The 57,671-nt window shown below is 44.2% G+C and carries 51 protein-coding genes (2 of these 51 cut by a window edge); 21 read left to right on the forward strand and 30 right to left on the reverse strand.

Features of this window, described 5'->3' with window-relative positions; translation table 11 throughout:
• Positions 1-2,506, reverse strand: the 5' portion of a protein-coding gene (locus EGI32_RS07300) for a PKD domain-containing protein (protein WP_255154726.1). Its footprint begins 1,064 nt before the window's first position; 2,506 of the gene's 3,570 nt are visible here — the first part of the coding sequence; its start codon is at positions 2,504-2,506; its stop codon lies off the left edge, out of view.
• 282 nt (positions 2,507-2,788) lie between these two features.
• On the opposite strand from EGI32_RS07300, the gene EGI32_RS07305 reads away from it, so the two are divergent.
• The 4 genes from EGI32_RS07305 to EGI32_RS07320 all read left to right on the forward strand — a co-directional run bounded on the left by EGI32_RS07305 (position 2,789) and on the right by EGI32_RS07320 (position 9,995).
• Positions 2,789-6,166, forward strand: a complete 3,378-nt coding sequence (locus EGI32_RS07305) for a YCF48-related protein (RefSeq protein ID WP_255154727.1) — start codon at positions 2,789-2,791, stop codon at positions 6,164-6,166.
• A 19-nt stretch (positions 6,167-6,185) separates the two neighbouring features.
• Positions 6,186-7,094, forward strand: coding sequence for a PorP/SprF family type IX secretion system membrane protein (locus EGI32_RS07310; protein ID WP_255154728.1), 909 nt, complete (start codon positions 6,186-6,188; stop codon positions 7,092-7,094).
• A 310-nt stretch (positions 7,095-7,404) separates the two neighbouring features.
• The gene (locus tag EGI32_RS07315) at positions 7,405-9,372 is read left to right on the forward strand and encodes an ATP-binding protein (protein ID WP_255154729.1); all 1,968 of its coding nucleotides are present in this window, start codon (positions 7,405-7,407) and stop codon (positions 9,370-9,372) included.
• Complete coding sequence (locus tag EGI32_RS07320; protein WP_255154730.1) at positions 9,369-9,995, forward strand: response regulator transcription factor; 627 nt, start codon at positions 9,369-9,371, stop codon at positions 9,993-9,995. Before EGI32_RS07315 ends, EGI32_RS07320 begins: the two co-directional genes overlap by 4 nt.
• A 90-nt stretch (positions 9,996-10,085) precedes the next feature.
• Here EGI32_RS07320 and EGI32_RS07325 read toward each other — a convergent pair whose 3' ends face one another.
• From EGI32_RS07325 to EGI32_RS07335, 3 genes are all read right to left on the reverse strand, one after another.
• The gene (locus EGI32_RS07325; RefSeq protein WP_255154731.1) at positions 10,086-10,544 is read right to left on the reverse strand and encodes a hypothetical protein; all 459 of its coding nucleotides are present in this window, start codon (positions 10,542-10,544) and stop codon (positions 10,086-10,088) included.
• Positions 10,545-10,681: 137 nt separating this feature from the next.
• The gene (locus EGI32_RS07330; protein WP_255154732.1) at positions 10,682-11,938 is read right to left on the reverse strand and encodes a metallophosphoesterase; all 1,257 of its coding nucleotides are present in this window, start codon (positions 11,936-11,938) and stop codon (positions 10,682-10,684) included.
• Positions 11,939-12,146: 208 nt separating this feature from the next.
• On the reverse strand, positions 12,147-12,647 hold the full coding sequence (locus tag EGI32_RS07335) for an NADPH-dependent FMN reductase (RefSeq protein WP_255154733.1): 501 nt from the start codon (positions 12,645-12,647) through the stop codon (positions 12,147-12,149).
• A 269-nt stretch (positions 12,648-12,916) separates the two neighbouring features.
• Here EGI32_RS07335 and EGI32_RS07340 point away from each other — a divergent pair, with 269 nt between their 5' ends.
• The 7 genes from EGI32_RS07340 to EGI32_RS07370 all read left to right on the forward strand — a co-directional run bounded on the left by EGI32_RS07340 (position 12,917) and on the right by EGI32_RS07370 (position 20,889).
• Positions 12,917-13,717 (forward strand): ParA family protein, encoded by an 801-nt coding sequence (locus EGI32_RS07340; protein ID WP_255154734.1) that lies wholly within the window; start codon positions 12,917-12,919, stop codon positions 13,715-13,717.
• A 155-nt stretch (positions 13,718-13,872) separates the two neighbouring features.
• Positions 13,873-14,787, forward strand: coding sequence for a ParB/RepB/Spo0J family partition protein (locus EGI32_RS07345; RefSeq protein WP_255154735.1), 915 nt, complete (start codon positions 13,873-13,875; stop codon positions 14,785-14,787).
• Positions 14,787-15,422 carry a DUF5683 domain-containing protein gene (locus EGI32_RS07350; protein WP_255154736.1) on the forward strand — a complete coding sequence of 212 codons (636 nt, stop codon included), beginning with the start codon at positions 14,787-14,789 and terminating at the stop codon, positions 15,420-15,422. The genes EGI32_RS07345 and EGI32_RS07350 overlap by 1 nt, the downstream gene beginning before the upstream one ends.
• A gap of 194 nt (positions 15,423-15,616) precedes the next feature.
• Positions 15,617-16,336 carry a 4-hydroxy-tetrahydrodipicolinate reductase gene (gene dapB, locus EGI32_RS07355; RefSeq protein ID WP_255154737.1) on the forward strand — a complete coding sequence of 240 codons (720 nt, stop codon included), beginning with the start codon at positions 15,617-15,619 and terminating at the stop codon, positions 16,334-16,336.
• A gap of 1 nt (position 16,337) precedes the next feature.
• A complete protein-coding gene (locus tag EGI32_RS07360) occupies positions 16,338-18,254 on the forward strand; it encodes a tetratricopeptide repeat protein (protein ID WP_255154738.1) in 1,917 nt (638 codons plus the stop codon).
• A gap of 40 nt (positions 18,255-18,294) precedes the next feature.
• Positions 18,295-20,100, forward strand: a complete 1,806-nt coding sequence (locus EGI32_RS07365; RefSeq protein ID WP_255154739.1) for a sensor histidine kinase — start codon at positions 18,295-18,297, stop codon at positions 20,098-20,100.
• A 141-nt stretch (positions 20,101-20,241) separates the two neighbouring features.
• Positions 20,242-20,889 (forward strand): response regulator transcription factor, encoded by a 648-nt coding sequence (locus tag EGI32_RS07370; RefSeq protein WP_255154740.1) that lies wholly within the window; start codon positions 20,242-20,244, stop codon positions 20,887-20,889.
• Between the two features lie 6 nt (positions 20,890-20,895).
• Here the strand turns inward: EGI32_RS07370 and EGI32_RS07375 are convergent, their stop codons facing one another.
• The 3 genes from EGI32_RS07375 to EGI32_RS07385 form a co-directional block, all read right to left on the reverse strand.
• Positions 20,896-21,402 carry a hypothetical protein gene (locus EGI32_RS07375; RefSeq protein ID WP_255154741.1) on the reverse strand — a complete coding sequence of 169 codons (507 nt, stop codon included), beginning with the start codon at positions 21,400-21,402 and terminating at the stop codon, positions 20,896-20,898.
• A gap of 124 nt (positions 21,403-21,526) precedes the next feature.
• The gene (locus EGI32_RS07380) at positions 21,527-22,039 is read right to left on the reverse strand and encodes an outer membrane beta-barrel protein (protein WP_255154742.1); all 513 of its coding nucleotides are present in this window, start codon (positions 22,037-22,039) and stop codon (positions 21,527-21,529) included.
• Positions 22,040-22,158: 119 nt separating this feature from the next.
• A complete protein-coding gene (locus EGI32_RS07385; protein ID WP_255154743.1) occupies positions 22,159-23,103 on the reverse strand; it encodes an NAD-dependent epimerase/dehydratase family protein in 945 nt (314 codons plus the stop codon).
• A gap of 392 nt (positions 23,104-23,495) precedes the next feature.
• On the opposite strand from EGI32_RS07385, the gene EGI32_RS07390 reads away from it, so the two are divergent.
• From EGI32_RS07390 to EGI32_RS07400, 3 genes are all read left to right on the forward strand, one after another.
• Positions 23,496-25,715, forward strand: coding sequence for a CocE/NonD family hydrolase (locus EGI32_RS07390; protein WP_255154744.1), 2,220 nt, complete (start codon positions 23,496-23,498; stop codon positions 25,713-25,715).
• 130 nt (positions 25,716-25,845) lie between these two features.
• Entirely contained in the window at positions 25,846-26,667 is an 822-nt protein-coding gene (kdsA, locus tag EGI32_RS07395; protein ID WP_255154745.1) for a 3-deoxy-8-phosphooctulonate synthase, read from the forward strand.
• A 231-nt stretch (positions 26,668-26,898) separates the two neighbouring features.
• Complete coding sequence (locus tag EGI32_RS07400) at positions 26,899-27,480, forward strand: nitroreductase (protein WP_255154746.1); 582 nt, start codon at positions 26,899-26,901, stop codon at positions 27,478-27,480.
• Between the two features lie 311 nt (positions 27,481-27,791).
• Here the strand turns inward: EGI32_RS07400 and EGI32_RS07405 are convergent, their stop codons facing one another.
• Positions 27,792-28,013 (reverse strand): PspC family transcriptional regulator, encoded by a 222-nt coding sequence (locus EGI32_RS07405; protein ID WP_255154747.1) that lies wholly within the window; start codon positions 28,011-28,013, stop codon positions 27,792-27,794.
• Between the two features lie 367 nt (positions 28,014-28,380).
• Between EGI32_RS07405 and EGI32_RS07410 the strand changes: the two genes are divergently transcribed.
• Positions 28,381-30,654, forward strand: a complete 2,274-nt coding sequence (locus EGI32_RS07410; RefSeq protein WP_255154748.1) for an aconitate hydratase — start codon at positions 28,381-28,383, stop codon at positions 30,652-30,654.
• A gap of 405 nt (positions 30,655-31,059) precedes the next feature.
• On the opposite strand, the gene EGI32_RS07415 is transcribed toward EGI32_RS07410, so the two are convergent.
• From EGI32_RS07415 to EGI32_RS07430, 4 genes are all read right to left on the reverse strand, one after another.
• Positions 31,060-31,320 carry a Txe/YoeB family addiction module toxin gene (locus EGI32_RS07415; RefSeq protein ID WP_255154749.1) on the reverse strand — a complete coding sequence of 87 codons (261 nt, stop codon included), beginning with the start codon at positions 31,318-31,320 and terminating at the stop codon, positions 31,060-31,062.
• Positions 31,320-31,574 carry a type II toxin-antitoxin system Phd/YefM family antitoxin gene (locus EGI32_RS07420; RefSeq protein WP_255154750.1) on the reverse strand — a complete coding sequence of 85 codons (255 nt, stop codon included), beginning with the start codon at positions 31,572-31,574 and terminating at the stop codon, positions 31,320-31,322. The genes EGI32_RS07415 and EGI32_RS07420 overlap by 1 nt, the downstream gene beginning before the upstream one ends.
• A gap of 105 nt (positions 31,575-31,679) precedes the next feature.
• Entirely contained in the window at positions 31,680-32,372 is a 693-nt protein-coding gene (locus tag EGI32_RS07425) for a zinc-dependent peptidase (protein WP_255154751.1), read from the reverse strand.
• Positions 32,373-32,602: 230 nt separating this feature from the next.
• Entirely contained in the window at positions 32,603-32,992 is a 390-nt protein-coding gene (locus tag EGI32_RS07430) for an SET domain-containing protein-lysine N-methyltransferase (RefSeq protein ID WP_255154752.1), read from the reverse strand.
• A gap of 67 nt (positions 32,993-33,059) precedes the next feature.
• On the opposite strand from EGI32_RS07430, the gene mgtE reads away from it, so the two are divergent.
• The gene (mgtE, locus tag EGI32_RS07435; protein WP_255154753.1) at positions 33,060-34,451 is read left to right on the forward strand and encodes a magnesium transporter; all 1,392 of its coding nucleotides are present in this window, start codon (positions 33,060-33,062) and stop codon (positions 34,449-34,451) included.
• A 106-nt stretch (positions 34,452-34,557) separates the two neighbouring features.
• On the opposite strand, the gene EGI32_RS07440 is transcribed toward mgtE, so the two are convergent.
• A complete protein-coding gene (locus tag EGI32_RS07440; RefSeq protein ID WP_255154754.1) occupies positions 34,558-35,094 on the reverse strand; it encodes a histidine phosphatase family protein in 537 nt (178 codons plus the stop codon).
• 138 nt (positions 35,095-35,232) lie between these two features.
• On the opposite strand from EGI32_RS07440, the gene glmS reads away from it, so the two are divergent.
• From glmS to EGI32_RS07455, 3 genes are all read left to right on the forward strand, one after another.
• Entirely contained in the window at positions 35,233-37,071 is a 1,839-nt protein-coding gene (glmS, locus tag EGI32_RS07445) for a glutamine--fructose-6-phosphate transaminase (isomerizing) (protein WP_255154755.1), read from the forward strand.
• A gap of 149 nt (positions 37,072-37,220) precedes the next feature.
• Positions 37,221-39,338: a DUF4954 family protein gene (locus EGI32_RS07450; RefSeq protein ID WP_255154756.1), complete on the forward strand. Its 2,118-nt coding sequence runs from the start codon at positions 37,221-37,223 to the stop codon at positions 39,336-39,338.
• A 2-nt stretch (positions 39,339-39,340) separates the two neighbouring features.
• Positions 39,341-39,604: a hypothetical protein gene (locus EGI32_RS07455; RefSeq protein ID WP_255154757.1), complete on the forward strand. Its 264-nt coding sequence runs from the start codon at positions 39,341-39,343 to the stop codon at positions 39,602-39,604.
• Between the two features lie 67 nt (positions 39,605-39,671).
• Here EGI32_RS07455 and EGI32_RS07460 read toward each other — a convergent pair whose 3' ends face one another.
• The 17 genes from EGI32_RS07460 to tgt form a co-directional block, all read right to left on the reverse strand.
• On the reverse strand, positions 39,672-42,794 hold the full coding sequence (locus EGI32_RS07460) for an efflux RND transporter permease subunit (protein WP_255154758.1): 3,123 nt from the start codon (positions 42,792-42,794) through the stop codon (positions 39,672-39,674).
• 67 nt (positions 42,795-42,861) lie between these two features.
• Positions 42,862-43,953: an efflux RND transporter periplasmic adaptor subunit gene (locus EGI32_RS07465; RefSeq protein WP_255154759.1), complete on the reverse strand. Its 1,092-nt coding sequence runs from the start codon at positions 43,951-43,953 to the stop codon at positions 42,862-42,864.
• An 11-nt stretch (positions 43,954-43,964) separates the two neighbouring features.
• The gene (locus EGI32_RS07470; protein WP_255154760.1) at positions 43,965-45,242 is read right to left on the reverse strand and encodes a TolC family protein; all 1,278 of its coding nucleotides are present in this window, start codon (positions 45,240-45,242) and stop codon (positions 43,965-43,967) included.
• Between the two features lie 124 nt (positions 45,243-45,366).
• Positions 45,367-45,735, reverse strand: a complete 369-nt coding sequence (locus tag EGI32_RS07475; protein WP_255154761.1) for a hypothetical protein — start codon at positions 45,733-45,735, stop codon at positions 45,367-45,369.
• Positions 45,736-45,815: 80 nt separating this feature from the next.
• On the reverse strand, positions 45,816-46,235 hold the full coding sequence (locus EGI32_RS07480) for a type II 3-dehydroquinate dehydratase (RefSeq protein ID WP_255154762.1): 420 nt from the start codon (positions 46,233-46,235) through the stop codon (positions 45,816-45,818).
• A 163-nt stretch (positions 46,236-46,398) separates the two neighbouring features.
• Entirely contained in the window at positions 46,399-47,484 is a 1,086-nt protein-coding gene (carA, locus tag EGI32_RS07485) for a glutamine-hydrolyzing carbamoyl-phosphate synthase small subunit (protein ID WP_255154763.1), read from the reverse strand.
• A 166-nt stretch (positions 47,485-47,650) separates the two neighbouring features.
• The gene (gene rplQ, locus EGI32_RS07490) at positions 47,651-48,187 is read right to left on the reverse strand and encodes a 50S ribosomal protein L17 (protein WP_255154764.1); all 537 of its coding nucleotides are present in this window, start codon (positions 48,185-48,187) and stop codon (positions 47,651-47,653) included.
• Between the two features lie 108 nt (positions 48,188-48,295).
• The gene (locus EGI32_RS07495; protein ID WP_255154765.1) at positions 48,296-49,294 is read right to left on the reverse strand and encodes a DNA-directed RNA polymerase subunit alpha; all 999 of its coding nucleotides are present in this window, start codon (positions 49,292-49,294) and stop codon (positions 48,296-48,298) included.
• Positions 49,295-49,405: 111 nt separating this feature from the next.
• Positions 49,406-50,011 carry a 30S ribosomal protein S4 gene (gene rpsD / locus EGI32_RS07500; RefSeq protein WP_255154766.1) on the reverse strand — a complete coding sequence of 202 codons (606 nt, stop codon included), beginning with the start codon at positions 50,009-50,011 and terminating at the stop codon, positions 49,406-49,408.
• 155 nt (positions 50,012-50,166) lie between these two features.
• On the reverse strand, positions 50,167-50,577 hold the full coding sequence (rpsK, locus tag EGI32_RS07505; RefSeq protein ID WP_255154767.1) for a 30S ribosomal protein S11: 411 nt from the start codon (positions 50,575-50,577) through the stop codon (positions 50,167-50,169).
• A 196-nt stretch (positions 50,578-50,773) separates the two neighbouring features.
• Positions 50,774-51,154: a 30S ribosomal protein S13 gene (gene rpsM, locus EGI32_RS07510; protein ID WP_255154768.1), complete on the reverse strand. Its 381-nt coding sequence runs from the start codon at positions 51,152-51,154 to the stop codon at positions 50,774-50,776.
• 92 nt (positions 51,155-51,246) lie between these two features.
• Positions 51,247-51,363, reverse strand: a complete 117-nt coding sequence (ykgO, locus tag EGI32_RS07515; RefSeq protein ID WP_255154769.1) for a type B 50S ribosomal protein L36 — start codon at positions 51,361-51,363, stop codon at positions 51,247-51,249.
• A 68-nt stretch (positions 51,364-51,431) separates the two neighbouring features.
• Positions 51,432-51,650 (reverse strand): translation initiation factor IF-1, encoded by a 219-nt coding sequence (gene infA / locus EGI32_RS07520; protein ID WP_255154770.1) that lies wholly within the window; start codon positions 51,648-51,650, stop codon positions 51,432-51,434.
• A gap of 260 nt (positions 51,651-51,910) precedes the next feature.
• Entirely contained in the window at positions 51,911-52,432 is a 522-nt protein-coding gene (locus tag EGI32_RS07525) for a DUF6705 family protein (protein ID WP_255154771.1), read from the reverse strand.
• Between the two features lie 14 nt (positions 52,433-52,446).
• Positions 52,447-54,096, reverse strand: coding sequence for a hypothetical protein (locus EGI32_RS07530; RefSeq protein ID WP_255154772.1), 1,650 nt, complete (start codon positions 54,094-54,096; stop codon positions 52,447-52,449).
• Positions 54,097-54,151: 55 nt separating this feature from the next.
• Positions 54,152-54,862, reverse strand: coding sequence for an OmpA family protein (locus tag EGI32_RS07535; protein ID WP_255154773.1), 711 nt, complete (start codon positions 54,860-54,862; stop codon positions 54,152-54,154).
• 127 nt (positions 54,863-54,989) lie between these two features.
• Positions 54,990-56,129 (reverse strand): tRNA guanosine(34) transglycosylase Tgt, encoded by a 1,140-nt coding sequence (tgt, locus tag EGI32_RS07540; RefSeq protein WP_255154774.1) that lies wholly within the window; start codon positions 56,127-56,129, stop codon positions 54,990-54,992.
• Positions 56,130-56,323: 194 nt separating this feature from the next.
• Between tgt and EGI32_RS07545 the strand changes: the two genes are divergently transcribed.
• The gene (locus EGI32_RS07545; RefSeq protein WP_255154775.1) at positions 56,324-57,460 is read left to right on the forward strand and encodes a glycosyltransferase; all 1,137 of its coding nucleotides are present in this window, start codon (positions 56,324-56,326) and stop codon (positions 57,458-57,460) included.
• Between the two features lie 153 nt (positions 57,461-57,613).
• Positions 57,614-57,671, forward strand: the 5' portion of a protein-coding gene (rsmG, locus tag EGI32_RS07550; protein ID WP_255154776.1) for a 16S rRNA (guanine(527)-N(7))-methyltransferase RsmG. Its footprint extends 578 nt past the window's final position; the window shows 58 of its 636 coding nt (coding positions 1-58); it begins with the start codon at positions 57,614-57,616; the stop codon falls past the right edge of the window.

A 57,671-nucleotide genomic window follows, 5' to 3' on the forward strand; every position in this document is an offset into this window, starting at 1 on the left:
TGCTACCCGTCACCACCAGTGAAACAGTAAAATTGCCCGCGCTGGTGTAGGGATGATTGAAAGGAATGTGGTTAACATTATTTGCTGTATTCCCATCGCCAAAGTTCCATTGCCATGTGATAAGACTTTGCCCTACATAGGAACTATCGCTGAAGCGCACTGATTCGCTGATACAAATATCTTTATCAAAACCAAATTTGGCCACTGGCTTCGGAAGTATGCTGAACGTGCGTTTGAGCGTATCACTTTTGCAGCCTTTGTCGGAAGTTACTACCAGGTATACCGTATAACTTCCGGCGGTAATGTATTGATGCGTAAACGTGGCCCCGCTGCTTCGTGTTTCAGATTGGCCATCGCCAAAGTTCCATTGCCAGCTCACGATACTTCCGTTAACCACCGAAGAAGTATCGGTAAACTCTACATTGCTGCCGGCACATAACGTAGCCCCATAGCCGAACTTTGCTACAGGGCTTTCCAGTATGTTCACCACTTTGGTCGTATCCCCGGTACAGCCGTTGTCCGCAAATATCCTGTACCGTACATCCTGAGGGCCGGCTATGTTGAATTTTTTTACAGTGTTCACCGTACCGGCGCTGGTATTATCTTCAAATGTCCAAAGGTACTGAGTGATATTGAATCCCGCCGATGTGGGGATACCGCTGAAGCGAAGCGAATCATTCAGGCAATTTTGTGCGGACACGCTGAAATCGGCGGATGGACCGGGCTTGACCACTACAGTAATACCCGAAGTTTCTGTGTGACCGCAATTATCTATATCCGGCGATTGATAAGTGACCGGGATTGTATAAGTCCCCGGTGTGGTAAACGTAAAATCCTGTTGAAGTGTATAGGTGTAATATTTTCTTCCGTTTATGGTTTCATTACCTAAGGGAACAGGGTTGTTTATGACCGAATCAACATTTGGGTTCAATCCGCCGCCAGCCTCGCTCAGTTTCCAATGTATGCTGGTTAAGAGGTAGGCTGTTTTGATGAATAATCTGGATTGCGTCTTCGGGCAGGTGAATGTATCGATGTTGCCGGATGTGTTAAAAGTATTTTTGATGCTTCCGTATGAATTCAGGTTATTGATAAAGCAGCCAACATTGTACCCGTAGCTTTCATAGTTACCGATGCCGTATACAGTAGCTGTGAATGCTTCATCGCAGGTGATCCTGTGTTGTGCGGCAGCGCCAATAAAACGCACCAATGCTACGGAATAAGCCGGATAATTGGGATGCGGGATGATCTGTGCTGCCGGTACCACATTTCCATCCACCCGGAGAGAAGCTGTTGCTGCCGTGGGCAGGTGAATATTAGCGTACACGTAGTCGATAGATGACTTGCGGCTGGTATAAAACAGCACCGACTTCTGCCCCTGCTCTATCGGGCTCAGGTAAAACATTTCGGGGTCGCCATAAGATGGCGGCGAAGGGGTGGTGGTTGGAAAATTCCAGCACTGGTTTTTATTAGGAGTGTATTGAGAAACAATAACCGGTTTATCCGATTCGATAAAATCCCCGCCGGTAGAATCCATGTATTCGTAAAAGAAATTTTTGATCAGGCCCGTCATCACTACACCGTTCTTTTTTACTACAGCCGTCGGATCGGCCACACAAATCCGGTAATAATTGCGGTTTGTTTCCCTGATATCGGTATTCGTATTATTGGCCGTATGATACGTCAGATAACGTGTGCCCCAGGCCTGTGCAGGAAAAACCTGCTGGTGCACAAATTCTCCCCCATCGCCCCGGCAAAGGCGGATACCGCCAGATCCGGAAAAAACGCCTACGGGGTGACACTTGCCATCGGCCCCGGCTATTGATAGTATCTTGCTTCCCGTCATATCCTTGCTGGCTTTTGCGGGATCGCCATTAAAGATCGCTTTGCCAAATACATGATAAGATTCCCCTTTGTTGAGGTTGACAGTGTACGTCTGCCCCGGCAACCAGCCATTCTTTGTGGTATCCGATGGAGTGATCTCCAGCCTGGTGTTGTCTTCGGTAGCCACGGCATAGAACCAGGAGTACCAATCGTTCGGGCTGCTCTGCGAGGTAGTCTGATAATAGTTGATGGAATAATAGGTGTACCCGTATGTTTCAACAGGCATCAGCATCGTTGCGCCAGACACCATGGTAGAATACACGTGTGCGTATACGGCCACGGGCACATTGCTTACAATGTGGATACCACGGTTGTTCAGCCCGTCTGTAAGCGTCCTTGCATCATCGGGCCCCGATTTAGGAATGAGGATGCTGGCATTTACCGTATTAGCCGGAATGATCAGCGTTTGGGTGTAACCGGTATTCGTGATGGATACCGTAACGGTAGCAGCCTGCTCAGTGCTGATATAAAGGGCGAGTTCCTGGAAGTTGACCGGCGTTTCATTGAAAAAGCTGTAATCATAGCCGTAAGCCAGCCAGAACTCCTTTCCCCTGTTGGATTTATCCTGGGCGCTCAACACTATCGTAACGTGCAACAGGATCAATGTAAACAACAGTCTAAGCATGGTATTCGATCTGTATTAGAAAAAGTTGGAACTGTACAAATTAACCACTTAAATATCACCTTCAACCCAATACCAGTATGATTTTTAGCCGAAAGCACAAAATTGAGTAGTAACACCTATTTATCAAATGGAGTAGTTATGCTCATAAATAAAATATGTTTAAAATATACTTTTATGGCCTTTAATAAAAAGTACGTTTCCCGCTTAAAATCCTTTTTTAATATTCCGGTTCTGCAACGTCTATTTTAACCAAACAATTAAAACAAAATGAGAAGAAACTTCATGAGAAAAAATTTTACACTTTACCTGGTGGTGATTTTTGCGCTGCTGGCCGGTGCGGCTCATGCCCAGGTGGTTGGACAAGGATCTTACAATACCGTTAATTGGAAATTCAGCAATCCCAGGCAATTCGGGTTTACCGTACTCGATGTTGATTTCCTGGATAACAACAATGTGATTGCTGTTGGAAGCGATGGAGGCATAGCAAAAAGCACTGATGGAGGCGCCAACTGGACCTACGGGCCGTTCACCTTTGTAAACGCAGCGGGACTTCGCACCAAATCAAGCCTTAGCGATATCCACTATGTATCGTCCAGCGTGGCGTACGTAGTAGGTTCTGCCGGTTGTATGGCCAAGACCAACGATGGCGGAACTACCTGGAATTTCATCCAGACACCTCTTTTCGGCAACGCCAGGAACATCAACACCTGCTGGTTCATCAATGAGAACAAAGGATACATTGCCGGGCAATTCAACACGCTCGATTCTATCCCCAAATTATATTTCACCATTAACGGAGGTGCTACCTGGGATTCATTGAATGCGCCCATCGGCGGCAAAACCGTTGTTGGTTATATCAACAATCCGAACCTGCCTCCACTGGCATGGAACATCGACGCCAAAGGAAAGGAAATTCATCGCATACAGTTTGCCGACGATAACACGGGTTATATCACCGGCGGAGGCTCCAGCCTTTTCCCAAGATTCCCCTCAGCAGTTGCCGCTACCTGTTTACCAACAGGAACGACTACCAGTACAGGCTCCAACAATGCTTCCCTTGTCTGGAAATTTAAGAACGGCACACTCACTGATTATTCTTTAAGCAAAGAACGGCTGGGTTACACCGGTATCAATACCAATACCATTACCTGTACCACTACTTTCGGGAGCATTACGCCGCAAAGCCAGCTGTTCAGGGCGCTGAGCATCATCAACGATTCTACGATCGTATTGATGTCTTTCAACAACAACATCGTGGTAAAAGTAAAAACGGGGGTAAACGACAGCACACTCAATGTAAATCTTCCGGGCGTATATGAGAAAGGAAAATACGAACTGCTCAATTTCCCTTTCCCGCCAACGGCAGGCCCCAATGCAGGCCCGTCTATTCCTAACCCGCAGGTATTGCTTGCCAGCAATCCATACACGATCAAAAAAGCAGCAAACGGAAAACTATATGCCCCGGCTAACTTTGGTAACCTATGGACGTCCGTAGATACCGGCCGCAACTGGATACAGGAAAAAAGCCTTCCGCAAGGCAAGAACTTCAGCGACAATGCCACCTGGGCAATGGACATATCACCTTCCGGTAAATTCCTCACCATGGGTGCAAATGGCGTAGTAGCCGATTCCACCGCCGGAGGCGTATTCCAAAGCACGTATCGTTCCATACCGCTCACCGCTTCCCATTCCGATGCGGAGTTTCCCGATTGCAACAATGGTATCCTCGCGGGTGGCTCAAACATTAGCGTAACCGAAGATGGCGGCAATACATGGCTCGACAAGAGCAGGCCCGATTTTGCCGCATCCTTCTACAGCATCGGCGGGTTAGCCTACCCTACACTTACCAAATCCTATTTCGCGGTAAGCAACGGCGTGGTATATGTTTCCACCGATAAAGGAACAACACTCGATCCGGCTTATTCCAACTTCAACTTCCAGATGCTGGATGTAGCAGCCATTGGCAACGATACGGTATGGGCCGTAGGATACAGCCAGTTCAGCGTTCCGTCCGCATCAAGAACATCCAGTGTTTTCAGGTCCATTGACGGAGGCGCCACCTGGACCGCGATAGGCGGTTTCCCTATGGGAACAACTGCCCCCAACTTATCAAAAATATCTTTTGCCAGCAGGAACGTAGGTTACCTGGCAGGATCAAGGAACTCCATTTATAAGACAACAGATGGCGGTACCACATGGACCAGCATCAATCCCTTCCCGGCTTTAAATGAAGGCCCGACCGGCTTTCCAAATGCTTTCATTTCTTATACCGAAATAAAGGCATTGGATGAAAACACCGTTTTCGCTATCGGCAACATGTTCACCAGCACCGGTATCAAACGGGTGTACAAATCCACCAATGGCGGTACTACCTGGACAGATATCACGGGCAACATCCCTGCATTATTCCCGGTGGGCAACCTGATCGGGCTCTGCATGTCGGACGCCAACAATGGTTATGTAACCGCCGGAAGCTCATTGTTTAAAACCACTGATGGCGGTACTACCTGGACAATGGATATAGCGCCCATCAACAGCCTGTTTGAAACCATGGCATTCTCTCCACGCACTGTTCCGGCAGGTATTCCTTTCGAAAACAGGAAGCTGATCGTAAGCGGTTTTTCTGCCCCGGTAGCCAACGGCGCTATCATGGAATATGGCAACCCGGCAAACATTGCCGTAAATACTACCGAAGTAATTACCAATACCAACTGCGCTACCGCCAATGCGGGAAGCATCGTGATCAATGCTACCGGTGGCTTGCCTCCCTATTCTTACAGCATCAATGGAGGCGCATTCCAGCCTTCCGGCAGCTTTACAGGATTGACACAGGGCAACTATACGATCACTGTTAAAGACGCTTTCTGCGGCCTGCTGACTAAAACTGTAGCGATCGGTTTTACCGACAACCTTACTGTAGCGGTATCTCCATCGGATACTACCGTTTGCTCCGGCGCTCCGGTGCAGCTCACGGCTACCAGCCTGGCCGGCGCTACGTATGCCTGGTCGCCTGCTGCGGGCTTATCATCGGCCAGCATCAGCAACCCGGTTGCTACTGCCGGGAACAGCAATACCGTTTACACCGTTACTGCTACTTTGGGCGCTTGCGTAAAAACGGCTACCAGCTCGTTTACCATTAAAGCCAGCCCTGTCATCAGCGCGGGTGCTGACAAAACGATCGTTCAGGGGGATGCTGTATTACTGGAGGGAACTGTGTTCAACGGCGCAGGCTCTATTGCCTGGACACCGGCGGCAACACTCAGCAATGCCAATACCCTGGCGCCATTGGCCAAGCCAACTACCACCACGGTGTATACATTAACCGTAAAAGACAACAACAGCTGTACTTCTACCGATGATGCTACGGTAACCGTATTGCCTTATTGCATCAAAATAAACAATGCGTTTACACCTAATGGCGATGGCATCAACGAAAGATGGATCGTTACCAACGGCAGCGCCTGTACCACACAGATCGGCGCAAAAGTATATAACCGGTATGGCAGCCTCGTGTACAGCAATGATAATTACAGCAATGACTGGGATGGAACCTACAAAGGAAAACCTGTTCCGGATGCCACTTATTATTATGTACTTACGTACAGGCTGATCAATAATAAAACAGTGACATTGAAAGGTGACGTAACTATCTTAAGGTAAAATTTAAACTACAACAATCATGAAAAAATATATCCTGTTGGTATTTATCTTAAGCACAGCTTATATTACCAACGCACAGCAATTGCAAAACTCTTCCTTTTATGATATGCAGGGGATAATTAACAATCCGTCCATGGCGGGTGTATTTCAAAAGCCTGAAGTAAAAGGCACAGCGGGCGCTACCTATCGCAGCCAATGGAGCGGTATCAGTGGAAGCCCCGAAACGATTACCGTATTCGGTTCGTTTGCGCTTCCGAAACAAAAGATCGGCATTGGCGGTTATGTTTATAACGATAAGACAGGGCCTACCAGCAGGACCGGTATCCAGCTGGCGCTGGCAAAACATATCCTCATGAACAACGGTGCAAATTTTTCGCTGGGTATTGAAACCAAATTGCAACAGTATTCCATCAACAAGTCGAAGCTGTCCGAATCCCTGGCTTCAGATCCTGTACTGGGTGCAAGCGACAACCGGATGAAATTTGATGCAGGTTTCGGCATATCATATACCACCGAAAAATTTCAGCTGGGTGCTTCGGTTACTCAACTGGTGCAGTCAAAACTTGATTTTTACAGCGGTAATTTACAGCGGAGCGAAGTGGCCCGGTTGTACCGCCACTATTATGCACACGGCTCTTACAACTGGGACGTGGATGGCGCGACCACCATCACACCAAACTTCCTCGTAACATACTTACCAAATGCCCCTACCGAATTCCAGGGTGGTGTAAGGGTGGAACACAACCAGGCATTTTTCTGGGGCCTTGCTTTAAGGGCAAGGCAAAGCTGGATGCTTACCGCAGGGTTGCATATCCACAAAAAACTCACCATAGGTTATACCTATGATGTTTACAAGACGCCTATCAGCCTGTTTGATAATGGTTCCAATGCACATGAAGTTTTACTGAAATATAACTTTCTGAAATAAGTCTTTTTTCAATTTTGGTTTAGCCGCAGTTGTTGAGAAACACTGCGGCTTTTTTTATTGTACCGGAAGGTGGCGGAGACCTGATAGGTAGCGAAGGAATGGATCAAGGCCCCAACCCGCATGATTGAACCGTATCCGGTATCCGGCACCCATCCCACCACATTTCTCCACGATTTTGTACATTTACCTGCCGGTCAGCCAAAAACTACATCGTAAAAACTAAATGCTCCTGGAGAAATCGATCATATCCCCTTTTGCTTTTTGCAAAAAAGCTACCTTCTTACAGCGGGCTTTATTGATACTTATTTTGTTGTTTATCAAAATTTTACCCGGCTATGGCCAGGCCGAAAAGGAAAGCGGGATGGACACTTCCAGCATTCTCAGGCTGATAGAAAAAGCTATGGGGCTTACGGATAAATCCCCCGACCAGGCGCTCCAATACCTCGATGAAGCGCTGAAGAAAAGTGCGAAAACCGGTTTTGATAAAGGTGTTGCATTGGCTTCCATCAAAATGGGAAAATGGTATTTCGGAAGTAACAATGATAAGTCGATACAACTGGCCAGAATCGCACTCGACAAATTTGAAAAAAATACCTGGGGCACGGTGGAACATAAAGCCGAAGCCCATTTGCTGCTGGCGGAATCGTATGATGAAAAGGGCCAGACAGATTCTTCTGCCTATTTTTATTACCTGCTGGGTTCAGAAATGGAAGCCGGCAATATCAACGATCCGGAATTTGCGGTAGCGGTATTTACCAAGCTGACCATTTTTTGGGTAAACCTGGATTATGGTTCTGTTTCCAATAAAGAATACTTAAAAACCATACGGCGCTTTGTAGAAAAGGCGAATGCCGCCGCAAAAAAAATAACAGACCAGGAAGATGGCAGATCGAGCGTTTATTTTATACAAGGTGCCTATTACCATGGTATCCGGCAATTTGACAGCGCCCGTTATTTTTATAAAAGATACATTGATGAACGGGAACGCCTTAAAAAACTGGGCGTTCAGCGAAAGATCTCAACGCTCTTCAATATAGCGGATACTTACCTTCAGCAGGATGAGCCGGATGAAGCGATGAAATATATTTCGGAAATAAAAGAGATCGGCAAAGACCCGGCAAAAACCAAGTACCTCGCTTTTTACATCACTTTCATCGATTTCCTTACTGCCAAAGCCTTGTACCAGCAAAAACAATATGCAGCGGCAATCGCGTTGTTGAGCAGGACACATGAAGAATTAAAAAAAACCGGCAGCCATTTCCGGAACGAGATCGTGGAATCCTATAAGATATCTGCAGATTCTTACGAAGCCATGGGCAATTATAAAAAAGCATTGGAACAAAAAAACATCTACCTGGAACTTTACGATAGCCTGAGCAAAAAAGACAAGATAGATATGATCAGCAGGCTGGAAGTCAGGTATGGCATAGCCGAAAAAGACAAAGAGCTGGCATTGCAAAAACTTACGCTCACAGAAGTAAATAACAGTAACCGCAACAAGAACTTTCTCCTGGCCGGCATTTCCTTATTTGCATTTTTAATAGTGGTCATCTTTGCCTTGTGGCGCAACCGGAACGTAAGTACACAAAAGCTGCAATTGCAAAAGATCGACAACCTTCAGCAAAAGATAAAGATCGAAAGGCTGAATGCCAGTATTGCCGGGGAGCAAAAAGAACGTACGCGTATGGCCCGGGAACTGCACGATGGGATCGGCGGGCTGATATCGGCTGCAAAAATGAATTTCGAACTGGCCAGGAAAAAAATCCCGCAGGAAAGCGCCGGCGATTTTACCGATGGGTTGAAATTACTGGAAGAAGCCGGTATCGAATTGCGGCAGGCAGCTCACAACCTGATACCTGAAACCCTTTTACAGGAAGGACTTTCGGCCGCCGTAGCCGCTTATTGCGAAAGGCTGAGCAGCAAAGGGACCACTACCATCAGCTTCCAGTCTTTTGGGGAACAGCAGCACATCGGCCCATCGTACGACCTTACCATCTACAGGATCATACAGGAGCTGGTACATAATATCATAAAACATGCCCGGGCAAAAACCGCGATGGTGCAACTGAATTTTCACCCGGATAATTCTTTGAGCATTACGGTAGAAGACGACGGCATCGGCATGAAACAGGATGGTGACCATGCGGATGGTATGGGATTAAAAAACATTCACAACCGCGTAAAAGAACTCAACGGCTCCCTTGAAATAAAAAGCGAAACAGGAAAAGGGACCGGGTTTTATTTGGAATTTCAACCGGAAAATTTTGAAACCGCATGATTAACGTTATGATCACCGATGACCAATCCATCATCATAAATGGATTGCAGAAAATACTGGCCGAAAGCCCGGAAATAAATATCACCGGTACGTTTTCCAACGGAGAAGAATTGCTCGAAGGCTTACGGCTGCTCAGGCCCGACGTATTACTGCTGGATATACAAATGCCCGGTAAAACAGGAATAGAACTGGCCGGCATCATTCATAAAAAATACCCGGATGTAAAGATCATCGCACTGACCAACATCGATATTTCTGTCCAGATAAAAAAAATGCTGCAGCAGGGAAGCAAGGGCTACCTGCTTAAAGATGCCCATCCTGAAGTGATCATACAGGCAATAAAAGCGGTGCATGAAGGGGAACAATTCCTGCAGAAAGAAATACAGGACAAGTTGCTGAAAAGCCTTACCGACCAATCGCCGGCCACCGCTATTACCCGCAGGGAAAAAGAAATACTACAGTTGATAGTGGCGGAGTTCACCAACAAAGAAATTGCAGACAAGCTATTTTTAAGCCTCCGGACAATTGAAAATCACCGCAATCACCTGTTGCAGAAATTTAAAGTAAAAAACACGGCAGGGCTTGTGAAGATAGCGATACAGGAAGGGTTGGTAGATAATTGAATAAGGGATATAGATATACTGCTAAAAGCAACTTTTTTCAATCATAAACCCGCATGCACACATTATCCATTAATCATTTATCTATTCTCCTTACTTCTTAAAGTATTCGATGGCGGCCATTACCTCCCCCGGCGTTTTATTCATTGCACCGGTGATATGAAAGTCTGTCTCCAGGATGGCCGTACGCTGTGCATTAATGTATTTTACTGCAAGATAATCCTCCGCGTCATCCCCCTCGCCTACCACTACCAGTTGTGCGGACTGCACCTGTTTCCAGCTAACGGTAATGCCTGAACGAAAAAAAATAATCCCTTTGGAATCGATCTGCAGGATCGGCTTCCGAGTAAGCAATTTATACCCTGTACCCAATGCCAGCAAGCCCGGCAAGGCCAGCAGTGGCCAGAACATATCGCCCAAAAATCCCGGCCCCGGGTAGAAACACAGCAATACCGCGAAGAAAGCCGCTACTACACAAGTGATGAGTAACACCGTAATGGAGTCGCTCACCTGGAAAGTAAAAGGAACAGTTGTTTTATTTTTTGCAGCCATACTATAACAGTTACGGGTAGTGAGTTACGGGTTATGAGGTATGAGTTATGCGATAAGTCCCAACTGCAGCAAAGAAATTTCAACCCCGAAACTCACTATCAATTATTAATTATCAATTATTAATTATCAATTATCAATTATATAAGCTCTATCACCGTGATCTCCGGCAATATTCCCACCCTGCCCGGATATCCGATAAACCCGAATCCGCGGTTAACGTATAATTTCTGTTTCGTCGTTTCGCTTTCGTATAATCCCGCCCACTGTTTGTACATATATTGCACGGGGCTCCATTTGAACCCGGGTATTTCTACGCCAAACTGCATTCCGTGGGTATGCCCGCTGAGCATCAGGTCTACATCTTTGTACTGTGTTTGCACCTGCGCTTCCCAATGGCTGGGATCGTGGCTCATCAATATCTTGAACGGATATTTTTCGGTGCCAGCATGCGCCAGGTCCATGCGCCCGTGTTTGGGGAAACGGGCTTTCGAGCTCCAGTTTTCGATGCCCAGCAAAGCGATCTGCTGCCCGCCTTTTTCCAATACCACATGCTCATTCATGAGCAATCGCCAACCGATGTCGGCATGTACTTTTTTCAGGTTCTCAAGGTTCTGCGCTTTACTGATACCATCCGCAGGCCATTGCACATAATCGCCGTAGTCGTGGTTGCCAAGCGTGGAAAACACGCCCATCGGCGCTTTCAGCCTGCTGAAGATCGCTTTGTAGTCATCCATTTCGGAAGCCTTATCATTTACCAGGTCACCTGTAAAAAGGATGAGGTCCGCTTCCTGCTGCAGGATCATATCCACGCCATGAGAAACGGCTTTGGGATTCATGAAACTACCACTATGGATATCGCTGATGTGTACTATTTTAAACCCTTTGAAAGCATCCGGCAGATGATCAAAAGATAATTGCACCCGCTTCACATTATAATTGTATTTGTTGGAAAACCCGTAGAGCAGGCTTCCGAATAAAGTGCCGCCAGCGGCAATGCCTATCCAGCTCAGGAATACCGAGCGGCTGATGCCTTCATCGCCCATAGTGGCAGTTTCGGTATTGCGGAAGAAAAGTTTTCCGGCCAGCCATTGGATGCCGCGGCGCAGATCATCCACCAGGAAAAAGATCAGTGCTACCAGCTTCGCGAAAAACAGCCCCATGATGGTGGCAAAAAGATACGTGCGTATTTTTTTACCAAGAAAATTTTGCTCGGTATATACAAATAACAGGAAGCCTACGATGGCAAAAGCCGTGATAGCCCAGTAAATAGTATAAATGATGGCTTTTGCCTTGGGTGATGCGGATTGAGTAACACTTCTGACCGCCTGAAAAAAATAAGTATCGAGCAACAGCATGATCGATATGAAAATAACTACGCCAATGGGTGTACGCATGCTTATAAGTTTAAAATGATTTTTGCCTCCGGCAAAAATTAATACGCAACGCAGATTTTTATGATCCTTATGATTTATTATGATCTATTTGCAAAGACCATAAGATCTGGTGAAGCTGATTTTAGGAATTTAATTCTCACATAAAAAAATCATAACAGATCATCATTATCATAAAAATCCGTGTTGCGTTCTCATCCCGCTTGCGGGATCAAAATTCCAAAAACTCTTCCAATTGTGTATCGATCGCACGAAGTGCGGACGCGTCGGCAAAATGATTATCCGCATCCAGCAGTTTGTCCACCAGGCTGATCGGCAGCCTGTTCGGGTGCACCAGCATCTTCATGTGCAGCAAACTTCCTGTAAGATGCTCCATTCCACGCAGGTTGCCGGCACGGCCGGTAGCCACCCCCGTCAGCAGTACTTTTTTGTGCCACCATACTTTTGATACATCCGTATTATCCATCATCAGCTTCAATATCCCGGGGTAAGATCCGTTGTATTCGGGCATCACAATGATGAACTTCCGGGCAGGCTTGAGCAGTTCGTTCTCTGTTTCGATAAACACCTGGTTGCGAACCGTCATATCAATCTCGTCGAGCAAAAGTAGCCGGGCTTCGATATTTTTCTCCAGTAATAACCGTTGATACTCAAGGGAAACTTTCCTGGTGTTGCTGGCTTTCCGGTTGGTTCCGGATATTATTGTAATCATATCAGAATGTAAAATTAATCTGATTGGCGATAGCCTGCCAAACTATTTATGCCTGGAAGTTCCCAATTTTATACCGAATGGTTATTTTTGCCAAGATGTCGCCTTTTGAAGCAGATTTAATGAGATAACAATGAAATTATTCCGTTATTTGTAAATCACCGCTGAGAGGAAATGGAGCAGAAGTTTCGCAGGATACAAAAATATCTGCGTAAACCCTCTTTTCTTTTGTTCTACGCGGTAAAAGGAGATTAAAACGAGGATTCAATATTATGGCAAGAATTATAGGAATTGCAAATCAAAAAGGAGGCGTAGGAAAAACCACGACTGCTATCAACCTGGCAGCGAGTTTTGCCATTTTAGAATACCGGACATTGTTGATAGATGCCGATCCTCAGGCAAACAGCACCACCGGTGTGGGTTTCGACCTCCACAATGTGACCCGCAGCCTGTACGACTGCATGGTGAATGAAACACCGGCAAAGGAAGTCACCCTCAAAACGGAGATCTCCCACCTCGACCTGATCCCTTCGCACATCGACCTGGTGGGCGCCGAAATAGAAATGATCAATTATCCCAACAGGGAAAGTGTACTGAAACGAATCATCGAGCCTATCAGGGACGAATACGACTTCATCGTGATCGATTGCTCCCCTTCCCTCGGGCTTATTACTGTAAATGCATTGGTAGCCGCCGATAGCGTGGTGGTGCCGGTACAAACGGAATTCTTCGCACTGGAAGGGCTGGGCAAATTGCTCAATACGGTGAAGATCGTTCAGAACCGCCTCAATACCGACCTCAAGATCGAAGGCATCCTGATGACAATGTACGACGGAAGGCTCCGCCTCTGCAACCAGGTGGTAAGCGAAGTACGCCGCCACTTTGAAGAAATGGTCTTCAGCAGCATCATCCACCGCAATACCAAGCTGAGTGAGGCGCCGAGTGTAGGTAAACCGGTGATACTATATGATTCCGACAGCAAGGGTGCAGTGAATTATCTGAACCTGGCCAAAGAGATATTACAGAAAAATAACCTTACGAAAATAAATCAGGAAGACAAGGTAATGAGTTAAACAGGCAGATGTGCCACTATGCATATCTGCAAAATAACCAGGTTTTGATACTTCCTTTTAATCATTAACTACTAAAATTAAAGTGCCGTAAAATTTGTAAAAAACTGCCAATACTATTGGCATATTTGCATATTGGCACATTTGCATATTCTATCATGAGCGCTCAAAGTAAAAAAGATGTTTTAGGCAAAGGTATCCGCAGCCTCCTGCAGAATATAGATGCAGACCTCAAAACCACCTCAGGTAACCTGAAGACGGAGATCGTAGAAAAAACTACAGTAAGTCAGCGTATCCCGCTCGATCAGATCGAAGTAAACCCCAACCAGCCCAGGAAGGATTTTGACGAGACGGCATTGAGCGAACTCGCTGCTTCCATCAAGATACATAATATCATACAGCCCCTGACCGTGACGGCCATGAGCAATGGAAAATACAGGCTCATTGCAGGTGAACGCCGCTATCGTGCTTCAAAGATAGCCGGACTGAAAGATGTGCCGGTATACATCCGCGAAACCAGCGACAGCCAGATACTCGAACTTGCGCTGCTGGAAAATTTACAGAGGGAAGACCTGAACGCCATCGAGATCGGTATCAGCTACAAGCGCCTCATGGACGACCTGGAATATACCCAGGAGCAGGTGGCAGAGCGCATGGGCAAAGAGCGCAGCACGGTCACCAACTATATCCGGCTTCTTAAACTTCCACCAGACATACAGGTGGCGGTGCGCAATGGTACCATCAGCATGGGCCATGCGAGGGCATTGATCAATGTGGATGTGGTAGACAAACAATTGTTCATTTTTTCTGAAATAAAAAAGAATGCTTTATCTGTAAGGCAAACGGAAGACCTGGTAAGAAAGATCTACACAGGTTCGGGTACTGTTAAAAGTGCTGTAAAACCTGCACTTCCGGCTGCTTATAAAAAAATAGAAGATAATTTAGCGTCCACGTTTGGCACCAAAGTGAAACTGTCGCACAGCAAAAAAGGCAATGGCAGTATCTTATTCGAATACTATTCACTGGAAGAACTGAACGCTTTATTGGAAAAACTGAACATTAAAGTGAGCTGATGCTTTTGATAAGAACTTTCATAATTTTCTGCATATTTATTTGCACAGCTGCTACTGGTATTGCACAGACAAACAATCCGGCAAAAGTGGCCGATGACGACAGTACCGCCAAAACTTTACCCAAAGACAAAAAGCCGCTGGCCCGCGATTTTCTCTTAAAAACAGATTCCGTAAAGCCATATAGCCCACGGAAAGCCATCGTCCGCTCGGCGATAGTACCGGGCTGGGGACAGATCACCAACAAAAAATACTGGAAAGTGCCACTCGTATACGGCGCACTCGGCACCACCGGCTACCTCTTCTTTCGTAACCTGAAACAATACAAAGAAGCTAAAAACGCCTACATACTTGCTTCCGACACCAGCGAGGCCAATGATATACAGATCCCTGAACCTTATTACAGCGTACGCAAATCACCCGAAAGGATCCGTGCATTTCGTAACTCAGTAAGGCAAAACGTGGATTATTCCGTCTTATTCTTCATTTTCTTCTGGGGGCTCAATGTGGCAGATGCGGCCGTGGATGCACATCTCAAGACATTCGACGTAAGCGATGACCTGTCGTTCCGCATTAAAGCAGGTTATAGCCCACTTGCCAAAACCAATGGGATAAGTTTAATATTGGCGATAAAGTAATGGAAAACTGTTTAATGGATAATGGATAATGGATAATGCTTTCTCCCCGAACTTTCTCCCATCAACCTTCAACCTTCAACTTTCAACCTTCAACCTTCAACTTTCAACTTTCAACTATCCTAAGTATATTTATTGCCCGATAAATACCCCGTACAGGGTACGGGACAAACCATCATACACATTACATTTGAATTATGAAGATAGCACTCATCGGTTATGGCAAAATGGGCAAAGCCATTGAAGCGATCGCCTTGCAGAAAGGGCATACCATCGGGCTGAAAATTGACGCCGATAACCAGGATGCGCTCACAAAGGAAAACCTGCAGCAGCAGGATGTGGCCATCGAATTTACCAACCCCAACAGCGCCGTGAAGAATATCATGGCCTGCATCGACGCCGGCATCCCCATCGTAAGTGGCAGCACCGGCTGGCTGGATAAATGGGAAAAAGTGAAAAATTACTGTACCGAAAAACACGGCACATTGTTATACGCCAGCAATTTCAGCATCGGCGTAAATATTTTTTTTGAAATAAATAAAAGGCTTGCTTCGCTGATGGCACAGCACAACGAATACGATGTGGCCATAGAGGAGATCCATCATACCGAAAAGAAAGATGCCCCAAGCGGCACCGCCATTACCATCGCGGAGCAGATCTTGTTGCACAACCTCCACAAGACAACCTGGGTAAATGAAGCGGCAACAAACGCCGATCAGCTCTCGATCATCAGCAAACGCATCGATCCTGCACCGGGCACCCATCATGTAAAATACAGTTCGCCGATAGACGATATCGAGATCATACATACTGCTCACAACCGCAGCGGCTTTGCCATGGGAGCGGTGATGGCAGCCACATATATAAAAGATAAAAAAGGCATATTCACGATGCAGGATGTACTGGACATCAGTTAAAATGAAATTTACCAAACTGACCATATTATTTCTTCTGCTGCTTTCTTTTGGGGGCTTTGCCCAAAATAAGGAAACGGAAACGCTTTACAGGCAATACGCCGCGGCTACTTCCTCCAAACAAAAAACAGATCTTGGAAACCGCCTTTCGTGGACGATTCGCTCCAGCGACCCGGATAGTGCTCTCGATCTCGCCATATCTGCATTGCAACTCGCCGAAAAAGAAAATTACGAATATGGCGAAGCACAAGCACACCTCTGCATCAATCTTGCCCATGCCGTAAAATCAAATTATGAGATCGGCCTGGAACATATCGATAAGGCCCAGGCGATCAGTGAAAAACTGAAGAACGATTCTTTGCTCGCTGCGTGCAACCTTAACTATGCCGGTTATTATTACAATAAAAGCAATTACAGCAAATCGATTGAAAAATCGCTGGCTGCTGTAAAGATCTTTGAAAAACTGAATGACCAGCTGGGTGTTATGAGAAGCAAACTGCTGATGGCGCAGGTATACCAACTGAAAGATGACCTGCCGCGGGCCGAAGCTGTACTGAAAGAAATTTCTTCCGTGCCGGTAAACGATGTAAAAATAAAAGTGACCATACTGCACACACTTGCCAACATTTATGGTATGGAAGAAAAATATGAAGAGGCGCTGGCGCTGGACAACGAAGGCATTCTTTTGTGCGACAAAGAAAATTCGCCTTACCTCAAATCGCCTTTGTACGACAATATGGCCAACTGTTATATGTACAGCGGCAAATTTGATCTTGCAAAAAAATATTTTCACGAAAGCCTCTTGCTGGATTCTACTTTTTCCAACCAGAAACAAATGGCCGATACTTATCTCAATCTCGGGCAGCTATCGCTGATGCAGAAAAAATATACCGAAGCTATCGGCAACCTGCAGCACTCTATTTCTCTGTCGAAATTGAAAGGATACAAACAAGGCATTTACCAGGCTTATCTTTTGCTCACCGAAGTATACCGTAAAAACAACCAGTCGGATAGTGCAATAGTAGCATTGAAGACCGCTTACAAGTACAAGGACAGCATGATCAATGCCAGTACGGAAAACAAGATCGCGGAGCTTGAAACCGTATACCAGACGGAGAAAAAAGAATCTCAGTTGAAATTGCAACAGGCGGCCATCACCAAGAAAAATTATTTCATCGTGGCATTGGTGATTGCATTGGCGCTGCTGACTTCCATCGGTTTTTTCTTTTACCGCAAACGGCAATTCACTGACAGGATGCATGTACAGCAGGAAGTGATGAAACAGCAGGATATATCTACCAAAGCTATCATTGAAGCGGAAGAGAACGAACGGAAACGCATCGCCGCAGAATTACACGATGGTGTAGGCCAATTGATGAGCGCTGCAAAAATGAACCTGTCTGTTTTTGAACACGAGCTTACATTCAGCGATGAAAACCAGAAAAAAGCATTTGAAAATGTGATCAATCTTGTAGATGAAAGCTGCAGGGAAATACGCAGTGTGAGCCACCAGATGATGCCCAACGGCTTGCTGAAAAGCGGGCTGGCAAGTGCTGTGAAAGAATTCATCGACAAGATCGATTCGCGTGTGATGAAAGTGACGCTCTATACCGAAGGCCTGGGCGAACGCATTGAAGCCAATACCGAAACGGTTTTGTACAGGGTGATACAGGAATGTGTGAACAACGTTTTGAAACATTCGGGTGCCAATCATCTCGACATTTCCCTCATCAAAGAGGCCGATGGAATTGTAGCTACGATTGAAGATAACGGCCATGGATTTGATCTTGCCGACAAAGATAATTTTGAAGGGATCGGATTGAAGAATATCATTTCCAGGATCACTTACCTCAAAGGCACGCTCGACTTCGACAGCAAACCCGGCAAAGGCACTGTGATAGCCATTCATGTACCGGGATAAAGATGGATGGCATCGGTAATAATTGCTCATCAATAACCACATGCAAAAAAAAGTTTTCTTATTGCTCCTGATCCTGCACAGCCTGCTGTGCACACTGTATGCGCAATCGAAAACCGACAGCCTGCTGCAGGTGATCGCCACTACAAAAGATGATACGCAAAAGATATCCGCGTTAAGGTCGCTCACCGATTTTTATTCCACCAAAGATTTTGACAAAGCCGTAGCATTTGCCAACCAGGGCATCGCACTCAGCACGGCCAAAAAAGACCTCTCCGCCGCCGGCACATTCACCAGCCTCAAGGGGCTCTCTTTTTATTTTAAAGGAAACTATGATAGTGCTGCCATCTTTTATGCCGAAGCATTACAACTGATGGCCACCGCGAAAGACAACAAAGGCAGGGCTTCTGTACTCAATTACACCGGCAGGCTTTACCGCAAGCTGAAAGATTATGATAAATCGCTCGCTATGTACGACGAAGCGTTTTCCATTTATCAATCGCTGAATGATGAGGATGGTATGGCTACCATCTACAACGAATCGGGAGTGGTATTTGAATACAAAGGAGATTTTGAAGAAGCTATCAGCCGGTATAAAAACTCTTTGCAGATAAGAGAAAAAATGAACGACCAGTTAGGCAGATCGTACAGCCTTTCTTTTATCGGCGCCATTTATGCGCAGCAAAAAAAATATGCCGAAGCGGAAAAATACCTGAACGATGCTTTACTGATCCGCAAAAGCCTCAACGATCCTTTTGCGCTTGCGCTTAGTGTTACCGACCTTGCTGACATGTATCTTGCAATGAAGGATTTCCCCAGGGCTGTAGCATACTATGATTCCAGCAATGAAATGGCAACGAGGTTGAAATACCCGCAGTTACTGTCTGAGAACTACCTGAAATTGTCACGGTTATACGAAAGCAAAAACGATGCGGTGCAGTCGCTCAATTATTATAAAAAACATGCAGCGCTGAAAGACTCCTTGATGTCGGTAGAAAAAGTTGCGCAGGTAGAAGAATTGAATACTAAATACGAAACCGGCAAAAAAGAACAGCAGCTTGCCTTGCAGCAGGCGGCGCTGCAAAAAAAGAATTACCTGCTTGCCGGAAGTTGCATCCTGTTTTTATTGTTGCTGATAGCGGGGGTGAATATCTATCGCAAAAATCAGGCACGGGCTAAGTTACAGTTGCAGCAGGAAGTGATGAAGCAACAGGACATGGCCACCAAAGCCATATTGGAAGCCGAAGAGAATGAACGCAAACGGATCGCCGCCGATCTCCACGATGGCGTTGGTCAGCTGATGAGTGCGGCGAGGATGAACCTTTCGGTGTTTGAACACGATCTTCCGTTTGTGAATGAAGAACAGCGGTTATCTTTCGAAAACGTACTCACCCTGGTAGACGACAGTTGCCGGGAGATCAGGAACGTGAGCCACCAGATGATGCCGAATGCCTTGCTGAAAAGCGGGCTGGGCAATGCGGTGAAAGACTTCCTCGCGAAAATAGATACGCGGATCATCAAAGTGACGTTGCATACGGAAGGATTGAACGACCCGATCGATAAAAGCACCGAAACCGTGCTGTACCGGGTGATACAGGAATGCGTGAACAATGTATTGAAACACTCCGGCGCCAATCACCTGGATATCTCCCTGATCAAAGACAAGGATGGCATTGCCGTAACCGTGGAAGATAATGGCAGAGGTTTCGACACGTCCAATACCGATGGATCCGATGGATCGGGCCTGAAAAATATCGTATCCCGGATATCCTACCTCAAAGGCACAGTCGACTTCGACAGTGCTCCCGGAAAAGGCACATTGATAGCCATTCACGTACCATTCAGCTAAATTTATTAAACAGATATTAGCGAATTACCCGAATTACATTATTTTCACTTACAATTTTATACGGAAGCATTAGCGATCGATCCCGGACATCTCCGCCAATTCGTGTAATTCGTGTAATTCGATTAATTCGTGTAATAAAGAATGAAGAAAGAAAAAATTTCGCTGGCTATCGTTGACGATCACCAGATCGTTATCGATGGTATCAAATCATTGCTGTATGGCCACCCGGCTTTCGCGGTGGAGATAGAATGTACGCAACCCGAAAAAATGGTGGAGTTGCTGGCAGATCAGCCTGTAGACATATTGCTCACGGATATCATGATGCCGGTGATGAACGGCGCCGACCTGGCAAAAGCCGTACACAAACATTTCCCGGAAATAAAAATACTGGCGCTTTCGATGAGCGGGCAGGGCGACCTGGTGAACCAGATGATCGACGACAGCGATATATCCGGTTATGTGTTGAAAAATATCGGCAAGCAGGAATTGCTGAAAGCCCTGGAAAAGATCTCCGGTGGCGGTGTTTATTTCAGCCAGGAAGTGCTGGATGAAATGATCAAAGCCAGCGAAAAAAAGAAGAACGGAGAAGAAGTGCACCTGACGTTAAGGGAGATAGAGATCATCCGTTTGATTGAAAAAGAATACAGCAACAAACAGATCGCCGATTCACTCTTCATCAGCGAACGAACGGTGGAAACACATCGTAAGAATATTTTCAGAAAAACAAAAACCGCGAGCCTGATCGGGCTGATCAAATATGCGTACGAAAATCACCTGATCGAAAAATAAAATACCTCAATCGTTGTTGAAGAAATAGCCTGCCCTGAATGCTACCATTCCAATCGTTCCGTTTTTACTGTAGCCATCATAGGCTACTCCAAGATCAAGTTGTTTGGCCACCATATAACCGCCGCCAACTGTGTAAGCCAGTGCCGTAGCGCCATCTATGCCTTTTACTTTTAAAAAGCCAACCCCCGTTTTTGCGGCTATGTAAAATTTTGGCGTAGCAAAAAATCTTGCTCCCACCCTTACCGGGACGATCGTGTAATTTTTAATGCCGTTTCTTCTGCCGAAGAGATTGGTAAAACCTGCATCACCTGTGATGGCAAAATCGTGTGTGATGCCATATTGCATCAGCAGATCAACCCCGGCGCCAACAGACCACAGGGGAAGGTTGCTTGAAGGCACGGCCAGCGTGGCCCCTCCGGAGAATTTGAAGCCCAAAGCATCGCCATGTTTTTTTTGGGCCTCTGCATGATTATATAAAAACAAGAGGATAAAAAAAGGAATGATTTTCTTCACAACAGAAAGATTGTTTGTTTAAAGCTAAAAGAAAACAATTGTAATTACGAACTATTGCAGAAAATTTTAAGCACAAAAAAACTCCGCAATTCTTGCGGAGTTTTTTTTATAGAAGCTAAATGAATTATTTACCCTGGCCGAAAGTATAACCGAGACGGAGGCCAACTGTACTGTTAGTGCCACCTTTGTAGCTATAACCTGTGTACTTCAACAAAAGGTCAAGGTTTGGTGTGAATTTGTAACCAACTCCAGGAGCATATGCGAATGCAGTTTTAGAGCCGGATTTAGTTCCGAAACCAGCACCTAACTGAGCCGATGCGTACACTTTAGATGCACCGAAATTGTATTCAATACCTGCCAATACCGGGATCATGTCAAAATTAGCATATTTGAGGTTGGTGTTTGGGATGTCTTTTCCGCTAAAAGAAATATAACCTGCAGACAAAGTCAAATCCAGGGTAGCATCAAGTGAGTAATTTGCTTTTACCGAACCACCGAAACCGATTTTGTATGCATCGTTAAAATCACCTATTGGCAATTGTCCATCAACACCGATACCAAATTTAAGATTGCTCTGAGCACTAGCTCCAAGGGAAGCGATCGCAATAACAGCGAAGCTTAAGATTAATTTTTTCATTTTTTTCAATTTTGGTTTATAAATGGGGCGCAAGTTAAGAATAAATCTAAAAACATTGCACATTCATTATTACAAAGGGAAAAAAACAATGCTGATTATACAATACCCAATATAGGGTATTAAGGTTTCAGGTTGAGCAACATGTCCTTTGTCATGCTCTCCAGGCCGTACTCTTCTTTCCAGCCCCAATCGGCCCGTGCCACGCTGTCATCAATGCTTTGCGGCCAGCTATCGGCGATCGCCTGGCGATAATCCGGCCGGTAACTGATCTCAAATTCCGGGATCGATTTTTTGATCTCAGCAGCTATTTCTTTAGGAGAAAAGCTCATCCCCGAAATATTATAAGCGGTACGAACGGATATTTTATCGGCAGGCGCTTCCATCAGTTCAATGGTCGCTTTGATGGCATCCGGCATATACATCATAGGTAAATAGGTGTCTTCGGCAAGAAAACACTCATATTTTTTCTCCTCCAAAGCTTCATGAAAGATCTCCACGGCATAGTCAGTAGTACCGCCGCCCGGGGCGCTTTTATAACTGATCAACCCCGGGTAACGCAGGCTGCGTACATCTACCCCAAACCTTTTATTGTAATAATTACACCAGAATTCCCCGGCATATTTACTGATGCCATATACCGTGATCGGCTCAATGATGGTTTGCTGCGGACAATTCTCTTTAGGTGAGGTAGGCCCGAAAACCGCGATGGAACTCGGCCAGTATACTTTATGCAGGTGTTCTTCGCGGGCAATGTCGAGCACATTCAGCAAGCCCTGCATATTGAGGTTCCAGGCAAGGTTGGGATTTTTTTCGCCGGTGGCGGAAAGTATCGCCGCCAGCAGGTATATCTGCGTGATGCCCTGGCGTATCACCTGCACATGCAGCATTTCCTTGTTCATCACATCCATGCTCACATAGGGGCCGGTGCCTTCCAGCAAAGGGTTTTGCTCCCGCAGATCGGAAGCGATCACATTGGCGTTGCCATAGATCTTGCGAAGCGCCATCGTAAGTTCCACACCTATCTGGCCGGATGCGCCTATAACGAGGATCTTTTCTTTTACCATAGAATACAAATTTTTTGATTACACGAATTTGAGCGAATTACATGAATTACACGAATTATTTTTACAAAGGCCATTGCAAAATCGACAGGCCGGGAAGACGCGAAGAAGAAAAAAATCTCTTCCCGTCTTCCCCGCAAATCAATAAGAATACCCCATTTAGGTTACATCCATTAATTTTCTTATTTGTTAGCTTTACGCACCATCATTCATTCATAAAAAAACATCATGAAAAAAATCAGTTTCCTGTTCCTGTTTTTTTCTTTTTCAATGGGATCGTATCCGCACAAACCAAACCGGAATTATCTCCCGACTTTTTTGACCAATTTTCTTACACCTTACCCACCGGGTTCAATATCGGGGATTCTGTACAGCTGGCTGCGGAAATCCAAAAGATGGCTTCAAAACTCGATGAGTTACAGGTGGAAGCCACCAAAAATTACACAATATCAGATCCCACCAGCCTTTACTATTTTTTAAATGATTATGTAGCCATCAACACTTTCCTGGGCAGAAATAATAAAGCCATTGAAAACATCACCGAACTCCGAAAGATCAGGCCTACTCCCGCTTACAGGCTACCCGCCAAGTTGCAGATACTCGCCTGGAACCGGGCCATGTCCGTTCACAAGGACGACGGTTCCGATGGATTCAGGGATGCTTTGTCAAAGTCGCTGAGGGATGAATTTAACCAGGCAGATGCTGATTTCCGCAACGACATTGTGAACCAGCAGAAAGGAGATTATACGTCTTCCATTACAGAGCTTTATTTTGATGACATGAAAAAGATCATCGAACAGGCGCAGCAACGATCCGGCAACAAATTAGACCAGGGCGGCGCTATGATGCTGCTGAATCTTTACCTGGAATATATGCTCCGCAAAAAATATCAACCATTGGTTGAAAGTGTTCTTTTTGGCATTTCGCCTGCCAGGGTGAATGAAATAAATGTAAAGATCCCGATGCGGGATGGCATAAAGTTAAACGCATACGTTTATCGCAATGTGGCCGATACGTCCGGCCAGCCGGCAGTGATCTCCCTCAGCCCTTATCCATCCGGCGGTGAGGCATTGAAAGGAAATGTGTTTGCCACAAACGGGTATATATATGTATACGTGGATACACGCGGCCGACGTGAAAGCGAAGGCGATTATATGCCTTATGAAGATGATGCCCGTGATTATTATGACATCATCGATTGGGTGAGCAAACAATCCTGGTGCAATGGCCAGGTAGCCACTTCAGGCGGCTCCTATCTTGGCTTTGATCAATGGCAGGCAATCCGTAAAAAGTATAAACATCCGGCATTGAAAGCGATCAACCCGATGGTATCGGTAGGGTTCGGGGTGGATTTCCCAAGAAATGCCGGGCAGTTTTATCCATATATCCTGCAATGGGCCAATTTTGTAAGCGGGAAAGAATTGAATGAAGCCGTTTTTTATGACAGAAAATTCTGGAACGAAAAAAATTATGCGTTGTATAAGAACAGGATACCTTTTGTGAAACTGGATTCTGTTGCCGGTCTGCCAAATGCATTCTTTCAAAAATGGGTAAGCCATCCCGACTTTGATCATTACTGGCAGGATATTTTGCCCAACAAAGAAGATTATGCATCGATTGATATTCCCGTATTTTCCATCACCGGGTATTATGATGCGGACCAGTCAGGCGCTATGTACTATTACAATCAACACCAGCGTTATGGCAATGCCACTGCGCTTAACGACCATTATTTATTGATCGGCCCTTACGAACATGGCGCTGCGCAATGGCAGCCCAATGCCACCCAATCGGGCATGCAGCTCGAAAAGGAAGCCCAGGTACCGATCTACAAATATGTTATCTGGTGGTTCGACTGGAAACTGAAAGGCCGGCAAAAACCCGCGTTCATCAAAGACAAGATCACCTATTTTGAAACCGGCAGCAATACCTGGAAGGGAACATCATCCTTTAAAAACCTGACCACCGATTCATTAGAGCTGTACCTCACGCCCGCTCCCGTCATCAATAAAAAAAGAAAAGAGCTCTTCAGCCTTTCGCTTCAAAAGCCATCCGGAACTGCTTCTATGAAGTATACCCATGATATTTCCATGGCGATAGATTCGGCATTTGTTTTTGCGCAGCCAAAACCATTCGACGATTCGCTCTATATGGCATCTCCTTACAATATGGTTTTTGAAAGTGCACCGCTCAACAAGGACATCATCATCAGTGATAAGATACTCGCGAGAATTTATGCTACACTCAACGTTCCCGATGCAGATTTTGAAATCTCCATACAGGAAATAACTCCCGACGGAAAAGATAAAAACCTGGCTTTTGGAAATGTGCGGGCACGCTACCGCAATGGCGAAGAAAAAGGCCAGCTGGTGAAACCGGGTGAAGTGACAGAGCTGAACTTTCACAATATTTACATCTACATCAAACGGATCAGCAAGGGCAGTAAGTTGCGGTTACAATTCCAAAGCACCAATACGCCCTATGCCGAAAAGAATTACGGCTTCGGTGGCGTAGTTAGCCACGAAAGTACCACACAACCCAGGATCATTGAGGCAAGCATCTTAACGGGGAAAAAGCATTCAAGTAAAATAGTAATACCGGTAACGGATAAATAATGTTTATTACACTGCTTGCCCCAACAAGCGGGGAATTAAAGCGAATTACACGAATTAGCGGAGATCACATAAATTGCTTTTTCATCTTCGCTATTCGTGTAATTCGTCCAAATTCGTGTAATTTTACAACATGCAAAAGTATCTACAGGAGCTGTTCTCCAACCAGCAATACAACGAAAAAAATTTCTTTCTCATAGCAGGCCCCTGCGTAGTGGAAAGTGAAGAATTGATCAATGAAGTGGCCGATAAAGTGAGTACTATCTGCAAACGACTCGGCATTCCCTACATCTTCAAATCATCGTACAAAAAAGCGAACCGTACGAGTGCGGGCTCTTTCACCGGTATCGGCGATGAAGCCGCTTTGCAGCTGGTAAAAAATGTAGGGGAGAAATTCGCCATCCCTACCACTTCCGATATTCATTCGGAGCGGGAAGCGGCCATGGCAGCCAATTACGTGGATATTTTACAGATACCGGCGTTCCTTTGCAGGCAAACTGAATTATTGATCGCCGCGGGCGAAACCGGCAAGATCGTGAACGTAAAAAAAGGGCAGTTCCTCAACGGGCCTTCCATGAAATTTGCGGTAGAAAAAATTAATAATACGGGCAATGATAAAGTAGGATTGATAGAACGTGGCAACACTTTCGGCTACCAGGACCTGGTGGTAGACTACCGCAACATTACCTGGATGAAAGATATCCATGTGCCTGTGATCATGGATTGTACACATTCCTTACAGCAGCCCAATCAATCGGGCGGCGTTACCGGCGGCAATCCCGAACTCATCGAAACCATCGCCAAAGCAGCCATTGCAACCGGCGCCGATGGATTATTCATAGAAACACATCCCAACCCGGCTGTCGCAAAAAGCGATGGGGCCAACATGCTCAGGCTCGACCTGCTGGAACCCTTGCTGGAAAAGCTGGTGCGTCTGCGGGAAGCCGTTATATGATTTCCCTGCGGGAGCTATTACACGAATTAAAACGAATTATACGAATTAGCGAAGAAGCGCAATAGCCAGTCATTTGTGTAATCCGCTCAAATTCGTGTAATAAATTATTCCTCTTCACGTAAATTTTAATTTATCTTTTAAGAAGTCCCCAAACTATCTCAACATAGCTTTGCAAAAAACTAATTCGTGTAATTCGTGTAATTCGCAAAAATTCGTGTAATAAAATAAAATATGCATCCAGATCAATTCAACGAACTCGCCCGCAACCGCCGCTCGGTTTTCCCCAAACAATTCGTTCCCGGCAAGCAGGTTCCAAAGGAAATCATCGAGCAGATACTGATCAACGCTACCTGGGCGCCCAACCACGGGCAGACCGAACCCTGGCAATTCAGTGTTTTTTCGGGAGGGGGTTTGAAGACATTCGCCACTTTCCAGAGTGAATTGTACAAACAGAGCAGCGGTGAAAACTTCCTGCAGGGGCAATACCAGAAACTACAGGAAACACCCTTGCTGGCCTCCCATATCATTTCGCTGGGTATGAAACGCACTACTACCAAACGTATCCCCGAAATTGAGGACATTGAAGCGGTAGCCTGCGCTGCGCAAAATATCTACCTTTCCGTAAGTGCTTACGGATTAGGCGGTTACTGGACAAGTGGTGGCATCACATACCTCGAATCCGCCAAGGAATTCTTTGGCCTGGAGGAACAGGATAAACTGCTCGGTTTCTTTTATATCGGTTATGTGGATGTGCCTTCGCCTTCGGCAAAAAGGAAATCTTTAGATGAAAAAGTGATTTGGGTGAATGGATGAATGAGTGAATAGCCTGTTTGATCCTGAATTTGCTGTTTTTTGTGCAGCCCGGCCGAAATATCCGGAAAATCAAAAACTGCACAGATTAATTTGTGCAGTTTTTGATTTTTTGCAGAAATTTTCGAAAACTGCACAATTCAATTTTGTGCAGTTTTTTGTTTTTTATAGAATTTTTCAAAAACTGCACAAATCAACTTTGTGCAGTTTTTATATTTTTATTTTTTTTTTTCAAAACTGCACAAATTAATCTGTCCATTTTTTAAATTTTTTTGATTAAAAAAAACGGACAACTAATGTTCGAAAGAAAACAATTACAAATAACGCAGCGGGTTGCGCCTGGCATTCAGAATATACCGCTTGATATTCATCCAGAACGCTACAAAAAGGTAGATGATGAGCGGTGATCCCATGGTAAGGAAAGACATGTAAATGAAGTTTTTACGGATGGTGCTTGTAGCGATGCCCATCTTTTCGCCAATGGCAGTGCAAACACCGAATACATGCCATTCTATAAACTGTTTGAAGCGGTTCATACTGCTAATTTATAGTTATTTTATGTAAAATTCCTAGCTTTTATTTCCACTTTTCAAAAAGTTGTCAGCAGCTTTCAACCCGGATTTTACAAATTTTCATAATATTCTAAAAAATAAAGTTGCAAGCCATTGATATATGAAAACATATAACAAAGTCCTTCCGAAAATACCTGTCAACTGGCATCTGACATCTAACAACTTTTTCGTAATTTCGCACCAATCTCTAAGTTAATTGACATAACGCTGACATTTTAACTGAATAAACTCCTTATTTATTACTGCTGTTTTTCGTTAACCATCAGCAAAGTAGAGCCCGAATGGCTTCGGCCGGGCGGGTGTCAGCAATCACTCAAACCAAATTATTACTATGGCTTTCGACATTGAAATGATCAAGAAGCTTTACGCCAACTTCCCTTCGCGTGTGGAAGCGGCCCGTAAAGTAGTAGGTAAACCCCTGACCCTGACTGAAAAAATACTGTATGCCCACTTGTGGGATGGCGCAGCTACCACCGCATACACCCGCGGTACTTCGTACGTGGATTTTGCCCCGGATCGTGTAGCCATGCAGGATGCAACGGCACAGATGGCTTTGTTGCAGTTCATGCAATCGGGCAGAACGAAAGTGGCGGTTCCTTCTACCGTGCATTGCGATCATTTGATTGAAGCTAAAGTGAATAGCGCTACGGATCTCGACAGGGCGGTACACGAAAGCAGCGAAGTGTACGACTTCCTGGCTTCCGTTTCCAATAAATACGGTATCGGTTTCTGGAAACCGGGCGCAGGTATCATTCACCAGGTAGTATTGGAAAACTATGCATGTCCAGGCGGCCTGATGATAGGCACGGATAGCCATACGGTAAATGCCGGCGGACTGGGTATGATCGCCATTGGTGTTGGTGGTGCAGATGCGTGTGATGTGATGGCCGGACTTCCCTGGGAGTTGAAAATGCCCAAACTGATCGGTGTAAAACTCACCGGTAAACTCAATGGCTGGACAGCTCCGAAAGATGTGATCTTAAAAGTAGCAGGTATCCTTACCGTAAAAGGTGGTACCGGCGCTGTGGTGGAATACTTCGGCGAAGGCGCTACCAGCATGAGCTGTACCGGTAAAGGAACCATCTGTAACATGGGTGCCGAAATAGGTGCTACTACTTCTACTTTCGGTTACGACGAAAGCATGAGCCGCTACCTCGGCGCTACGGGCCGTGCAGATATCGCCGCCATTGCAGATACCATTAAAGAACACCTGACCGGAGATGCGGAAGTATACGCAGATCCTTCAAAATATTTCGACCAGGTGATCGAGATCAACCTCGATGAACTGGAGCCACACCTGAATGGCCCTTTCACCCCGGATCTGGCCACGCCGATCTCCAAAATGAAAGAAGCAGCTGCCGCAAACGGATGGCCGACAAAAATTGAAGTAGGACTGATCGGAAGTTGCACCAACTCTTCTTACGAAGATATCAGCCGTGCGGTAAGCCTGGCAAAACAGGTTACTGAAAAAGGACTTAAGTTAAATTCCGAATTTACCATCACCCCGGGGTCCGAACAGGTACGTTTTACAATCGAAAGGGATGGTTTCCTGGATACATTTGATAAGATAGGCGCAACCGTATTTGCCAATGCCTGCGGACCTTGTATCGGTATGTGGGCTCGTGTTGGCGCAGAAAAAGCAGAAAAAAATACCATCGTTCACAGTTTCAACAGGAACTTCGCGAAACGTGCGGATGGTAACCCGAATACATTCGCTTTCGTAGGCTCACCGGAGATCGTAACGGCTATGGCCATTGCGGGCGACCTTAATTTCAACCCGTTGACCGATACCCTGGTAAATGATAAAGGTGAAATGGTGAAACTTGATCCGCCAACCGGTTTTGAATTGCCTCCACGTGGTTTTGCAGTGGATGATCCTGGCTTCCAGGCTCCTGCAGAAGATGGTAGCGGCGTACAGGTGATCGTATCCCCTACCAGCAAACGCCTGCAATTGCTCGATCCATTTGCGGCATGGGAAGGTACCGACCTTAAAGGCCTGAAACTGCTCATCAAAGCAAAAGGAAAATGTACAACGGACCATATCTCCATGGCCGGCCCATGGTTGAAATTCCGCGGTCACCTCGATAATATCAGCAACAACATGCTGATTGGCGCGGTGAATTTTTTCAATGAAAAAACCGACCTGGTTGAAAACCAACTGACCGGCGAATATGGCCCTGTACCTGCAACACAACGTGCTTATAAAGCAGCAGGCATCGGCACCATCGTAGTAGGCGATGAGAACTACGGTGAAGGTTCTTCAAGGGAGCACGCGGCAATGGAGCCACGCCACCTGGGAGTACGTGCGGTGCTGGTGAAATCATTTGCCCGTATCCACGAAACCAACCTGAAAAAACAAGGTATGCTCGGACTTACTTTCGATGATAAATCGGATTACGATAAGATCCAGGAAGATGACACGATCGATATCCTCGGGTTGACCACTTTTGCTCCTGATAAACAATTGCAACTGGTATTGAACCACAAAGACGGCACATCAGAAACCATCAATGTGAACCATACCTACAACCAGCAGCAGATCGAATGGTTTAAAGCTGGTGGTGCATTGAATATCATCCGCAGGGAATTCGCAGCACAACAATAATTTTTCAACTGTCTGTATATAAAGTTGCACCAGCAGGTGCAACTTTTTTTATGTCTTCGAAAAATATTGCTTCTGCGCAACCAACAATCCCCGGCCTTCGTCTATATAGTAACGCCGGTTATTTGCCGGAAAGAAAGGGGCCTTGTTAACTTTCTGAACACACATTGAACAATTCCACGCCGGGCTGTTATTTTGAAACACCTACCCTACAGCTAACCATGACATTTTAACGATCTCGGTAAGGGTTAATATCAACTAACCGTCTTTCGATAAGGAAGGCGGTTTTTTATTTTTTGAACCACAGAGTACAGGGAGGACATGGAGGAACACAGAGGTGTGGAAGATAAATATTGTTTTACCTCTGTGTTCCTCCGTGTATTCTGTGGTTCAATTGAGAATGTGGAATTACTTGTCATAATGAAATCTGCACTGCAGGATGTGTAGCCGTTGATCCCTGACTGCATATACTAGCCGGTGTTCATCATTGATCCGCCTGCTCCAGCAACCTGAGTAATTGCCTTTGAGAGGTTCGGGTTTCCCAATGCCTTTGAACGGAGAACGTAATGTATCTTTTATAAGGTCATTGATACGCAGGAGGATTTTTTTATCGGCTTCCAGCCAATATTGATATTGTTCCCATGCAACAGTTTGAAAAACAAGTTCCATTATTTTTCAATCAGTTTGCGTTTCACAAATTGCCCTTTGTTCATTTCCTCGACAGCTATATCCAGTTGTTTGCGATTGGCTTTTGTACTGGTTAGGTGTAACGTTTCCTGGATACTATTATATTCTTCAAGGCTCATGACCACTACATTCTTCCCTTTACTTCTGGATACAATCACGATATCCCCGTCATCATTCACTTCATTCAGGTTTTCGGAGAGATTGTTGCGGAATTCGGTATAGTTAACAACTTTCATTTTAGTACTTATTTAAGTACTAAATTAAGTTATTTTATTCAAAAAACACGTTCAACGCCGCCATTTTTCTCTTTGTGAGCCTTAGTGCCTTGGTGACTTTGTGGCTCAATTGGGTGTGCGGAACATTTCGTGAAGGATCCCGTACAGCTTCGGGTGCTTACTTTTGAGCAGGTCAGGGCGCTCGAAAAAATATTCCGAGACCACGGCAAAAAATTCTGCCTGGTTGGTGTACGCATACGGATCAATATCCGATCTGCCTTCAACGATCTTTTTGGTTTCCTGGTGTATCATATCCACCCACGGAAGGATGAATTGTTTATCCAGCAGTAATTCCGGAATACCATCTGTATCACCATCCGATTTATCCAGCAGATGCACAAACTCATGGATGACTGTGTTGTTTTTATCGGTCTTGTTGCCAAAACCTTGTTCGAGGGAAGGTTTCGACAGCAACATCTTCCCTTCCATATATCCTGAGCCCACCATCCCCATGATATCACGGCTGTTGTTACCGGCACTTTCGAATGAGTGGTTGAAAGTATCGTTGTAGACCAATACTTCTTTCAGATTATAATATTTCCAGTCGGGAAAATAAAAGATCGGTATCACAGCCCCGGCAGCAATGAGCAGCCTGTCTGTATCGGTGATGGTAGTATTTACCGGCGTTATTTTTATGCGCTGCAAAAAATCCAGCACATCTTCTTCAAAATGTTTTTTCTCTTCCGGCGAAAGGCGGGAATAAAATAATACATTCTTCTCCAGCTCTGAAGCATTGATGGATACTGAATCTGCGGGCAAGACCAGTTTTTTGCTCCGGGTAAAATAATAAAAGCAGAAGAGTATAATGGCAATAAAAAGTATCAATGGAACCATTAGAGATGAGAGTTTAGAGATTAGTTTCCCCGCGGATTTACGCGGATGGATACACCCAGCTCTTCGCAGATTAACAACCAGGTATCTTCTGACATAATAAATTTTCATACTCAGTATGACCTTCAAAGGTTTCACCATTCACCATTCACTATTCACTATTCACTATTCACCTCAAACCAGACCTTCGTCTCATCATTCCATTCCCCGTTATAATTGATCGTGAGTTCTTCTCCTTTGGCAACCGCCCTGACAGTTTTTACAAAAATATTATCATCGTCGTAATCCATCATGTAATCGCAGTTGCTCGAATAACTATGATTATACATCGGGATATAACCCAGTGCCATGCATACTTTCGTCTTATCATGGCCCCACTCGAAAATATAATCGTGCAGCAAAGTTTTGTCCAGGTGCTCACGATCGGCTTTATCCATCACGATCACAGGAGCTATTTCTATCAGCGTACCCGCTTCAATATCATCATCGGCAAACACGCCCCTGCCCTTGTTTTCCGTATGATCGATGTACAGACACGGATGAACCATAATATTCATTTAAAATTAAAAAAGCTAAATTGCAGCTATTATTGAACGAAAATAATCAATTGGGCTGATGTCTTTAGAATTAGATGAAATACCATTGCAGCAGCAGTTTGAAGAGGTCATTGCGTCTGAAGACAAATTGGCCATACAGGACTTCCTGAACGACCAGAATATCAGCGATGTCGCCAACCTCGTGTACGACAATCCCGATTACGAAACACAGATCATCGCCCATCTTTCCATACACAGGGCCGCCAGCGTCTTTAAGATCCTCGACCTTAGCGAGCAAAAACGCATCATTCACAACCTGCCGCCTTTCAAATCCGCGGAACTGCTCAATGAATTACCCGTGGATGACAGGGTAGATTTTTTTGAAGAATTACCTACAGGTACGGTAAGGGAACTGATAAAGACCCTCGATCCGGAAGAAAGAAAAAGTACACTCGAATTGCTCGGCTATCCCGAAAACAGCGTGGGCAGGCTGATGACGCCGGGGTATGTGTATGTATACGAATACAATACGGTTAAGGAGGTACTCGAAAGCATCCGGCGTTACGGCACCAATACGGAGACGATCGATGTGATCTATGTGATCAATAAAAAAGGAGAATTGCTCGATGATATCCGTATCAGGGATTTCATTCTCGCCTCGCCGGAAGTGAAAGTGAATGAGCTAATGGATGACCGCTTCATCGCCCTCAATGCTACCGACGACCAGGAAATAGCGAGTGAAGTCTTCAAGATGAATAATCGTGTAGCCCTTCCCGTTGTAGACACACAGAATATTTTATTGGGCATCGTTACCATCGATGATATTCTTTGGGTAGCCCAGGAAGAATTTACCGAAGATATCCAGAAGATCGGTGGTACCGAAGCGTTGGATGAGCCCTACCTCGACATCAGTATTTTAAAACTGGTTAAAAAAAGGGCGAGCTGGCTGGTGATCCTGTTTCTGGGTGAAATGCTGACAGCCACGGCCATGCAGTATTTTGAACATGAAATTGAAGCTGCCACGGTACTGGCACTTTTCATTCCGCTTATCATGAGCAGTGGCGGAAACAGTGGCTCACAGGCCTCCACGCTGATCATCCAGGCGATGGCACTGGGAGAAGTAACCCTTTCAGACTGGTGGCGGGTAATGAAACGCGAGCTCATGTCGGGAGCCTTGCTGGGCATAATTCTCGGACTGATAGGCTTGTTGCGCATTGTACTCTGGCAGCAACTTCATATCTATGATTATGGAACGCACTGGCAACTGGTAGGCACTACCATCTGTTTTTCGCTGATGGGCATCGTATTGTGGGGAAGCCTGATGGGATCTATGCTGCCGTTGATATTGAAAAGGATGAAACTCGATCCTGCCGCGTCATCCGCACCTTTTGTGGCCACCCTGGTTGACGTCACAGGCATCATCATCTATTTTTCTGTAGCATACTTTTTCCTCAAAGGAACATTACTTTGAACCACTAAGGCACAAAGAAACACTAAGCCCGGATCTATCATTATAAAAAAAATAAAGGGCACTAATCTTTGTGAACTTTTGTGCCTTGGCGTCTTTGTGGTTAACATCACGGAGCCCACTGACCGTACTGCTCCTGTATAAATGAGACCACTTTCTTCCTCCTTATTTTTACGATGAACAACATGTTGTATTGAGTTTCGGGCATTTCAAAATTTTCGATATTTTTTACTCCCAGCCTGCGCAACAAAACCGGAACGGTATTACTATGTCCGATGACCAGTACATGACTTTTTTTCCTGAAATGCTGCTTGAGCGATTTCATCAACCCGAAGCCGGTGGTATCAGCGGCATAATAAAAAGTATCGGGGTGCTGGTAGATACGCATGGAGTCACCCGTCATCATCGTACGGCGAAAGTTGGTGGTATATATCTGCCGGATGCGTTGTTTTCGCAATCTCCGGTAAAGATCACCCGCCCTTTTTACCCCTTCTTCCGATAAACGCGGATTACGGCCGGTATCCTTTTCGGCATGCCTCACCAGGTAAAAAGTTCCTTTTTTTATGGTCACGATATCTTGTGCCAAACCAGGTAAAAAAGCCATAACCAGCCCGGCAACCAGGATAAAACGGGAAAAATTGATCATATTGGCGTTTTGAAACAATAAAACAGGCGTTTAATTGTTCTATTGCAGTTATTAAATTAAGGGCTGAAAAACACGTTCAGCCAATATTTTCAATAATATTGTACATTCAAATTTACAATTTAAAACAACAGTTACCTTATGTGCGGAATAGTAGGATACACAGGCCCCAAACAAGCATACCCGGTTATTTTAAAAGGGCTGAAAAGATTGGAATACAGGGGTTACGACAGCAGCGGCGTAGCCTTACTCAACAATAGTTCCCTCAATGTTTATAAGAAAAAAGGCAAAGTAGCAGAACTCGAAGAATTTCTCATCGGTAAAAATGTGGAGGCCAACATCGGCATCGGCCACACCCGCTGGGCTACACATGGCGAACCAAGCGATCGTAATGCGCATCCTCACACTTCTGCCAACGGCAAACTGGCCATGATACACAATGGTATCATTGAGAACTATGCCCAGATCAAAACCGAACTGGTAAAAAACGGCTACAGCTTTACAAGCGACACCGACACGGAAGTGTTGCTCAACTTCATCGAATATATCCAGACAAATAATAGTTGCTCTTTGGAAGAAGCTTTACGCATCGCCCTTAAAAGGGTCACCGGCGCTTATTGCATCCTGCTCATTGAAGCAGCTTCTCCGGATACCATTATCGCGGCACGCAAAGGCAGCCCGCTGGTGATAGGCATCGGCAAAGGCGAACACTTCCTGGCGAGCGATGCTTCTCCGATCATCGAATACACCAAAGAAGTAGTGTATGTAAATGATTACGAACTGGCCATCGTTAAGCCGGATGAACTCATCCTTAAAAATCTTGGTAACGAAACGATCACTCCATACGTGACCAAACTCGATATGGAACTGAGCGCTATCGAAAAAGGCGGCTACGATCATTTCATGCTGAAAGAAATATTCGAACAACCGAGCACCATTTACGATTGCTTACGCGGACGCTTAGACGCGGCCGCCGGAACGATCACCATGGCGGGGGTTCAATTGAATATCGAACAATTGAAAAATGCCAACCGTATCATGATCCTTGCCTGCGGAACCAGCTGGCACGCGGGCCTTGTGGCGGAATACATCATCGAAGAACTTTGCCGCATACCGGTGGAAGTGGAATATGCTTCTGAATTCAGGTACCGCAATCCGATTGTAAATCCCGGCGATGTGATCATCGCGATTTCGCAAAGTGGAGAAACAGCTGATACACTCGTTGCGTTGAATAAAGCCAAAGAAGATGGTGCATTCATCTTTGGTGTGGTAAACGCGGTGGGGTCCTCCATTGCACGTATCTCCCACGCCGGCGCATACACGCATGCAGGCCCGGAAATAGGTGTGGCTTCTACAAAAGCATTCACCGGCCAGCTTGCCGTGCTGATGATGGTGGCACTGAAGATCGCTATCGAAAAAGGAACGATCACCCAGGAACGTTACACACACCTGTTGAACGAGTTGAATGATGTTCCGGAAAAAGTTGATGCCATCCTTAAGAATTCAGAAGAATTAAAAACAATTGCTGAAGCTTACAAAGACGCTTCGGATTTCCTTTTCCTTGGAAGGGGCTACAATTTCCCGATCGCATTGGAAGGCGCATTGAAGCTGAAAGAAATTTCTTACATACACGCTGAAGGTTATCCCGCAGCAGAAATGAAACATGGCCCTATCGCGTTGGTGGATGAAAACCTGCCGGTAGTATTTGTGGCAACAAAAGATTCGTACCACGAAAAGATCGTGAGCAATATGCAGGAGATCAAAGCCCGCCGTGGAAAGATCATTTCGATCATCACCGACGGAGATACCATCAGCCCCGAATTGAGCAACCACTATTTCAGCATTCCTACCGCAGATGAATTGATAGCGCCCATCCTTACTGTTATTCCGCTGCAGCTGTTATCTTACTACACAGGCGTAGCCAAAGGAATAGATGTAGACAAACCCAGGAACCTGGCGAAAAGCGTGACGGTAGAATAATTGATAATGGATAACGGGAAAATGGATAATGTGTTAAATTTAGATATCATCCATTTTGCCAAACCTGAATTATCTTAAAATGTGATAATGGATAATTGTTCAAACATCAGAATAATTATCCATTATTCATTATAAAATTATCCATTCAAATGAATCAGATCAAAACATTCCCGATAACAGAATTGGGTTATAATTTCATAGATAAACAATATATACCCGACGGCCTCGACGAATATTATTTACGGAATATCCAGAATGTTTCGGGTATAGAATACACAGTCCTCACGGCTTCGCAACTGGACACGCTCATACAAAACAGGAATACTTCCGACAACTGGAACAATGTGCTGGTAGGCCCCGATTTTGATGCCACCCTCGTAAAGAATTGTAAGTTTTACGGGCTTGTGCGCATAGGCACTTTACAACCTTTGTACAAGGAATTTCACGACTTCCGCATTGCTGTCGGCATTTACAACAGCACCATCATCAGCTGCGATCTTGGCAATAATGTTTGCATCGACAATGTTCATTACCTGAGTCATTTCATCATCGACAATGATGTGATGATCGCCAATGTAAATGAACTGGCCACTACGGACTATTCAAAATTCGGGAATGGCGTGATAAAAGATGGTGAAGCTGAATCATCCAGGACAAGAATTGAAGTATGCAATGAAAACGGTGGAAGATGGATATTGCCGTTCAATGGGATGCTTGCAGGTGATGCTTTTTTGTGGAGCAAGTATCGCGATGATGACGAATTGCTGCAGCGTTTTACAGAATTTACCGATAAACAATTTGATAAAAAAAGAGGGTACTACGGAAAGATCGGCGAAAGGACGGTGATAAAAAATTGTGGCATCATCAAAGATGTATGGATCGGTTCGGATGCTTACCTGAAAGGCGCCAATAAAATAAAAAACGTAACGATCAACAGCGATGCGAAACGCAAATCACAGATTGGTGAAGGCTGCGAACTGGTGAACGGTATCGTAGGATATGGCTGCAAGATATTTTATGGCGTGAAGGCCGTACGTTTTGTAATGTCGTCGCATTCGCAATTGAAATACGGGGCCCGGTTGATCAACTCTTTTCTTGGTAACAATTCAACCATCTCTTGTTGCGAAGTGCTGAACACACTTATTTTCCCTTCACACGAACAACATCACAACAACTCATTTCTTTGCGCCTCCCTGGTAATGGGCCAAAGTAATATTGCAGCTGGTGCCACCATCGGCAGCAATCACAACAGTCGCAGCCCCGATGGCGAGATCGTTGCGGGGCGTGGCTTTTGGCCTGGCTTATGTGTTAGCTTAAAACACAATTCAAAATTTGCTTCTTTCACCATCATCGCCAAAGGCGATTTCCCTGCGGAAGTAAATATCCCCGTTCCGTTTTCGCTGGTAAGCATTGACGCTGTCAGCAACCGGGTGATGGTGATGCCAGCTTATTGGTTTATGTACAACATGTACGCGATGGAGCGTAATGCATGGAAAATGCGTGACAGGGATAAACGTACGGAAAAGATCCAGCACATCGAATACGATTACCTGGCACCGGACACGATCAACGAGATATTCGACAGCCTTGAACTGTTTAAAACACTTTCTGTTACTGAGGAAGGATCAGCCGAAGTGGACGGCTGGGAAAACAGTAACAGGAAAACCATCATCACAAAAGTTCCACAGGCGATAAAAGTCTTTACGGAACTTATAAATTTTTATGCGGCCCATCAATTCATGCAACATATTTCTGCCAATGAATTTACAAGCTTCGATGATCTGAAAAAATCACTCAGCTCAAAAATAAAACGCAGTGAATGGATCAATATCGGGGGGCAGCTCATCCAATCTTCTGATGTAAAACAATGCAAAGCAGACATCAGATCCGGCAAGATCGATAGCTGGGTAGAGGTGCACGATTTTTACAGGACTGCCGGCACCGGTTATGCGGCAGATAAACTGCAGCATGCATATACCAGCTTCCTTGAGATCAATAACATTACAGGAAAACAATTCACTGCAGAATTGCTTAGATCAACTCTGGAAAGCGCTTTAATCACCAAACAATGGATGTGTAAGGGTATCCACGATTCGAGGGCAAAAGATTACAGCAACCCTTTCAGGAAAATGGTATATGAAACAAACCTGGAAATGAACAATGTGCTGGGCAAACTAGAAAACAACAGCTTCATACAATCGCAGCTGGAAGAACTGGATAAGATGAAGGCTTCTGTAAAAAATATCATTTCAACTTTAAAACTATGATCATGGAAGATCAATTGGATCAACTCGTCGGTAAAGATGGTTGCCCGAAGTGTGGAAGTGAAAATATTACTCCTGTAAAATATACCTGGTGGGGCGGCGTGTTGGGGCCAAAGATCTTACATCATACAAAATGTAATGCCTGTAAATTTTTATACAATAGTAAAACACGTAAATCAAATACTACCGGCATCATTGTTTATTCGGTCATCTTATTTGTGATCGCATTTGTAGTGTTCTTTCTTTTGCGCACATCATTTTCGTTTTAATATTCTTTAAATAAAAATGGGTTAATTCCGGAGTTTCTACCTCCGGAATTAACCCATTTTATTTTCATCAGGTCAATGAAACTTTTCGTTTTATTTTTTTGCTGTGCGTTCTTTTGTAAAATAATTCCACAATCAACGGGAATATCAGCAGAGTGAGAATAGTAGAACTTATCAATCCACCGATCACCACAATAGCCAATGGTTTTTGCGTTTCGCTTCCGATACCGGTTGATAATGCTGCGGGCATCAAGCCGATAGCAGCCATCAGAGCCGTCATCACAACAGGCCTTACCCTCGATTGCACACCTTCTTTGATAGCCTGAACGAGCGGTATTTTTTTATGCAGGTTTTGTTTGAATACAGACACGAGTATCACTCCATTTTGTATACAGATTCCAAACAAAGCGATGAAACCGATACCAGCCGAAATACTGAAGATCGTTCCCGTGATATGCAGTGCCAGGATTCCGCCCATGATGGCAAAGGGAACATTTAATAACACAAGCCCTGCATCTACTCCATTACCAAAACTGATAAACAAAAGAATGAATATCAGTACAAGTACGATCGGTACAACCTGCGCCAGTTTGGATTGGGCACGTTGTTGGTTTTCAAATTCACCAGCCCACTCTATGTTGAAGCCCTTACCAAGTTTGATCTGGCTGCTTACCTTTTCCTGCGCTTCCACAATCGTACTACCCATATCGCGGCCGCGGATAGAAAATTTGATGGCGATGAAACGCATGTTCTTATCCCTGTAAACGAATGCCGGCCCCGTTACAGTTTTGACGGTAGCTATCTCACGCAAAGGAATTTTTGAACCATGCATAGTCGGTACCAGCAAAGCCCCGATCGCTTCTTCATTGTTTCGATATTGTTCGGGATACCGGATCCTGATATCGAATTTTCTCTCTTCCTGGTAAAATGTGGAAGCCGTTTTTCCACCTATCGCCATTTCGACAAGCGAGTTGGCATCTGCAGTCGTGACGCCATATGTGGCCATTTTGCCTTCATCGAGTACGATGCTCAATTCGGGCTGGCCGATGTTGCGAAGCACACCAAGATCGGTGATGCCTTCTACATTTTTCATCACCTTACAAACTGAGTCAGCAGCTTTTTCAAGCTTCTCCAGATCACTGCCATATATTTTTACCGCAAGCGATGCTTTGAAACCGGCGACTGCTTCGGCAACATTATCAATGATCGGTTGAGAAAAATTGAGCACGATACCTGGATATTGATTCAGCTGTTTCGCCATTTCTGCAATCAATTCATCCTGCGAAATTTTTCTTTTCCAATCTTTTTTCTCTTTAAGATCAACCTGATATTGCACAAAATAAAATCCATTGGGATCGGTACCATCGTTAGATCGGCCAATTTGCGAAAGCACATTTTTCACTTCAGGAAATTTCATCAGCCCCTTCCTGAAAATATCAGTCTGCTCCTTCGCCTGCGTAAGCGATGTACTCATGGGGAATTCAGTAGTGACCCACAAAGAACCTTCGTTCAATTGAGGCAAAAATTCCGTTCCTAAAAATTTGAAAGAGAAGAAAGTTATAGCCATTGCTGTGAACGCTACGATCATGCTCAGTTTTGCATTCTTCATGGTAAAAGACAGACCTGCTTTTACGATCTTGTCGAAGAAATTTACGATAGGATTATTTTTTTCCTTTACGTTTTTTCTTAACAGGATGCTTGTCAATACCGGCACGAGCGTTAATGTAAATATCAATGCGCCCAACAGGGCGAAACTCAATGTCCATGCCAGCGGAGAGAACATCTTCCCTTCCACTTTTTCAAACGCGAAGATGGGTATGAGGCTGGTGATGATGATTATTTTCGCGAAAAATATCGCTTTGGCCAGGCTGCTGCCGGTTTTGCGGATTGTACTCAGCTTCGCCGTTTTATTATATTTCTCCATCCCCATTTCATGCGCCTTATGAGCCAGCACAACAAAAAGGCCTTCGACCATCACCACGGCACCATCAATGATGATACCAAAATCTATCGCCCCCATTGATAATAAATTCGCTGTCATGCCTTTCATCTTAAGGCAGATGAAGGCAAATAATAATGCCAGTGGAATAATGATAGAAACGATGAGTGTCGTCCGCCAATCCCACATAAAAAGAAATACTATCACGGTTACGAGGAGAATGCCTTCGAGTAAATTGTGGCGTATTGTATCCGTACAAAAATCCATCAGGTTATCCCTGTCGTAAAAGGGAACGATCTTCACATCATCAGGTAATATTCTTTCATTGAGGTCTTTTATTTTTTCTTTCACCAGCTTCAGGACTTCTCTTGGGTTTTCGCCTTTGCGCATCACGATGATCCCTTCTACCACATCACTGTTATCATTCAACCCAGCCTGCCCCACCCGCGGTTTATTGCTGGGTGATACGGTCGCCACATTCTTAACCAGGATCGGTGTACCATTGATATTATCTACGATGATATTTTCGATATCACGGATATTATCGAGTAAACCGATGCCCCGTACAACATAAGCCTGGCCATTCTTTTCAATCACATCACCTCCCACATTGATATTGCTTCTAGAAACTGCGGTATAAATTTCAAGTGGTGTGATATCATATTTAGCCAGCATCACAGGATCAGCAGTGATCTCATAAGTGCGTTCCGCACCACCAAAAACATTGAGATCGGCTACACCCGGAATGCTACGGATACGCCGGTCGATCACCCAGTTCTGGATCGTATTAAGGTCTATGGAATTTTTAGTTTTGGATTGTAATGTGTATCGGAATATTTCGCCGGTGGGCCCGTAAGGCGGCTGTACTTCAGGTTCCACACCTTCGGGCAGACTTATGCCTTGCAATAAATTAGTCACTTGTTGCCTTGCAAAAAAATCTTCCACTCCATCATCAAAGATCAGTTTGGTAACCGAAAGTCCAAACATGGAAATAGAACGCAACGATGATTTTTTCTGTACCGAGTTCATCGCTACTTCGATGGGAGTAGTTACAAAACGTTCCACTTCTTCGGCACTGCGGCCATTCCATTGCGTCACAATTATTATCTGTGTATTCGTCACGTCGGGAAAGGCTTCCAGCGGCGTTTTCACATAACTCCATACACCGGCTATAATGGTGAGGAGCGTCATAAAAAAGATAAAGAACCTGTTCTTCAACGAAAAGGTTACGATACCCGAAATAAATTTATTCATGAAAATTCAATTTGAATGAAGAATGAAGAATGAAGAGTTAAGATTTATAATACGATATTCTTAATTCTTAATCGTTGACAGCATTGTATACCAGCAACTGGTATTTTGTGATCACTTTATCGCCTTCTGCAAGGCCGCTTTTTAAATAAGCCTTGTCACCGATAGTTTGAAAGATCTCAACTTCTCTTACTTCTATATCACAGTCATCTTTATAAAGCATCACAAAATCTTTATTCTTATCAAAAATCACCGCATCTGCAGCAATAGCAGGCATTGTGCCGGCACCATCATCGTACCTGATCTTTATCTGTGCAAACATTTCAGGTTTTATCAGATTCTCTTTGTTAGGTATTTTGATGCGCACTTTCATCACTCGGCTTTGCGGATCAAGCATATTGAAAATGCGGTCGACTTTTCCGGTAAAAATCTTGTCCTTGTAAGCGATGAGTTTTATATCAGCATCATCGCCTGCTTTTATTTTGGTGATATCACTTTCAAATACATTCGCCATCACCCACACTTCTTCCAGGTTGGCAATGATGAAAAATGGTTGTGCTCCATCCACCCTGAATTGCATTTTATCCGTTACATTTTTTTCGATGATATATCCCGACACCGGCGCAGTGATAGTTTGTATCGCATTTGACTTAGCCCCAAAAATTGAAGTGGTTTGTTGTATGCGCCGCAGATCCGCTTTTGCTTTTTCAAGATCCGTTTGTGCTGCCACCACATCTTTTTCCGTAGCAAGTCCTGATGAAAACATATCTTCTGCAGAACTCAGATTTTTCTCTGCGATCTTTACGGCCGCATGCGCATAAGCAGACTGGCTTTGGTATTCAGCGATCTCACTGCTACGGATAACCGCTAATATTTGCCCTTTGGTTACATAATCTCCCAACTCCACTTTCATCTGCTCTACCACACCACCCACAACAGGAAATATCTTTACCCATTTATCCTCATTAGCTTCTATTTTTCCGGAAAGCGTGACAAGATTTTTTACAGGTTCATTTTTTACGGAATCAATTTTTATGTTTCGTTTAAGCGTATCCGTTAGACATAATCTTGTATCGGTTATCGCTTCCGGAGTTTTGTTCTTGCATGCTAAAAAATAAAATCCTGATACTGACAACAAAAAATATACTGGTAATTTTTTCATTTTAATAAAAGTTAGTTGGTGAAAATTGTTTTGCCTACGGCAAAATGTAGTGCCTCTATCGCCTGCATCTTATCATCCCGGAGTTGGTTCAACTGCAAAACATTCTCCTTATAGGATTCGTAGAAATCAGTAAACTCGATGAGGCTTATATTTTTTTTCTGAAAATTTTCTGTAACTCCAGCCAAAAGTTTTTCAAAAGTATTCTCAAAGGAAGTATCTATGGATGACAGCATTTTATCTGTATTCAAAAGTTTCGAATATGCCAGTTGCACTTCGCTTTCCACTGTCTGTTGTTGTTGCTGTACAAGGATCTTACTTTGTTCGATGCCGAATTTTGCAGCCCTGATATTCCCCTGATTCCTTTTGAAAAAAGGAAGGTCCATCGCTATCGTAAGAAAACTGGCATTATCAACAAAACTTCCGCGTTTGTCAAACTCCGCACCTAGTGTGAGGTCTGGCTTCGCCAATGCTTTTTGTAAGTTGAGATTTTGTTGATGATACAAAACACTTCGTTGGGCAATTTGCAGATCTGACCTGTTTTTGTAAGCAGTGTCTATCAACGATTGTACATCAACAGCAGTAATCATTTCAGAAGTAATTCTTTCTGAAACCATCGGAGTAAACCAGGTTTTATTATCCTGGAGCAACAGCCGAAGCGACGCCTGCACTTCATTCAATTTATTCAGAAGAGAAATCTGTTCGGCTTTCAATGAATACAAAAGTGATCTGATGCGCATCGCATCTTTCATTGTCACTGTCCCTTTTGACTGAAGTTGCTCATAAGCCGCATTCAGTTTTTCTACAGACAATATCTGTACTGAGTAAGCCGTAACAGATCGTTGCAGATAATAACTCTCATAAAAATTGCTGCGCAATTCATACCGTAATGTCCGCAGCAGATCGAAAAAATTACGCTCGCTTATGGAAGTATTTATCTGCGCCAGCTTGATCTCTTTGTTTCGTTTTCCGGCAAGCCGGATGATCTGTTGCAATGCAATATCATATTGCCCGTTCTTGTTGCTTACATTAAAGATTTTATTGCGTTGCGGATCATAAGCATTTGCAATGATAGACAACGTCGGATTATCATAAAGCTTTGCTTGCATTTCTGCAGCTTTTGCGATATGGATGTTATAATGTTCTGCGAGCAATTGCAGATTTTTTTCTGTGAATTGTTTTTCGGCCTCGGGTAGTGTGATACGCAAAGTGTCCTGCGCACGCGATTGCAGCGTGCTGCATAACAGCATCACACCAGCCAGGCATAAATGCCTGATGGTAGTATGTTTCATTTTAAATTAAGAATGATGTGACGGAACACATACCCACAAAGGGTTTCCGGGCATATCAAGAATGCAAGGGTGCGTTCCGGAAAATTATTTTCGGTAAATACTGTTGAGATGACAGTGAAAATAATCAGGCCATATCTGGCGGAGGAGTAGCTACATCGAGTGCAGGAAATGATAACTGCGGGAGCATGTATTCAGAGAAACTATGTTTCCTGATCTCTACAAAACGATCGCGTTGAATGAAAACGGAAGGCTGAAGGTAATTGTAGTCAACTGATTTTACTACATGAAAATCCTGACCATTATCGGAATCTTCGTCTTCCGGTGTCGGATCATAATTACCCAATAAAACCTGGTCGACATATTCGGAAACGCTGTTGATGTCATCGATCTGGCGGCCGGTGATATCGTATTGATCATCTTCTGCAACCTGTGGCAGGAACATCGAAGTGTTCATGTGACACAGCAGTAATATGAATGCAAAAAATTTCTTCATGAAGTTGCGAAGATATAAAAATCAGCCGGGGGCAAAGTATGGTAACTTATTTTTAACAGAACATTGTTGCAACAATAATATCAATGGTGAATAAACCAGCCGAGCGCCAGTTCGTAACCTTTGAGGCCCAGGCCGCTTATAACGCCTGCACTTTTGCCTGACACATGTGATATCTTTCGGAAATCTTCACGGCTGAAAATGTTTGAGATATGTACTTCAACCACTTTGGTAGTGATTGCTGCAATCGCATCACCAAGTGCTACTGAAGTGTGTGTGTAGCCACCGGGATTTAGAATAATGCCATCGTAATCGAATCCGAGCTTTTGTATTTCATTGATGAGTTCACCTTCGACATTGCTTTGAAAATAGCTGAATTCTACCTGGGGGTAATGATCAATCAGATCCTGCAGAAAATCTTCGAAAGTTTCTTTTCCATAAACTTCAGGCTCGCGTTTACCAAGGAGATTGAGGTTGGGGCCGTTGATGATAGCAATTTTCATGACACGAATTTATACGAATTACACGAATTACACGAATTGGTTTCTTAAGCAAAAAGGCTTGTAAGAAGACAGATCATTTTAAAATCAGATTCTTTATGATAAAATAAAAATCCCGCCAACGGCGGGATTCATTCGTGTAATTCGATAAAATTCGTGTAATCAACTATTTCATCATCCCTACAAAGTCATCAAACAGGTATCTGCTATCGTGTGGTCCTGGTGTAGCTTCAGGATGATATTGCACGGAGAATGCTTTTTTGCCTTTGACCCTGATACCTTCGATGCTGTTGTCATTGAGGTTCATGTGGGTGATCTCTATATTTTCTTTTGTCTTTACTGTTTCCGGATTTACACCAAAACCGTGGTTCTGGGTGGTGATCTCGCTTTTGCCGGTAATGATATTTTTTACCGGGTGGTTTAATCCGCGGTGTCCGTGGTGCATCTTGAAAGTATCGATATCATTGGCGAGTGCCAGCAACTGGTGCCCGAGGCAGATGCCGAAAAGTGGTTTGTCGGCTGCCAGTATTTGTTTCACAGTTTTGATCGCGTAATCCATCGGTGCCGGATCACCGGGACCATTGCTGATGAAATAACCATGTGGCTCAAATTTTTCCAGTTCTTCAAACGGCGTTTTTGCATTAAAGACTTTTACAAAAACTCCCCTTTCCGTCAGGCAATTCAGAATATTCTTTTTGATCCCAAAATCAAGCACCGCAACACGCAGGTCACTGTTTTCATCGCCTAAAGTATATGTCTCGGTGGTACTTACCACTGAAGCCAACTCCAGTCCATCCATAGAAGGAACGGCTTTCAATTGTGCCTTCAGTTTTTCAATATCTTTCTCATCTGAAGAAATGATGCAGTTCATCGCACCTTTTGTACGCACATGTGCTACCAATGCACGTGTATCCACGCCATCGATCGCTACGAGGTTCTCATCTTCAAAATATTGCTGTAATGACCTGTCAGCCAGGAAACGGCTGAATTTTTCTTCCAGGTTCCTGCCGATGACAGCTTTCACTTTCACGCTTCCGCTTTCCACATCCGCTTCTTTTACGCCATAGTTCCCGGTATGCACGCTGTTCATGATCAATACCTGGCCATAATAACTAGGGTCTGTGAATACTTCCTGGTACCCCGTCATACCGGTATTAAAACAAAGTTCACCTGTTGCGGTCCCTTTTTTTCCGAAGGCATTACCATGGATGATGGTACCGTCTTCGAGGATCAAAATCGCTGTTTCGTTCATAGTTATATCAGTTGTGCCGTTATATTCTGCAAATAAAAAACATTGTTGTGAATTCTCGGTTAAAACCCCGGAGGTTTTGCAAAACCTCCGGGGTTTATTAGCATTTTGCCTAAAAAAAGCCCCGATATAAATATCAGGGCTGGTATAAAATTTCAAAGAATCATGCTTATGCTTCTTTTGTTTCTTCAGTAGTTTCTGCAGCATCTGGAACAGGAGTTTCAGTTGTTGCTTCAGCAGCAACTTCTTCAGTTTTCTTTTTTGCACCGCCAGAAGAACGACGGGTTTTCTTAGCAGGTTCAGCAGCAGTTGCAACTGATTTGCCATAGATTTCGTTGAAGTCAACCAGTTCTATCATTGCCAATTCAGCGTTATCACCGGTACGTGCGCCTAATTTGATGATACGAGTGTAACCACCCGGGCGGCTTGCTACTTTTGGAGCGATCACTGTGAAAAGTTCTTTTACAGCCTGCTTGTCATTCAGGTAGCTGAAAACTATCCTGTGATTGTGCATGATAACTTCTTTGGTATCGGTAGCCTTTGTCTTGGTGATCAATGGCTCGATGTAAGTACGCAAAGCTTTCGCTTTAGCCAGGGTTGTAGTGATCCTTTTGTAAGTGATCAGCTGGCAACCAAGGTTCATCAAAAGGGCCTTCCTGTGGGAAGCGGTCCTGCTTAAATTGTTGTTTTTGTTTCCGTGACGCATGACGTTGTTTTTTTAGTTCATCTGTACCGTGTCAGGATTTACAGACTACTTATGAGTGTTTAATTACTTAAATGAAATTGCTTCGTTCCCCGCAATGACGGGAAAGCATTAATTATCGTCGTCGATCTTCAGTTTGCTCAAATCCATGCCGAAGCTCAGACCGCGTTCCTGCAATACTGAATCGATTTCGCTCAGAGATTTCTGGCCGAAGTTCCTGAACTTCATCAGGTCTTCCTGTTCGTATTGTACCAGTTCGCTCAAAGAGTTGATCTTAGCAGCTTTCAGACAGTTGAAGGCACGTACTGAAAGATCGAGGTCTTCCAATGGGGTCTTCAGCATTTTGCGCAGTTGCAAAGTCTGTTCGTCTACCAGGTCTTCTTTTTTATCTTCTTTGGTATCGAAAGTGATGTTTTCATCCGTGATGATCATCAAATGCTGAATAAGGATACGGCTGGCTTGCTTTACCGCTTCTTCAGGATGGATGGTACCGTCGGTAACCACATCGATGATCAGTTTTTCGAAATCCGTGCGCTGTTCAACCCTGGTATTTTCTATCAGGTACTTTACGTTCTTGATAGGGGTGTAAATAGCATCTACCGGAATATATCCGAAGTGAGCATTCTTTTCTTTGTGTTCTTCAGCAGGCACATAACCACGACCTCGACCTATAGTGATCTCGATGTCAAGTTTTGCGCTGTTATCCAAAGTACAGATAAGCAGTTCTGGGTTCATCACTTCAAATGCCGGGGAAACTTCTCCGATCATTCCTGCAGTGAACTCAGTTTTGTTTTTGATAGACAAAGTAACCTTCTCCGTATTCACTTCGTGGTCAACCTTGGCTTTAAAACGAACCTGTTTAAGGTTAAGAATGATTTCCGTAACGTCTTCCGTAACACCTTTGATGGTTGCGAATTCGTGGTCGGCGCCGGCTATATTGATCCCAATGATAGCATACCCTTCCAGTGAATTCAACAATACCCTGCGCAGTGCGTTACCGATCGTTACACCATATCCTGGTTCTAACGGACGGAATTCAAACTGAGCTTCAAAGTCTGTTGCTTTCTGAAGAACGATCTTATCTGGTTTAACAAAATTGAAAATACCCATTTGTATTTTTGTTGTTTAATTTAAAATTTGGTTCAATCTATGATCTGTGATGTATGATCTATGATCTTTCAGACCTCCTTAGATCATAGATCTAAGATCATTGATCAAAGATTACTTGGAGTACAATTCCACAATCAGCTGTTCCTTGATATTTTCCGGAACGCTTTCCCTTTCAGGATAAGTGATGAAAGTACCTTTCAGTTCTGCTTCGTTCCATTCTACCCAGTTGAATTTAGGGTTTTTACCGCGAAGGTTTCCTGTGATAGCAGTATTTGCAGCAGTCTTGTTTTTCAGGCCGATAACGTCACCTGGTTTGCAGCTGTAAGATGGTATGTTCACAATCTCACCATTAACGGTAATATGTTTGTGACTAACCAGCTGACGTGCACCCTGGCGGCTAATAGAGATCCCAAGCCTGTATACGGTATTGTCCAGACGAGCTTCCAGCAATTTGATCAGGTTTTCACCTGTTACACCTTTACGGCGGCTGGCTTCGTCAAATGTTTTACGGAATTGTTTTTCCAGCAAACCATACGTGTATTTCGCTTTTTGTTTTTCTGACAACTGTAAAGCGTATTCACCTAAAGTTTTACGTTTGCGGTTTGCACCATGCATTCCCGGAGGATTGCTGTTCTTGGTTAACCACTTGCCATTTCCTGTGATAGGTTCTCCAAACCTGCGGGAGATCTTTGTTTTGGGGCCTGTATAACGTGCCATAATATTAAAGTGATTTTTTAGTGTCGATGCATCATTATAAAAATCTTAAAATGAATGGTGCACCCGTTAATAAATATGTTGATGGTTGAAGGTTGATAGTTGAAAGTTGTTGCGGTTTGAAACGCATTGAACTTTGAACATTGAACCCTGAACTTTTAAACTCGCCTTTTCTTCGGAGGACGGCAACCGTTGTGTGGCATTGGAGTAACGTCTTTGATAGTTGCTACTTCGATACCGTTTTGTGACAAAGAACGGATAGCACCTTCACGGCCGCTTCCTGGTCCTTTTACAAAAACGTCTACCCTTTTCAGACCAGCATCCAACGCTACTTTAGCGCAATCTGCTGCAGCCATCTGAGCGGCATAAGGAGTATTTTTCTTACTTCCTTTGAAACCCATTTTACCAGCGCTTGACCAGGAGATAACCTGACCTTGCTTGTTGGTAAGACTGATGATAATGTTGTTGAAACTTGCTACGATGTGAGCGTCACCATGAGCTTCCACCTTTACGATCCTTTTCTTTGCAGCTGCTTTTCCGCCTTGTTTGCCGCCTTGTGCTTTTGCCATAATTGTACTTATAGGTAATCAGTTAAAAAATTATCCCGAAATAACCGGGACCGGACCAACCCTCCTGCTGACTTAAACTATCCGGCGTTGGGTCCAAAAAAACAAGTCATATATTAAATGACGAATTACGAATGACGAATTTCAGGCAATATTTAAACGCCACGAACATTCGTAATTCGTAATTGTCAATTAGTAATTATTTCTTAGCTACCTTCTTCTTGCCGGCAACTGTCTTACGTTTACCTTTCCTGGTACGGCTGTTGGTACGTGTACGTTGTCCGCGAACAGGCAAACCTTTACGGTGACGAAGGCCACGGTAGCATGCGATATCGAGCAAACGTTTGATGTTCATCTGTGTTTCACTACGCAAAGCACCTTCCGTCTTGAACTCAGTGTTGATCACGTTACGGATAGCCGTTTGTTCGTCATCATTCCACTGGTTTACTTTCTTATTAATATCGATACCTGCTTTTTCCAGGATGTACTTAGCAGTAGAGCGACCGATACCATAAATATAGGTAAGACCGATTTCGCCTCTCTTGTTCTTTGGTAAATCTATACCGGCAATACGAGCCATAGTTATTATTTGATTTGTTATTGTTGATTTTAGATTGCATCTGCAAGACAAACGACCTTCAAGATCATACATCTTACATCATACATCATAGATTATCCTTGTTTTTGCTTAAAACGAGGATTCTTTTTGTTGATCACATACAGACGGCCTTTTCTTCTCACGATCTTACAGTCTGCGCTGCGTTTTTTAATTGAAGCTCTAACCTTCATCTTAATTGAGTTTTTACTTATTACTTAATACTATATATTACACGAATTCTTACGAATTACACGAATGATTATTTATACCTGAAAATGATACGGCCTCTTGTAAGATCGTAAGGGCTCATTTCCACTCCCACTTTATCCCCGGGTAAGATACGGATGTAATGCATCCTCATTTTCCCGGAAATGGTAGCCAGTATTTCGTGGCCATTTTCCAGCTTTACCTTGAACATAGCATTGCTCAACGCTTCTACTATTGTTCCATCTTGCTTAATAAGTGCCTGTTTAGCCATAAATTTCGGAGCGCAAAGATAAGAGGAATTATTTAATTATTAAACAAAAAATACAGATAAACCCAAATTAATGGCGATTATCTATGTTTCGTGCTGTAATTAATTGTAATTCAATGCTCTTTTTTTGCAGCCGGTGGCAAAAGTAGGCAAAAAAATGCAAGGTTCAAAACGTTCAAGAGGTTCAAGAGGCTCAAAAAATTAAATGTATCCGTTGGAATACAACCTTTTGAGCCTATTAAACAGTTAAGATATTTGAAAATTTATTGTTTTACCAAGGTAAAATCTACTGGTAATGTTATTCCTGGAATACCCGGAGCAGCAACAAATCCTTCCCCATTTCCATCGATATGACAAACCAACTGAGCAGGTGTACCTGATACATATTGTAAAGTAAATGGCTGTGTCTGCTTTTTAGGGCTATCCACCATATTGCCCTTAAGATTATTTGGATCTGGCGAGGGCCAGTTGACCCAAACCAGTAAAGACCCTTTTTTGGTTTGCCCAAGTAGAGGGAAGGCAGCCAGGTGATCTTCAATCACTACACCATTCTGGGTATATTTATGAGACCCCATGAGCACATCTTCGGTCATTTTCAGCCCATTGGAATAATAATGAACTTTCTTAAACATGAAAATGATTTCTTGCGTAGAGTTTGTAAATTTCCAGGTACCTACAAATTTGTCCAGTTCAGGGCGGTAAATATCCGCCCCTACAGCAGGAGGTTGGCATAAAGTCGTTAAACTCGTTAGGAATAATACTGATATAATTAATAATTTTTTCATGATAACTAATTTGTTTATGTGCAAGGAACACTTACTACCACTCCGTTTTCAAGTTTAAGTTCTGAAAATTGTGAAAAATTATTATTCGCTTTCATTACTTTCAAACCACCGCCAACTCTGTTCAAAAATGAAAGAAAATTTTTTTCTGTGTCGTTTGTGCTGGTGTTATGAGTAATATTATATGCATTATACATCTTCTCGAGTTCAAGATTATCTTCTCCCTGAAGGGCAAAATCGTAATCGCTGGCAAACTGCATAAAATCATTGACATTATCGATTACAAGAAAATAAGCTTCGTGTTTCCAATTAATTATTCCCACTGTCAGCTTAGTAAAATCTGTCCACGGTTGGTTAGCAGAGTTTCTGTATTGGAGCAAATGATAGATAGTCATAATATCAGAAGGCGAAAATATAGGAAGTATCTTAGGATTAAAATCCGGATGTGTATGGATCCAATACAGTAGAGTACTCAGATTGGACTGATAATTAAGATTAACCTGTGGTACTGGCGTAGATGTAGAAGATGTTATAATACCACCAAACTCATAATTTCCTATTCCATCAGGGCCAATAGGTAGACCGAGTTCACGATGAAAACTCGGATCTGGATTGCTCATATAACCGTCTAGCGTTTGTAAAGTCGATTGATAATTTATCAGTGGAGCCATTTTTTCGCATGGCGTTTTGTTAATCGGAGGTTCATCAGGAATAGGCAAGATGGGTAAACCGCCTGTAGGAGCCGTACATGGCGGCCTAGAACACGGAAAATGATGTGGAACAGGATTTCCGCCGTTAATGGGAGTAGTGGGATTATTCGTTGTGCCACCACCACCACCGGTACCGCCACCAGTTCCGCCGGTACCACCACCTACACCACCAGTTCCATCATCAAATATAGTATCCCAGCAATTCTCCTGTGAATATGACCAGCATGGATTGTGGTATACTATCATCCTGGCGGAATTTGTTGATACACAAACCGATACAGTAACCAGTTCACAGGATGTATAAGTAGTCAGCAGGTTATTCGAATTACTGAATGTTGAATCTCCAATGGAAATTTTCTTTATAGCATTGATAGCTGTGTCTAACTCTGATTCAAACAATTTTTTATTGAGCAGTTGAAAATTTTTATATCCAAAAACCATGCTATTCAAACGTGCAATAAGAGTTGTAAAATCTTCAGCACTTGGCTTTCCATTACCCGCAATTCCGATAGGATATGCTTTATAATCCTGGGCGAGCGTATAATTTATACTAAGGCTCCTATCCAAACTCGATAACAAATACCCGTTAACAAAAAGGGAATCCTGCTGTACAAACGGAACGCAAATAATAGTATCTGGAATTATCATATTCCCACCACCACCTCTGCCTCCCGCTTTAGGCATTTTCAGTTTAATAATAGCTTTGTCCCATACAGGATAACCGTTGTTTCTTGCAAAGTCAGTTATATATTCAGTGATTTCGTTGCGACGACGCATTTCATCTGCAACTCTTTTTATCGAAGGATTAATATTAGACGGAACCCTGAAGAACAATTCTGTAGCCGATCTATCAACCTTATTATAGGAAAAATCTGTTTTTTTACATGAAAAAATAAATATAGTAAGAATCAGTGCACTAAAAAGACCATACTTTTTAAGCAAAAAATAAATTTTCATAAAATTGGTAGGGTAGGTATTAACAAATAAAAAACTAAAGTAAGTATTTTTAAACCTATTCCAAAATTTTTACCTCCGTGCGCCTGTTGGTAGCCCTTCCTTCCGCTGTTTTGTTGCTTTCAATCGGCTGGGTCATGCCGTAGCCTTTTGCAAATACCCTGTCGGCAGCTATTCCCTTGGACAACAGGTAGTCACGCACCACATTGGCACGATCCTGCGATAATTTGAGGTTATTGGCCGCAGTACCTACATTGTCGGTATGGCCGCCCAGCTCGATGCGCTCATCGTCTTTTCTTACCAGGTAGGCTACCAGTTCATTCAATACATTGTAAGAACTTTCTTCCAGGGTAGCTTTTCCGGTTTCGAAATTACAATCATCCAGCACGAAGGTTTTGGAAGGCTGGTGCTGCAGATCCACGATCATAGGGTCGCGGTAATACGCTTTTCCCTGTAAAGCAGGGATATCCAGCACATTGAGGCTGGTGGAGTCTTTGAAGCCCAATACAAATATTTCGTATTTATCACCTGCCGGCAACCGGAGGGAAAATTTACCGTAATCGTCAGATATCCCCTGAAATTCCTTCCCATTCTTCTCACTTCTAAATACAACGATCTCATTATTGAGCGCATTTTTCTTAAAATCGGTGATCGTCACGTTTACCGGGGCATCTTTAGGCACCGATCCGTCCTGAACCGGAGAAGTTTGCGCAAAAATGGCCATCGGAAAGATAAAGGCCAGTAAGAGGAAAAGGTATTTATTTTTCATGGTCGTAATTGGTTTTACAGCAAAATAATGAATAATTAATAATTAATAATGAATAATTCAACCGGCCCGCTTCGACCTGATATAACCTTGCAGGTTTAAAATTATTAATTATTCATTATTAATTTGATTATAGCCTCGTTTGCAGCCGCATCACCATTTCCTCTTTCCAGCTTTTGAAATTCCCCCCTTCAATCTGTTTCCTGGCTTCACCCACCAGCCAGAGGTAAAATGCCAGGTTGTGCACGCTGGCGATCGTGAGCCCCAGGTACTCCTTGCTTTTCATCAGGTGGCGGAGGTAGGCTTTGCTGTAATAATTGCTCATCGGGCAGTCGATACCGTCGTCGATCACTGAAAAATCCTTTTCCCACTTTTTGTTATCGATGTTGATGATACCTTTGGAAGTGAACAACATGGCATTGCGGCCGTTGCGGGTAGGCATTACACAGTCGAACATATCCACGCCCATACCGATGGCTTCGAGGATATTCCATGGGGTACCCACGCCCATGAGGTAGCGGGGTTTGTCCTGCGGAAGATGATCGCAGCAGAGGGCGCATATTTCGTACATGGTATCTATGGGTTCCCCTACACTCAAACCGCCGATGGCATTGCCGGTAGCATTTTTGGAAGCAATATATTCGCAGGAAGCTTTCCGCAGATCGTGGTGTACGCCTCCCTGTACGATCGGGAAAAGGTTTTGCGTATAGCCATATTTATCCTGTGTGGCATTAAATTGTGTAAAACAACGGTCGAGCCAGCGGTGCGTAAGTTCCATGGAGTTTTTGGCGTATTTGTATTCGCTTCCGCCGGGCGGGCATTCGTCGAACGCCATGATGATATCGCCGCCGATAGTGCGTTGGATGTCCATCACTTTTTCGGGGCTGAACAAATGCCTGCTGCCATCGATATGCGATTGAAAAGTGACGCCTTCCTCATTGATCTTTCTTGTTCCCGCCAGCGAAAACACCTGGTACCCGCCGCTATCCGTCAGGATCGGCTTGTGCCAGCCATTGAACTGATGCAATCCGCCCGCTGCTTCCAGTATTTCCAATCCCGGCCTCAGGTATAAATGATAGGTATTGCCAAGGATGATCTGCGCCTTCACTTCTTCATGCAACTGCTGCTGTGTCACCGCTTTTACGCTACCCACCGTACCCACCGGCATGAAAATGGGCGTTTTTATTTCCCCATGATCAGTGGTGATGGTCCCCGTACGGGCTTTGGTAAGGGGGTCGGTTTTTTCCAGCTGAAAAGTTAATGCGCTCATCTATATTTTTTATGGCTGCAAAGATACAGGGTTCAAAAGTTTAAAGGTTCAAGAGGTTCAAAACGTTGCATCCTAATGATATGCATTTAACCTTTTTAACCTCTTGAACGTCTTGAACCTTTAAACCTTCTTTACTTTTGAACATTTTGAACTTTGAACTTTTTGAACCTTTTGAACCTTGTATCTTTGCCCTCATGCATTTACCAAAATTCCTGTTGCTGCACTGGCAGTTGATACTATTTGTGTCATTGTCGGCAGCCGCCCTAATACAACTATTTTATCATCTTTTTTTCTTCAGCAGGCTGGCATTTTACAAGCCTGCGCTCAAAGCTGTTTCCCGGACCCATCCGGTAAGCGTAATCATTTGTGCCCGGGATGAAGCAGCCAACCTGGTAGATAATTTACCCGGCTCACTCGTGCAGGAATATCGCACCACACATGAAGTGATCGTGGTGAATGATAATTCGTTTGACGAAAGCAAATACATCCTCGAAGAATTTCAGCGCAGCTTCAAGCAACTGCAGGTGGTGGAACTGACTCAGGAAGCGAGGATGATCCCGGGCAAAAAATTTCCGCTGAGCATCGGTATCCGCTCGGCAAAATATGAAACACTTTTGCTCACCGATGCAGACTGTGTGCCAGCCAGCGAACACTGGATCGACAGCATGCAGAATGCCTACCACGACGAAACGGAGATCGTGCTGGGCTATGGCGCTTTTCATAAGAAAAAAGGATTTCTCAACAAGCTGATCCGCTGGGAAACTTATCACTCGGCGCTGCAATACCTGAGTTATGCGCTGGCAGGCGTTCCATACATGGGTGTCGGAAGAAATCTTTCGTACAAAAAGGCTGTGTTCTTCCGACACAAAGGCTTTTCGGCGCACAACAATGTGCCGGGTGGCGATGATGACCTGTTCATCAATGCTGCCGCAACAAAAAAGAATATCCGCATCAATATCGAGAAAGATAGTTTTACGATGAGCAAACCCGCCGAATCGTGGCAGCAATGGCGCAGGCAGAAGCAACGGCATTATACCACTTCGAAATTCTACAAACCTATACATAAATTCCTGCTGGCCTTATATGCGTTTTCTCAATTTATTTTTTACCCGTTACTCATCGCCAGCGCCCTATTTTACAACTGGCAATATGCATTGATCGTATTCGGAATAAAATTGCTGGTGCAATCCATCATATTTTATCGCACGCTGAACAAACTGGGAGAAAAAGACCTCTTCGGATTATTCATTTTCTTTGACATGTGGATGTTTTTTTATTACCTGATCTTTGCACCGGCATTGATGAGGAAACCAAAGCAGGCCTGGAAGTAGGCAAGCGCCTGCGGCGCATGCGGGTGAATGGTGAATGGTGAATGGTGAATAGTGAAACCTTTGAAGTTTAAAAACATTTAAGGGAATTTCATTTTTCGAAAACGACACCAATCCGCAACCCGTAACTTTGTAACGCATTCAAATTTTAAAAAATTGGATATTTTAGAAAAATATTTCTCCGACTTTACCCCCACTCAAAAAGAGCAGTTTG

Origin of the sequence: Ferruginibacter sp. HRS2-29, from assembly GCF_024343615.1 — a bacterium.
In the GTDB taxonomy this organism is placed as follows: domain Bacteria; phylum Bacteroidota; class Bacteroidia; order Chitinophagales; family Chitinophagaceae; genus Ferruginibacter.

Excerpts from the sequence above, each read along its gene's own strand:
- EGI32_RS07430 (WP_255154752.1), bottom strand. The coding sequence starts at position 32,992 with ATGGTTCATCCGTGTCTGTACATCGATCATACGGAAAACAAGGGCAGG.
- EGI32_RS07495 (WP_255154765.1), bottom strand. The coding sequence starts at position 49,294 with ATGGGTATTTTCAATTTTGTTAAACCAGATAAGATCGTTCTTCAGAAA.
- tgt (WP_255154774.1), bottom strand. The coding sequence starts at position 56,129 with ATGAGCGCATTAACTTTTCAGCTGGAAAAAACCGACCCCCTTACCAAA.
- EGI32_RS07450 (WP_255154756.1), top strand. The coding sequence starts at position 37,221 with ATGAATCAGATCAAAACATTCCCGATAACAGAATTGGGTTATAATTTC.
- EGI32_RS07400 (WP_255154746.1), top strand. The coding sequence starts at position 26,899 with ATGCATCCAGATCAATTCAACGAACTCGCCCGCAACCGCCGCTCGGTT.
- EGI32_RS07390 (WP_255154744.1), top strand. The coding sequence starts at position 23,496 with ATGGCTTCAAAACTCGATGAGTTACAGGTGGAAGCCACCAAAAATTAC.
- mgtE (WP_255154753.1), top strand. The coding sequence starts at position 33,060 with ATGTCTTTAGAATTAGATGAAATACCATTGCAGCAGCAGTTTGAAGAG.
- kdsA (WP_255154745.1), top strand. The coding sequence starts at position 25,846 with ATGCAAAAGTATCTACAGGAGCTGTTCTCCAACCAGCAATACAACGAA.
- EGI32_RS07350 (WP_255154736.1), top strand. The coding sequence starts at position 14,787 with ATGCTTTTGATAAGAACTTTCATAATTTTCTGCATATTTATTTGCACA.
- rpsD (WP_255154766.1), bottom strand. The coding sequence starts at position 50,011 with ATGGCACGTTATACAGGCCCCAAAACAAAGATCTCCCGCAGGTTTGGA.
- carA (WP_255154763.1), bottom strand. The coding sequence starts at position 47,484 with ATGAACGAAACAGCGATTTTGATCCTCGAAGACGGTACCATCATCCAT.
- EGI32_RS07405 (WP_255154747.1), bottom strand. The coding sequence starts at position 28,013 with ATGAACCGCTTCAAACAGTTTATAGAATGGCATGTATTCGGTGTTTGC.
- EGI32_RS07320 (WP_255154730.1), top strand. The coding sequence starts at position 9,369 with ATGATTAACGTTATGATCACCGATGACCAATCCATCATCATAAATGGA.
- EGI32_RS07415 (WP_255154749.1), bottom strand. The coding sequence starts at position 31,320 with ATGGAACTTGTTTTTCAAACTGTTGCATGGGAACAATATCAATATTGG.
- EGI32_RS07460 (WP_255154758.1), bottom strand. The coding sequence starts at position 42,794 with ATGAATAAATTTATTTCGGGTATCGTAACCTTTTCGTTGAAGAACAGG.
- EGI32_RS07455 (WP_255154757.1), top strand. The coding sequence starts at position 39,341 with ATGGAAGATCAATTGGATCAACTCGTCGGTAAAGATGGTTGCCCGAAG.
- EGI32_RS07370 (WP_255154740.1), top strand. The coding sequence starts at position 20,242 with ATGAAGAAAGAAAAAATTTCGCTGGCTATCGTTGACGATCACCAGATC.
- EGI32_RS07305 (WP_255154727.1), top strand. The coding sequence starts at position 2,789 with ATGAGAAAAAATTTTACACTTTACCTGGTGGTGATTTTTGCGCTGCTG.
- infA (WP_255154770.1), bottom strand. The coding sequence starts at position 51,650 with ATGGCTAAACAGGCACTTATTAAGCAAGATGGAACAATAGTAGAAGCG.
- EGI32_RS07335 (WP_255154733.1), bottom strand. The coding sequence starts at position 12,647 with ATGATTACAATAATATCCGGAACCAACCGGAAAGCCAGCAACACCAGG.
- rpsK (WP_255154767.1), bottom strand. The coding sequence starts at position 50,577 with ATGGCAAAAGCACAAGGCGGCAAACAAGGCGGAAAAGCAGCTGCAAAG.
- EGI32_RS07530 (WP_255154772.1), bottom strand. The coding sequence starts at position 54,096 with ATGAAAATTTATTTTTTGCTTAAAAAGTATGGTCTTTTTAGTGCACTG.
- dapB (WP_255154737.1), top strand. The coding sequence starts at position 15,617 with ATGAAGATAGCACTCATCGGTTATGGCAAAATGGGCAAAGCCATTGAA.
- EGI32_RS07310 (WP_255154728.1), top strand. The coding sequence starts at position 6,186 with ATGAAAAAATATATCCTGTTGGTATTTATCTTAAGCACAGCTTATATT.
- EGI32_RS07475 (WP_255154761.1), bottom strand. The coding sequence starts at position 45,735 with ATGAAGAAATTTTTTGCATTCATATTACTGCTGTGTCACATGAACACT.
- EGI32_RS07360 (WP_255154738.1), top strand. The coding sequence starts at position 16,338 with ATGAAATTTACCAAACTGACCATATTATTTCTTCTGCTGCTTTCTTTT.
- EGI32_RS07345 (WP_255154735.1), top strand. The coding sequence starts at position 13,873 with ATGAGCGCTCAAAGTAAAAAAGATGTTTTAGGCAAAGGTATCCGCAGC.
- EGI32_RS07340 (WP_255154734.1), top strand. The coding sequence starts at position 12,917 with ATGGCAAGAATTATAGGAATTGCAAATCAAAAAGGAGGCGTAGGAAAA.
- EGI32_RS07545 (WP_255154775.1), top strand. The coding sequence starts at position 56,324 with ATGCATTTACCAAAATTCCTGTTGCTGCACTGGCAGTTGATACTATTT.
- rpsM (WP_255154768.1), bottom strand. The coding sequence starts at position 51,154 with ATGGCTCGTATTGCCGGTATAGATTTACCAAAGAACAAGAGAGGCGAA.
- rplQ (WP_255154764.1), bottom strand. The coding sequence starts at position 48,187 with ATGCGTCACGGAAACAAAAACAACAATTTAAGCAGGACCGCTTCCCAC.
- EGI32_RS07480 (WP_255154762.1), bottom strand. The coding sequence starts at position 46,235 with ATGAAAATTGCTATCATCAACGGCCCCAACCTCAATCTCCTTGGTAAA.
- ykgO (WP_255154769.1), bottom strand. The coding sequence starts at position 51,363 with ATGAAGGTTAGAGCTTCAATTAAAAAACGCAGCGCAGACTGTAAGATC.
- EGI32_RS07325 (WP_255154731.1), bottom strand. The coding sequence starts at position 10,544 with ATGGCTGCAAAAAATAAAACAACTGTTCCTTTTACTTTCCAGGTGAGC.
- EGI32_RS07330 (WP_255154732.1), bottom strand. The coding sequence starts at position 11,938 with ATGCGTACACCCATTGGCGTAGTTATTTTCATATCGATCATGCTGTTG.
- glmS (WP_255154755.1), top strand. The coding sequence starts at position 35,233 with ATGTGCGGAATAGTAGGATACACAGGCCCCAAACAAGCATACCCGGTT.
- EGI32_RS07465 (WP_255154759.1), bottom strand. The coding sequence starts at position 43,953 with ATGAAAAAATTACCAGTATATTTTTTGTTGTCAGTATCAGGATTTTAT.
- EGI32_RS07535 (WP_255154773.1), bottom strand. The coding sequence starts at position 54,862 with ATGAAAAATAAATACCTTTTCCTCTTACTGGCCTTTATCTTTCCGATG.
- EGI32_RS07525 (WP_255154771.1), bottom strand. The coding sequence starts at position 52,432 with ATGAAAAAATTATTAATTATATCAGTATTATTCCTAACGAGTTTAACG.
- EGI32_RS07385 (WP_255154743.1), bottom strand. The coding sequence starts at position 23,103 with ATGGTAAAAGAAAAGATCCTCGTTATAGGCGCATCCGGCCAGATAGGT.
- EGI32_RS07470 (WP_255154760.1), bottom strand. The coding sequence starts at position 45,242 with ATGAAACATACTACCATCAGGCATTTATGCCTGGCTGGTGTGATGCTG.
- EGI32_RS07420 (WP_255154750.1), bottom strand. The coding sequence starts at position 31,574 with ATGAAAGTTGTTAACTATACCGAATTCCGCAACAATCTCTCCGAAAAC.
- EGI32_RS07380 (WP_255154742.1), bottom strand. The coding sequence starts at position 22,039 with ATGAAAAAATTAATCTTAAGCTTCGCTGTTATTGCGATCGCTTCCCTT.
- EGI32_RS07365 (WP_255154739.1), top strand. The coding sequence starts at position 18,295 with ATGCAAAAAAAAGTTTTCTTATTGCTCCTGATCCTGCACAGCCTGCTG.
- EGI32_RS07410 (WP_255154748.1), top strand. The coding sequence starts at position 28,381 with ATGGCTTTCGACATTGAAATGATCAAGAAGCTTTACGCCAACTTCCCT.
- EGI32_RS07440 (WP_255154754.1), bottom strand. The coding sequence starts at position 35,094 with ATGATCAATTTTTCCCGTTTTATCCTGGTTGCCGGGCTGGTTATGGCT.